Source organism: Paractinoplanes durhamensis, assembly GCF_016862175.1.
GTDB lineage: Bacteria > Actinomycetota > Actinomycetes > Mycobacteriales > Micromonosporaceae > Actinoplanes > Actinoplanes durhamensis.
Genome location: NZ_BOML01000096.1, coordinates 1 through 42,493 on the forward strand (window position 1 = coordinate 1; position 42,493 = coordinate 42,493).

The window sequence follows — 42,493 nt, forward strand, 5'->3', positions numbered from 1 at the left end:
GCCGGCGGGAGCAACCATCTGACCGGCACAACTTCCGCGCATGACGCCGAACAAGCCCCCAATTCCGCCGACGCGCGTGATCCCGGCGAAATTCCTCTTTTGCCGGCGAATAATTCCGTGCTTTCGCGCGATCGCGCATCGCAGCAGTTTCCGCCCGATTGAACAGCTGAATCTGCTGGTATCGCATGGATATATTCTCCCGTGCCCCGCATGGCCTCCGCTAAGCATTGATCATGCCAATTTCGGAAGCCATGCCGTGTGGGAAAATGGTTGCGTGATCAAGCACAGAAACAACAAATCTCCGCCGCGGAAAAGCGATGAATGCGGAGAAGGAAACTTCTCATCTTGACATCGGGCCTGCGGTTCGGGCGAGATGACCGGTGCTCGGCGGTGCTCGGCGGTGCTCGGCGGTGCTCGGCGGTGCTCGGCGGTGCTCGGCGGTGCTCGGCGGTGCCCGGCGGTGCCCGGCGGTGGAAAGTTAGTTGTGACGCGATTGATGACTGTGCGGCGCTGCTGTGCTGAACACCGGGCGGCACTTCGAAGGCGCCGGTGAGCTTGCCGGTCGGCGCTGTGATCTAGGTGCTTGGCTGTTGGAACAGGGCGTCGGAGATGGGCTTTGCTCCGCCGTGGGAGCTTGTGCCGCCGTCTACCGGGATTTCGGCTCCGGTTACGTAGGCGGCTGCGTCGCTCAACAAGAAGGTGATTACGGCTGCCACCTCTGCCGGGGTTCCGGGGCGGCCCAGTGGAGTTGCCGCGATGCTTGCCTCCCGGAACGCCGGGGACGCCGACGCCGTCATCGGGGTGTCGATGAAACCGGGGTGGACGATGTTCACCCGGATGCCGGCGGGGCCCAGGGCCAGGCATGCGGTGTGGGTCAAGCCGCGCAGCGACCACTTGCTGGCCGTGTAAGCCACCGGGTAGTGGCCCTGCACGGCGGCCAGGGAACCCACGTTCACGATCGACGCGCCTCGGGGCATCAGTGGGGACAGCGCCTGGATGGCCAGTAGTGGGCCCAGGACGTTCACCGCCTGGATCCGCTCGAAGTCGGCGGCTCTTACCTCGCCCAGGCGGGCCCGCCACGTGGCGCCGGCGCAGTTGACCAAGCCGTGAAGCGGGGCGCCGGACAACGACAACGCCAGGTCGGACCAGGACTGCTCATCGCGTACGTCAAAAGGGGCCTCCGCCGATGAATCCAGCGGGACCACCTCGTCGCCCTGCGCCCGCAGGGCGGACGTCACGGCGGCGCCGATGCCGGACGCCGCGCCGGTCACCACGATGCGTCGCATGGCTTCCACTCTGCGGTCGGCGTGCGCCGCGGGGAAGGTGTTGTTGCTGATGGCGGTCATGCACCCGGCTTATGACCGGGCTAATCCGCAGGGTGCGCTACGGACGGCCGATCGGAAAGCCGGGTGGATCGACCGCCCGGGGGAGGGCCCGATGAGGCAGCCACGGACGGCTCAGCTCTGGCGATGGAGCGCCGTGCTCATGTACGCCGCTCTTGCCGTCGTCATCGGCACCCTGCTCACCGGGCGGGCCGTGCGCGGGGCCACCCCGCCCTGGCAGTTGATGGGTGCCATGCCGGTCTTCGAACTGGTCGGCATCGGGATGGCGGTCTGGGCGTGGCGGCATCCGGAGCTTGATCGGCGCAGCCGGCGGGCGTGGGGGATCATCGCGATCTCGTACGTGCTGCTGACCGTCTCCGGGATTCTCCGGGGGATCTTCCCGTCGGGGGTGCACTTCCCGACGCCCAGTGACACCCTCCGGCTGGTGTTCGCGCCGGTGTTGCTCGCGGGGCTGCTGACACTGCCGTTGCGGACCCGCGGGCGGCGGACCCGGCACAAAGTGTGGCTGGACACGGTGCTCGTGATGATCAGCGGCGGAATGCTGCTGTGGTTCGTCGAGGTGGACGCGAAGGCGGGGTCGATCGCGCGGGACACGCTCGCCGCGTCGCTGGCCTACCCGGTGCTCGACCTCGTGATGATCTTCGGGGCGACCGTGCTGCTGTTGCGCGGGGCGGCCGGGTCGGTCCGCCGGCCCGCCATCCTGATCACCGTCGCGATGGTGATGCTGGTGGTGGGGGACGCCTACCTGGGCTACCGGCAGAGCCACTTCGGGGACGTGCCGCCGGACCGGTGGCAGTACGCCTGCTGGATCACCGGGCACTTCCTGCTCAGCATGGCCGCGTTCACCCAGGTGCGCGAGGCCGGCGGGCACCGCCTGCGGATCGAGGCCCCGGCCGCCCGGGCCGCGGCCAAGCTGCCGTACATCGCGATGGGCCTCGGATACGCCCTGCTGCTGGTCGCCGTGCACGACTACCCGCTGCGCACGGTCGGGCTGGTGCTCGGTGCGGTCGCGATGACCGCGGTGGTGGTGGCCCGGCAGGTCATCGCGCTGCGGGAGAACCACGAGCTGGCCACCACCGACACGCTCACCGGGCTGGTCAACCGGCGGCTGCTGTACGACCGGCTGCGGATGGCGGTGGCCCGGTCCCGCGGGCGCGGCACGGTCGCCGCCGTGCTGATCGACATGAACGGGTTCAAGCAGGTCAACGACACGATGGGGCACGAGGCCGGGGATCAGTTGCTGGTCGCGTTCGGGCGGGTGCTGCGGGCCAGCGTGTTCGGCACCGACGTGGTCGGCCGGCTCGGCGGCGACGAGTTCGCGATCGTGCTGCACGACATCGCGACGGCCGACAACGCGATCGCCGTGGTCAACCGGATCATGGCGGCCATGCAGGAGCCGGTGAGGATCGGCGACACGGCCGTGCAACCGCAGGCCAGCTTCGGCATCGCGCTCGCGCTGCCCGGCGAGGACGACGCGGACGCCCTGCTGCACCGGGCCGACCTGGCGATGTACCAGGCCAAGCAGAACCGCACGACGGGGTACGCGGTACACGTACCCGAAAGTGTCTGACCTGCCTTGTTCTCAGCCGACAGGACACGTGACCGATCTGACAGGCCGGGCGGACCGGCCGCCCCGAGGGAGGAACCGATGGCTCAGCTGTGGCGGTGGGGAGCCTACCTGCTCTATGCGAGCTTCGCCTTCTGCATCGGCAGCCAGTTCGCCTGGCCCGCCCCGGAAGGTCAGGCACCGTGGCAGATCGTGGTCTTCAACGCGATCTACGGGGTGCTCGGCGTCGTCCTGGCGGTCCGGGCGTGGTGGCACCCCGGACTCGACCGGCGCAGCCGGCGGGCGTGGGGCATCATCGCGCTCTCCTACCTGCTGCTGGTCGTCTCGGGCGCGGTGCGCAGCATCGTCCCCGGTGACGGCAGCTTCCCGACCCCGGGTGACACGCTGCGGCTCGTGTTCGCGCCGGTGCTGCTGGCCGGCCTGCTGACCCTGCCGCTGCGGACCCGCGGCAACCGGACCCGGCACAAGATGTGGCTGGACACCGCGCTCGTGATGATCGGCAGCGGCATGCTGCTCTGGTATTTCGAGGCCGGCGCCAACGTCGACAACGCCGAGAAGATCTCCGGCAACGCCCTCGCGGCGGCGATCGCCTACCCGTCCTTCGACCTCGTGATGATCTTCGGGGCGACCGTCCTGCTGCTGCGCGGCGCCTCGGCGTCGGTCCGGCGGCCGGCCATCATGATCACCCTGGCGATGCTGGCCCTGGTCGTCGGGGACGCCTACTTCGGCTACCGGCAGCTCCAGCTCGACCACGTCATCGCGTCCGACACCTGGCAGTACACCTGCTGGATGACCGGGCCGTTCCTGCTGGCGATGGCCGCCTACGAGCAGGTCCGGGAGGCCGGCAACCACCGGCTGCGGATGGAGGACCCGGTCGCGCGCACCGCCGCCCGCCTGCCGTACATCGCGATGGGCCTCGGCTACGCGCTGCTGGTGTTCGCCGTGCACGAATACCCGATGCGCACGGTCGGGCTGGTGCTCGGCGCGGTCGCGATGACCTCGGTGGTGGTGGCCCGGCAGATCGTGGCGCTGCGCGAGAACCATGAGCTGGCCACCACCGACACCCTCACCGGGCTGGTCAACCGGCGGCAGCTGTACGCGCGGCTGCGGATCGCGGTGGCCCGGGCCGGCCGCGGCGGCAACACGGTCGCCGCCGTGCTCATCGACATGAACGGGTTCAAGCAGGTCAACGACACGATGGGGCACGAGGCCGGGGATCAGTTGCTGGTCGCGTTCGGCCGGGTGCTGCGCAACAACGTGTTCGGCACCGACGTGGTCGGCCGGCTCGGCGGCGACGAGTTCGCCATCGTCCTGCACAACATCGCGTCGCCCGACAACGCGATCGCCGTCGTCAAGCGGATCATCGACGCCATGCAGGAACCGGTGGCGATCGGGGACATCGCGGTGCAGCCGCAGGCCAGCTTCGGCATCGCGCTCGCGCTGCCCGGCGAGGACGACGCGGACGCCCTCCTGCACCGGGCCGACCTGGCGATGTATCAGGCCAAGCAGAACCGCACCTCGGGGTACGCCGTGCACGCACCCGCTCTTCTATAGGTGCACGGCAGCCGCCAGGGGCATGGTCGGGACGGCCGAGCCGCCGGGCGGTTCGATCGAGACCCCGACGTCGGAGGCGCCGTCGATGCCCTCGACGATCTGCATGGTCGTGGTCTGGCCGGGGACCAGGGTGCCGGCCGGGACCGGGACCTTCTCGCGGATCGTCCAGAGCTGGTAGACCCGGCCGTCGCTGGGGGCGGCGTCGGCGGCGAGCGTGATCAGGCCGGCGTTGCGGAGCTTCGAGACGGCCACGGTGACGGTGCCGCCGCCGTTCACCGGCTCGTCGCGGACCAGGAGGTCGGGTGCCGACAGCAACGCCGTGACCTCATCGGCGCGGGCCTGCTCCACCCGTACCCGATGCTCCTGAACGGCATAGACCGCGCCGCCCGCCGCGAGAACCGCGGCGGCCGCGGCGATCAGCAGGCGCGGCTTCTTTCGGGGCTTCTTAAAATCCGGAACAAACCCTTGCTGGGGTACGGCCGTGATCGCGGCCATGACATTGCCGCGCAACGCCGGTGGTGGCACCGACCACGCGTCTCCGGACAGTTCGGAGGCCGCCTCCCGCAACTCATCCATCTCGCCCTGACAGATCGGGCATTCGCGCAGGTGCCGGTCGAAGGCCGCCCGCTCGATGTCGTCGAGGGCGTCCAGCACGTAGGCGCCGATCAGCCCGTGCACATCCGGCGTGGTCATGACACCGCCAAACAATCGCGCAGGCGGATCAAGCCGTCCCGCATCCGGGTCTTCACGGTTGGCAGGGGAGCGCCCAGTAACGCCGCCACCTGCGGATACGTGTGGCCCTGGTAGTAGGCGAGGGTCACCGCCTGGCGCTGCAGCTCGGTCAGGCCGGACAGGCAGCGGCGTACCTGCTGGCGTTCGAGCCGGCCGGACACCTCGTCGGCGACCGCGTCGTACGGGATGTCGACCGCGGCCCGGCCGACGAACTCGAGGCGGTCGGCGGCGGCCTGCTCGGCCCGGACCCGGTCGACCGCCCGGCGGTGCGCGATCGTGCAGATCCACGCGGTGGCCGAGCCGCGCGCCGGGTCGAAGCGGGCGGCCGTCCGCCAGACCTCGACGAGCACTTCCTGGGCCACCTCCTCGGCCTGCGCCGGATCACGCAGGACCCGCCGGATCAGGCCGTACACCCGCGGCGCGACCAGGTCGTAGAGCTTGCCGAAGGCCTGCTCGTCGCCGCGTGCCACGGCCGATAACAGGTCGTCCGGCGTGGTTCCGGGCGCGTCCGGAACACGGCTGATGGCGCGTTCGCCCATGGGGCCCCTCCGTCGTCGTTAACCCCCATTCGGAGCTCGGGCCGTGCCGGATGGGTCGACGGATGGGTTACCGCGCCCGGGCCAGCGAGACCCCGAACAGGCCGTCCCGGTCGGTCCACCAGTGGTCGAGGTCGAAACCGGCCTCGGCCAGCTCGTGTTCGATGCCGTCGCGGCGGAATTTCGCGGAGACCTCGGTGCGGATCTCCTCGCCCGCCTCGAAGTCGACCACCAGGTCGACGCCGGGGATGGTGACCCGCATCGGCCAGCGGGCCCGCAACCGCATCTCGACCCACTCGTGGTCGGGGTCCCACAGCGCGACGTGGGCGAAACCGTCCGGGTCGAAGTCGGCGCCGAGGCTGGTGTTCAGCACGTGCAGCACGTTGCGGTTGAAGTCGGCGGTAACCCCCGCGGCGTCGTCGTAGGCCGGGACCACCATGCTCGGGCTCTTCACCAGGTCGGTGCCGAGCAGGAGGTGTTCGCCCGGTTCGAGCACGGCGCGGAGGTCGTCCAGGAAGGTCGCGCGTTCGGCCGGGAGCAGGTTGCCGATGGTGCCGCCGAGGAAGGCGACCAGCCGGTCGCCGCCGCCGGGCAGGTGTTTCAGGTGGCGGGTCAGGTCGCCGACGATGTTGTGCACCCGCAGGCCGGGGTAGTCGGCGCCGATCCGGGCCGTGGCCGCGGTCAGCGCGGTGGGGGAGACGTCCATCGGGACGTAGGTGGTCAGGGTGCCGGCCAGGGTCAGGGCGTCGAGCAGCAGGCGGGTCTTCGTCGAGTAGCCGGAGCCCAGCTCGAGGAGGGTGCGGGCGCGGGTGTGCCGGGCGATCTCGATGGCCCGGTCGGTGAGGATCTGGCGTTCGCTGCGGGTCGGGTAATACTCCGGCAGCTCGGTGATCTGCTCGAAGAGCTCGCTGCCGCGGGCGTCGTAGAACCACTTCGGCGGCAGCGTCTTCGGGGTGGCGGTCAGACCGGTACGGACGTCGGCCCGGAGGGTGCGGGCCAGGTCGTCGGCGTCCAGGTGGACTTCGAGGGTCATCGTTCTCCCAACGGAGTGGTGCGGAGGGCGGTGGCCGTGGCGACGAGCAGGGTGCGGTCGGGGACCGGGCGCCAGGCCGGGTGGACGTCGAGCGGCTCGGAGGCGACGAGCACGGCACCGGCGTCGGAGCGGACCGACAGCGCGTGCCCGGCGGTGGTGGCCACCAGGGTCGCGCCGTCGGTGAGGAGCAGGTTGAGGCGGGAGCCGGGGGCGGCCGCCTCGACCTCGGCGACGACCCCGGCGACCGCGGCGGCCGGCGGGGTGCCGGCCCGGAGACGGTCGCGGACCAGCGCCCACAGCAGCGCCGCGTCGGTCGGCGCCGCCAGGGTGAGCAGGTCTTCCGGTGGCAGCGCGCCGGCCAGTTCGGCCACCGTGCCGGGCCAGCCGGCGACGACCCCGTTGTGGCTGAACAGCCAGGTGTCGTCGCCGAACGGGGCGGCGGCCGTCTCGGTCACCGGCATGCCGGTGGTGGCGCTGCGGACCGCGGCCAGCACCGCCCCGGAGGTGACCGAGGCGGCGAGGGCGGGCAGCGTGGTGTCACTCCAGATCGGGGTGGGCCGGCGGTAGCGCACGACGCCGCCGCCGGCGGGAAACCAGCCCACCCCGAAGCCGTCGGCGTTGATGGTGCCGCCGCCGCGCATGTCGCGCGGCGCCCACGACTGGTGGACCAGCGAGTGCGGCGGGTCGATCAGCCAGCGGGCGAGCGGTGCGGGTGGTCCGAGATAGGCGAGGTGCCGGCACATCAGGCGTCCCGCGCGAGGCGGAACCCGCTGAAGATCTGCCGGCGGATCGGGTAGTCCCAGTTGCGGAACGTGCCCCGGACCGCCGACCGGTCGGTGCCGAACGAACCGCCGCGCAGCACCTTGTAGTCGGGGCCGAAGAAGACCTCCGAATACTCCCGGTAGGGGAACGGTGCGAACCCGGGGTAGGGGTGGAAGTCGGAGGACGTCCACTCCCAGACGTCGCCGATCAGCTGGTGGACGCCGAGCGGCGAGGCACCGAGCGGGTAGGCGCCCGTCTCGGCCGGTCGCAGGTGACTCTGGCCCAGGTTCGCGTGCTCCGGGCCGGGTGACTCGTCGCCCCACGGATAGCGGCGGGATCGGCCGGTCGCCGGGTCCCACCGGGCGGCCTTCTCCCACTCGGCCTCGGTGGGCAGTCGTTTCCCGGCCCAGGCCGCGTAGGCGGCGGCTTCGAACCAGCAGACGTGCACGACCGGCTCGTCCGGATTGATCGGGCCGACCCGGCCGAAGCGCCGGACCAGCCAACCGGCGTCGTCGCGCACCCAGTGCTGCGGCGCGACCAGCCCGGCCGCCTGGCGATGATCCCAGCCGGCGGTGGTCCACCAGCGGGGATCGTCGTAGCCGCCGGCGTCGATGAACGCCAGGTATTCGCCGTTGGTCACCGGCGCCCGGTCGATGTGGAAGGCCGGGAGAACGACCTGGTGGGCCGGCCGCTCGTTGTCGAGCGCCCACGGCTCGGTGCTGGTGCCCATGGTGAACGCCCCGGCCGGAACCAGGACCTCACCGGTGACCCGGCCGGCCGGGGCCGGCGGCGGTGGCGCGGACAGCACCGGCGTGCCGGTCCGCAGCTGGTGGGTGGCCAGCATGGTCTCGTCGTGCTGCTGCTCGTGCTGCACGATCATGCCGAACGCGAAGGCCCGCTCGACCAGCCGCGTCCCTTCGAGCGGGGCGTGGTCGAGCACGTCGAGCACCTTGTCGCGAACGGTCGCCACGTAGCGCCGGGCCTCGCGCGGGTCGAGCAGCGGCAGCTGCACGCGGTCGCGGCGGGCGTGCTTGAACGCGTCGTACAGCTCGTCGATGTCGCGGCGCACCGGCTCCCGTCCACCGACGTCGCGGACCAGCCAGAGCTCCTCCTGGTTGCCGACGTGGGCGAGGTCCCACACCAGCGGGGACATCAGCGGTGAGTGCTGCCGGCTCAGGTCGCCGTCGTCGACCGTCTCGGTCAGCAGGGTGGTGCGGTCGCGGGCCCGGCCCAGCTCGGTGGCGACGAGCTCACGCAGGCGTTCGGTCTCGTGGGTCATCACTGCTCCTCGGCTCGGCCGGCGGCGAGTCGCCGGTCGGCGGTCTCGATGACGTGGTTGCGGACGGCGGCGGGCAGGTCGCTGTGCTCGAGGCGGCGGCCGGCCAGCTCGGCGAGGGCCGCGGCGGCCCGCCGGAGCGGGCGATCGGCCAGGCCGGACCGGTACGCCGGGTGCCAGCGCTGGGCCACCGGCGCCGCGATCTCCAGGGCGAGCTCGGTGGTGTGCCGGTCGGCGAACAGCTCGGTGACCATCGCGACCGGCACGATCCAGTCCGCGCCGGGCTGGCAGTCGAGGTAGCGCACCTCGAGGTAGCCGCGCGGCCGCACCGGCGGGAACAGCGTGCTCAGGTGGTACTCGACGTCGTCGGCGGTCGGCGGGACGCCCAGCGTGCCGTTCACCCAGTCGCCGAGGGTGGCGCCCGGTGGCGGGTCCCAGAAGTCGCCGTCGCGCCGCACGCAGAGCAGGGGAGCGGCCAGGGCATACCGCACCCAGCCGGCGGCCGGGTCGTCCGGCCGGCCCACCACCGGATGGGTGACCCGGGGATCCATGCCCCACCAGGCCGCCATCCGGGCCGACGCGAGCCCGGTGTCGCGCCCGGCATACCGGGCGGAGTTGGCGAAGAGGGCGACCAGCGGCGGCCCGAGGGCCTGCACCGCGCGCCAGCGCAGGGGCAACTCGTCGGCCGGGCCGGCGTCGAGGCAGACCTGCAGGCCGGCGGTGCTGCACATCATGGCGCGGCCGTGCCGGCCGCGGGCGTCGAAGAAGCGTTCCATCGCCGCGTAGCGCGGGGTGTTCAGCAGTCGGCGCGGCGAACGGTACGGGTCGATGCCGTGCTCGCCGAGCGCCAGTCCGCCGCCGTCCAGCAGGGCGGTGAGGTGGTCGAGGTCGGCGCTGACCGCCGCATGCAGCGCGGCGAGGGAGGTGGCCGGCGCCGAGGAGATCTCGATCTGCCCGCCCGGTTCGATGGTGATCGAGCCGCCGCCCGGCAGGGAGGCCGTCGGCTGACCGGTATCAGCAAGAACGGCCGGCGTGTGCCGGCCGAGGGCCTGCCGCACGGTGGCGGCGTCGAGCGGCGCATGGGGTGCGGCCGCGTGGTGAAGGGTCCATTCCAGCTCGGCTCCGACAAGCGTGGGTGGGCCGGTCTTGAAGCAGATGGCGCGGATGTGCGCCTCCACTTCCTCCTGGGTACGCAGCAGGCGGCTGGTGGCCGCGGCGGCGTCGTGGTCGAGCGTCGTCATCTGACGGACTCCCGTCGTTACGAAACGTAGGGTCTCGATTACCTGGGTAGCCGACGCTACGACGGGGGTACGACAAACTCGGGAACGCGGATGGTCCGGACCGCAGCCATACGGGGTCCTTCCTGCGGATTTGTCACCCCAGTGACGTGCGTCACCGGCTGAGGCGCGGCAATCGTCACGGTGTGTCACCGATTTACTCGTAAGACCGACTCCGGTGGTGCCCGACCGGGCGAATTTCCGCCAAGCCCGCACCCGGTAGGATCTGTGCCCATGCTGTGTCGTTGTCTTCGTGCCCTGCCGACCCGACTCGTCCGGGGAGAGCGGTGACCCCCCGGCTCAGCATCGTCGTTCCGTTCTACAACGTCGAGCGATACATCGCGGACTGCCTCGATTCGCTCGCCCGCCAGACATTCGGTGATTTCGAGGTCGTTCTCGTCGATGACGGCTCGAAGGACGACAGCGTCGACGCCGCCCTCGACTTCTGTGCCCGCGACAAACGGTTTCGCCTGATCACCCAGGAGAATCAGGGTCTCGGCCCGGCCCGCAACACCGGGGTGACCCACGCGCAGGGCGATTACCTGACCTTCGTGGACAGCGACGATCTGGTCCCGCGGCACGCGTACGAGATCATGGTGCGCTCCCTCGACGAGACCGCGTCGCAGATCGCGGCGGGCAACGCCCGCCGATTCAACAACACCTCCGGCGTACGTCAGTCGTATGTTCACCGAAAGCCGTTCGCGACCGACAAACCGGTCACCGACGTCTATGAGCACCCGGCCCTCGCACTGGACCGGATGGTGTGGAACAAGGTCTACCGCCGCACCTTCTGGGATCAGTTCACCTACGAATTCCCGGCCATTCGGTACGAGGACTATCCGATCACTCTGCGTGCCTACCTCGACGCGATCACCGTCGACGCGCTGGCCGCCCCGGTCTACTACTGGCGCGAGCGCGAGTCCGGCGAGTCGATCACCCAGCTGAAGTTCCAGTACGGCAACCTCGCCGACCGGGTCACCTCGGCCGAGATGGTGCTCGACCTGCTGAAACGCGCGCCCGAGGTGCGCGACCGGGTGCAGAAGCACCTCGCCGAGATCGACCTCGCGACCATCGTGCAGGCGTTCGCCACCGCCGACGACGACGAGCTCGACCCGCTGGTCGCGCTCGGCCGCCGGCTCAGCTCGCGCTTCGACCCGCACATCGTCGCCGAGGTGCCGACGTTCCAGCGCCTGGAATACGAAGCGCTCGAGGCCGGCGACGCCAAGCTGCTGCGGCGCCTGGCCCGCACCCGGGCCGAGGGCGCCATGGAGGTCCCGGCCCGGCGGCACCCGTCGCTGCCCTGGATCTACGAAAGCCAGTACCCGGGCCTGCGCGACTCCAAGTTGCCGGCCGCCATCTACCGGCTGCCGCGCGAGGAGATCGACGCCCGCGCCACGGTCCGCGAACTGAGCTGGGACGGCGACGACCTGGTGCTGCGCGGCACCGCCGAGATCATGCACCTGCCCGCCGACCCGGCCATGGCGGTGCGGATCTCGCTGGTCTGCGGCCGCCGTTCGCAGCGCCTGGCGGTCACCATCGTCGAGACCGACGACCCGCGGACCACCTTCGAGACCCGCATCCCGCGCGCGATGCTGACCGGCCTGCCCGGCTGGGCGAAATCGGTCTGGCTCTCGGTCGAGTTGCGCAGCGGCTGGGTGCGCCGCCGCGGCCATGTCGCACCGGCCCTGGAGTACCCGAGCGGCGGGTGGGTGGGCGACCGCTGGTTCCAGCCGGTCCGCACCCCGAACGGCCGGCTCACCCTGCAGGTCCGCGAGGGCACGGCCGAGCTGACCGGCGCCGAGGTCGAGGGCGACCATCTGGTGCTGAAGGGCCGGGTCCCGTCCCGGATGGCCGCGCCCGAGCTGAAGCTGGCCCGCTCGGCCGGCGACATCCGGGTGCCGCTGCAGCGCACCCGGGCCGGTGGCGGCAGCCCGGCCGCCCGGATCCCCCGGCAGCGCACGGTGGCGATGGACGAGTTCGAGGCGAAGGTGGCGTTCGCCGACCTGATCGACACGGTCAACCCGGACGACCCGTTCCTCGACCGCACGATCATGGTGCCGCGCGTGCAGGACGGCGAGGACAAGATGCTGCTGCTGGTCACCGGCCTGCAGCACGGGGTGCTGGCGCCGCGCGGCGACCGGGTGATCAGCCTGACCCGGTCCCCGGGGCAATATCTCAACCTGGTCGAGGGCCCGCTGCGGGTCACCGCCGACCGGATCGAGACCGACGGCGACCGGCTGACCATCTCCGGCCCGGTCTGGCCCGGCGTCTCCTACGACGCGGTCACCTGGCGGCGGTTCCTGCCCAACTCCGACGACGGCATCGACGGTCCGGGCCGGCTGACCGTCGAGGGCGGGCGTTGGTCGGCCGAGGCGGACGTCACCGAGATGATCGGCGGCGACGAGGAGTACAACTGGACCCTCTTCGCGGTGCCCGGCAACCACACGCCGTACGCCGTGCAGACCGACTCGTTCATGCTGACCGGGCTTCCGCTGCCGGTCGGCGCGTTCCTGCTGCGCTCCCGCTCCGGCATCCTGCACCTCGAAACGGACTGACGTGCATCACCACAACTGGTATTACGGCCAGCAGCACATCCTGGCCCGCTACTGCGGCCTGCCCGACGACTTCCCGCCGCGCATCCCCGGCTACCTTCAGCACGGCTGGAACGTGGGCTGCGGCTGGAACCCGGCGCACGAGTTCTTCGACGGCGCCTGGCGCTACGTGTGGAGCGACGCGCCCCGCCGCCGCGGCCACTCGCTGGGCCGGCGCGCCTACGCGGTGACCGGCGCCCCGATGCTCTACCTGATGGACCTCGAGCCCGAGCTGGGCAAGGTCAAGGAGTCCGAGCGCAAGGGCACCCTGTGGTTCCTGTTCCACGGGTGGGACGCGCCCGGCATCGGTGCCAAGATCCACGGCGATCACCAGCGGCTGATCGACGAGATCAAGGAGACCGAGACCGAGCCGGTCACGATCAGCCTCTACTACACCGAGTACGAACGGCCCGAGGTGCGCCGCTCGTACGAGGAGGCCGGCTTCGAGGTGATCTGCTTCGGCAAGCGCGGCTGGAACTACGAGGGCACCGACCGGAAGTTCCTCTACAAGCAGCTCAAGGCGTTCCGCCGGTTCAAGCGGGTGGCCAGCAACCGCCTCGCGACCGCGATCTTCTACGGCGTCGCGGCCGGTTGCACCCCCGCCGTCTACGGCGACGCGATGGAGCTCGAGGGCGACAACCCGCTCTTCGGCGGGCAGACCCGCATCGCCCGGCTCTGGGGCGACATGCTGGGCAAGGACATCGACCTGGCCACCGCCCGGGCCATCACCGACGACGAACTCGGCAAGCAGTTCGTGATGCCGCCCGCCGAGATGCGGATGCTCTTCGATTGGAACCAGCGTGACTGACGTGCAGATCGTCCGTGGCGAGCTTCAGCCGTGGACCGACAGCAACCCGACCGGCGGGGCGACGCTCCTGGCCCTGCTCGACGACCTGCTGCCGGAGCGGGTGAACCGGACGCTGGTGGCCGGCCCGCACTCCGCCGAGGTGATCGAGCTGGCCGCGGCCCGCAGCGCCGCCGTCTCGGTGCTGGTCCGTTCGGTCAGCGACGCCCAGGAGCTGCGCGCGCAGGTGCCGGCCGAGCACGTGACGATCATCACCGGTGCGCTGGACGGCCTCGTCCTGGCCAAGCCCGAGAAGTTCGACATGGTGATCGCCGCCGACGGCCTCGACCGGGTGCTGGGCGCCGACTCGCCGGCGCTGAACTGGCCGCAGCGGGCCGCCGCGCTCTGGGAAGTAGCAACCGATGACGCCCTGGCGGTAGTCGCGGTGGAGAACGAATTCGCGCTCACCGGCCTCTACGATCGGCGCCCGGCCGACGAACGGCACGGCGACGACGAGTGGCGGCCGCTGCACGACGACCCCGACCGGCCCACCTCGCCGGCCCAGGTCCTGGCCGCGATTGAAGGCACCACCCGGCTCTACGCGGCGTACACCGCGGCCGGTGCCATCCACACCCTGCTCGACGCGGACGCGGCGGCCGGCACCCGGCCCGGCCGGCCCGGCGCCCGCCTGGCCACCACCGGGCTGGCCGCCACCGCCGCGCACACCCCGCTGCTCGCCCCGGTCGACGGCGGCGCCGACGCGGCCGCCCGGGCCGGTCTGCTGGCCGCGGTCGCACCCGGCTGGCTCGCCATCCGCGGTACGAGCGGCGGCGCCACCCACACCGCATACGCCCCGGCCGGGGACGGCGTGCTGCTCGCCGACCTCGACGGCGCCGAATGGACGGTGAGCACCGGGGGCGGCGGCAAGCGGCTGCCCGACACCGAGTCGGCCGAGGCGCTGCTGTTCCGGCTGGCCGCGGCCGAGGACGTACCCGGCTTCCGGGCTTTCGCCGCCCGGCTCGGCGCCTGGGCGAACGCCGAAGGCGTGATCCTGCTCGACGACCTCTACCCCGAGGGCGACGGTTTCGTCCGCGGCGTCACCGAGCTCAAGACCACCGCAGATGAGAAGGAACTGCTCGCCGCGGCCTGGTTCCGGCTCAAGGACCGCCTGCTCGGCGCGCACCGCCGGCACCCGTGGCCGCCGTGGATCACCGGCACCGACGACCTGGTCGCCACCTGGCTGAGCATGTCCGGGGTGGACGCCGGCCCGGAGATCCTCAAGCGCGGCCGGGAGATCGCCGACCTGGTGGCCGAGCCGGCCACCGACCAGCCCGACCTGCGCACCGTCATCGCCGACGCGGAGACCGCCCGGGTCCAGGCGGTCGAGCTGGCCGGCAAGGTCTTCGGCCTGGAGCGCACGCTGCGCTTCCGCGACCAGAGCCTGCGCACCCGGGAGAAGCAGATCCGGACGGTCCGCGACGACCTGCGCTCGCTGCGCCGCTCGCCGGCCATGCGGCTGCACGAGGTCACCGCCAAGGTTGCCAAGATCCGCAACCCGCGGAAGTTCGCCGGCGCCCTTAAGCGCCGCCTAAGGAAGGGCTGACCGCTCTGACCTGGGGTTTCCGGCACGCGCGAAAGTACGTGCCGGAAACCTGAACGAAACTCGCCCGTGGCCCGTATCGACGGTTGGCAACGCAGCCGGCGGAGGGAGAAGGGCCGCAATGGCAGGGACCGGAATCGACACGTCGATCCTGAACAAGGGAGCGCACAGTGCGTCTTATTTCGATCTCGCTCGAAGTGCGGGTGAAGGCGCGGACATTGTCGACTTCTGCATTCCGTGCAATCCCTACTTCCCGACCCCGGAGATGTTCGACGAGCTCTCCCGGGATCTGAAGAACATCCTGAAGTACTACCCGTCGGACTCGATGGGGATCACCAAGAAGCTCTCCAGCGTGCTGGGCCTGCATCCGCAGACGGTCGCGATGGCGAACGGCTCCACCGAGCTGATCACCTGGATCGACCACCTGCTGATCAAGGAGAGCATCGCGATCCCGATCCCGACCTTCGGGCGCTGGACCGACCAGCCGCTGGAGACCGGCAAGCGGGTCGACATGTTCCCGCTGCAGGAGCGCGAGGGCTTCCGGCTCAACCTGGACGACTACGTGCGGTTCATCCGCGAACGTAAGTCCCGGGTCGCGGTGATCTGCAACGTCAACAACCCGGACGGCAACTACATCCCCCGGCGTGACGTCATCCGGTTCATGGACATGCTCGGCGATCTCGACCTGGTGGTGGTCGACGAGTCGTTCATCGACTTCTCGGACGCCGAGCAGTACCCGTCGGTCGGCCCGGACGCGGTGATCCGCCCGAACACGGTCGTCCTGAAGAGCCTCGGCAAGAACTTCGGCCTGCACGGCATCCGGTTCGGTTACATGCTCGCCAACCCGGCCATCGCCGGGAAGATCGGCAAGGCGCTGCCGAAGTGGAACCTCAACTCGCTGGCCGAGAAGGTCGTCTTCATGATTCAGGAACATGAGGACGAGTACGAGGACAGCCTGCGCCTGCTCAGCCGGGACCGCCGCCAGATGGCGGGGGAGCTGGCCCGGGTGCCCGGCCTGACGGTCTTCCCGTCCCAGGGCAACTTCTTCCTGGTCAAGCTGCCGACCGAGTGGTCCGGCGTGGCGCTGCGCGACTTCCTGGTCGCCAATCACGGCGTCTACACCCGCGAGTGCGGCAACAAGCTCGGCATGACCAGCCAGTTCATGCGGATGGTCGTCCGGCCGCCGCGGGACGTCGACCGGCTGATCGACGGGATGATGGATTACGGCCGCCAGTTCATGGGCCGTTCCCGCTACGACGAGGAGCCGATGGACAACCGGCGCGGCGGCGGTGGCAACTGGAACAACAACATGGACGACGTGCCGGACAACCTCATCCAGTACCCGAGCCGGCGTACCGAGTACACGGCGCGACGCGCGGCCAACGGATAGACGAGACGGGGGCGCCCTGGCGGGGGCGCCCCCGTCACTCCAACGGCTACGCCGCGCGTAGCCGTTCGTTCTTGGCCAGGGTGTGCTGTCCGAACGCACACCCTGGGGAGAAGATACATTCCGCGCGCAATCAGATCGAGTGTTCGATCGCCGTACACGTGGGTGTTCGGTTGATCCCGCATCGTGACCGCATGCCGCACCAACTCGACGCCGTCGCCGCCAGTCCGTGGATCCTGGCCGTCGTTTTCGTCGTGGCCGGCCTGGACGCGCTGCTGCCGTTCATGCCGAGCGAGTCCACCGTGGTCGCCTGCGGGGTGGTCGCCGCCGGCACCGGCCGCCCGCATCTGGCGCTGCTGATCGCGGTGGCCGCGGCCGGCGCGTGGGTCGGCGACGCCGTGTCGTTCCGGATCGGCCGCCGCAGCACCGAATCGGTGGCCGCCCGGCTCACCCACCGCCGGGCCAAGGCCGTGCACGACTGGGTGCAGCGGTTGCTGACCAGCCGCGGCGGCCTCGTCGTGGTCTTCGCCCGTTACGTGCCCGGGGGCCGGTCCACCACCGCTCTCGCGGCCGGCCTGGTCGGCTATCCGAGCGTGCGTTTCCACTGGTACACGGCGGCCGGGGTGGTGCTCTGGTCGATCCAGGCGGCGCTGATCGGCTACCTCGGCGGCGCGCTCTTCGCCGGGCATCCGGTCCTCGGCTTCCTGCTGGCCTGCGGGATGGCCCTGGCCGTCACCGGCATCGCGGTCCTGGTGCAGAGCACTGCAAACCGGGTGCCCGCACCTTGACGGTCATGTATGCGTCATGTGTGCTTTGCCGGTAGGTCGAGACCATGCCACGACCGGCCGGGAGGGTCCACCCATGCCCACCAGACGTCAACTCCTCGCCGGTGCCGCCGTCGCCGCCGGTGCCGCCGCGCTTCCGGCCACCGCCGCGTACGCCGCCCCCGCCGACCTGTTCCCGCTCGGCGTCGCCAGTGGCGACCCGCTGCCGACCGGCGTGATCCTCTGGACCCGCCTGGTCAAGGACGGCGCGGCGCTGCCGAACCGGCGCGTCGACGTCGAGTGGCAGGTCGCCCACGACGAGCGGTTCCGCCGCGTGGTGCGCGCCGGCCGGGTCACCGCCCGCCCCGAGCTGGCCCATGCGGTGCATGTGGACGTTCGCGGCCTCGAACCGGGCCGGCACTACTTCTACCGCTTCCGCGCGCTGGGCCGGATCAGCCCGACCGGCCGCACCAAGACCGCGGTCCACGACAACCTGCGCTTCGGCATCGTCAACTGCCAGGACTTCCAGAACGGCTACTGGCCGGCCTACTGGGGTCTCGCCGCCGAGGACCTCGACGTGGTGCTGCACCTCGGCGACTACATCTACGAGTACGACCCGAGCAGCCGGTTCGCCGACCGCAACCACACCACCCCGCAGACGCCCGGCCTCGACCAGCTCGTCACCCTCGACGACTACCGGGCCCGGCACGCGCAGTACAAGACCGACCCGGCCCTGCAGGCCGCGCACGCCGCGTTCCCGTGGATCGTCACCTGGGACGACCACGAGACCGAGAACAACTACGCGTCGCTGACCGACGAGATCGACGACACCGGCGCGAAGCTGTTCACCAAGGCGCAGTTCGCCAAGCAGCGCGCGGCCGCCTACCAGGCCTACTACGAGCACATGCCGATCCGCGCCGACCTGCGCCCGGGAAGCGCCGACCTGCGCATCTTCCGCCGCTTCGACTTCGGCCGGCTGCTGCGGCTCAACGTGCTCGACACCCGGCAGTACCGCACCGACCAGCCCGGCGGCTTCCCCGGCGACTTCGGCCCGGCCGAGGCGGGCCTGGCCAACACGGCCGGCACGCTGACCGGCAACGACCAGGAGCGCTGGCTGCTGGCCGGCCTGGACCACTCGCCGGCCCGGTGGAACGTGATCGCCCAGCAGGTGATGATGAGCCCGATCAAGTTCCCCAACCCGACCGGCGGCGTCCCGCCGATCATCGCCAACCTCGACCAGTGGGACGGCTACGCCCCGCAGCGCACCCGCCTGCTCACTCACCTCGACGCGGCGCGGGTCGCCAACCCGGTGGTGCTGGCCGGCGACATCCACTCCACCTGGTTCAGTGAGCTGCTGCTCGGGGACCGGCCGGTCGCGGTGGAGTTCACTGCCACCTCGGTCAGCTCGGACTTCCCGATCGCCTACGACGCCCCGCTCAAGGCGCTCAACCCGACCCTGAACCCGCACGTCCGCTACTTCGACGGCTCCCGCCGCGGCTATCTGCGCTGCGTGGTCAACACATCGGCGTGGCACACCGACGTCCGCACGGTCGCGACCATCGACGTCCGCGAGACGCCGGTGACCACCTCCGCCTCGTACGCGGTCGAAGCAGGCACCTCGAAGCTGGTGACCGGATAGCGCCGAATCGATAGGTTGGGGCCGTGCCCGAGATGACGGATGTCGCGATCATCGGGGCCGGCCCCGCCGGCCTCACCCTCGCCAACCTGTTGCAGCGCAACGGAATCAGCTGCGTGGTGCTGGAGGCCCGCGACCGCTCCTATGTGGAGGAGCGGCAGCGGGCCGGCATCCTCGACCATTACGGCAGCGAGATCTTCGCGGCGGCCGGCCTGGCCGAGGCGGTCATCGCCGGCGCGCCGCGCGAGCAGTTCCTGGAGCTGCGCTACGAGGGCGAGCCACACCTCTTCGACGGCCCCGCGCACGCCGGCGGCCGCTCCGGCGTGCTCGTCCCGCAGCAGTTGCTGGTCCGCCGCCTGCTGACCACATTCCTGGCCGGCGGCGGCGACCTGCGCTTCGCCACCCCCGTCGACAGGATCAACATCAAGGAAAACCGGATGGTGTACGCCGGGGGAGAGCTCACGGCGTCGTACATAGCGGGTTGTGACGGTTTCCATGGGGTGAGCCGCCGCAGCATCCCGGCGGCGGCGCTCACCACCTACTCCTTCGACCACGGCATCGGGTGGTACACGGTGCTGGCCGACGCCCCACCGCCGCGGCACGCCCTGATGGGCATCAGCGAGCACGGCTTCGCCGCCCAGTTCGGCCGAGGCCCGAAGGCAAGCCGCTTCTACCTGCAGTACGATCTCGGCGCCGGCGACCCCCGCGAGTGGCCCGACGACCACACCTGGGACCAGTTGCGCCTGCGCCTCGGCGACCCGGCCCTGCCGACCGGCCCGATCACCGACCGCGAGATCGTCGAGATGCGCAGCTTCGTGACGGAACCGATGGCGTACGCCAACCTGTTCCTGGCCGGCGACGCCGCCCACATCATCACCCCGATGGGCGCCAAGGGCATGAACCTGGCCCTGGCCGACGCAGGCGTCCTGGCCACGGCGCTGACCGCCGCCCTGCACGACGGCGACGACGCCGCCCTGCGCTCCTATTCGGACACCTGCCTGCGCCGCACCTGGGACTACCAGGAATTCTCGCGCTGGTTCACCGAGATGGTCCACGACGCCGCGGCGGCGGAGGACCCGTTCCGCCGCCGCCTGGCCAAGGCCCGCTTCGACCGCCTGTGGACCAACCCGAAGGCGGCCGACTGGTTCGCCGACATGATGGCCGGCACCGCCCTGATCTAGGACCTAGCCGCCGGCCATCGCGCCGACCACCAGGAACGGCTCCTCGCCGGACGCGACCCGGTCGGGGAGCGGGGTGTCCGGCGGGTCGTTGGAGAGGTCCTCCTCGCAGGCGAAGAAGCGGACCAGCGGGCGGCGCTTCGCGGTGCCGCGGTCGCGCATCGTGCCCGTCAGCATCGGGTATCGCTGCTCGACCGCGTCCAGGACCGCGCGCTGGGTGACCGGGGTGGCGACGTCCACCTCGACCTCGCCGGTCACCCTGGCCAGGTTGCGCAGGTGCGGCGGCAGGATCACCCGGATCACGGCAGCACCTGCACTTCCACCGACAGGACGGCGGGTAGGTCGCGGACGATCGGCTGCCACGAGTCGCCGCCGTCGGGGGAGCCGTAGACCTGGCCTCCGGTCGTACCGAAATAAATCCCGCAGTCGTCGAGGGTGTCCACCGCCATCGCGTCGCGCAGCACGTTGACGTAGCAGTTCTCCTGCGGGAGGCCGTTGGTCAGCGGCTCCCACTCGCCGCCGCCGGTGATGCTGCGGTAGACACGCAGCTTCGCGTCCGGCACGTAGTGCTCGGAGTCGCTGGTGATCGGAACGACGTAGACGGTCTCCGGCTCGTGGGCGTGCACCGCGATCGGGAAGCCGAAGTCGGTCGGCAGATCGCCGCTGATCTCCCGCCAGTTGCCGCCGGCGTCGTCGGTGCGCAGCACGTCCCAGTGCTTCTGCATGAACAGCACGTCCGGCCGGGACGGGTGCATGGCCAGGCGGTGCACGCAGTGCCCGACCTCGGCGTCCTCGTCGGGGATGCCCTGCGAGCGCAGGCCCCGGTTGATCGGCTGCCAGGTCTTGCCGCCGTCGTCGGTGCGGAAGGCGCCGGCCGCCGAGATGGCCACGAAGATCCGGTCCGGGTCTACCGGGTCGAGCAGGATGGTGTGCAGGCACATGCCGCCCGCGCCGGGCTGCCAGGCGGGGCCGGTCGGGTGGTTGCGCAGCGCGGTCAGCTCGGCCCAGCTGTCGCCGCCGTCGGTGGAGCGGTAGAGCGCCGCGTCCTCGCCCCCGGCATACACCGTGTCGGGGTCGGTGCGGGACGGCTCGAGGTGCCAGATCCGCTTGAACTCCCACGGGCGCGGGGTCCCGTCGTACCAGAGGTGGTCGCCCACCTCGCCGGTGTACGCGAAGTCGTTGCCCACCGGGTTCCACGACTCGCCGCCGTCGTCGGAGCGCTGGATCACCTGCCCGAACCAGGCGGACGACTGGGATGCCCACAGCCGGTCGGGGTCGGCCGGCGAACCGGCGACGTGGTAGATCTCCCACCCGCCGAAGTGCGGGCCGCTCACTTTCCAATCCTTGCGCGTTGCGTCGGCGGTCAGCGTGAACGCGCCCTTGCGTGTGCCTACCAGGAGCCGGACGTCAGTCATGGCCTCCATAGTGCCCCGGACCGGACCGGACGGGTCAGTCGGACGTCGCGGCCGGGAGAAGAATCTTCGCGCGGGTGCCGCGGCCCGCGCCGGCCGAGTCGAGGGCCAGCCGGCCGCCGTGCGCGTTGACGATCCGCCAGGCGATCGACAGGCCCAGGCCCATGCCGGGGACGGCCTGCTCCTGGGCGTGCCGGCCGCGGTAGAAGCGTTCGAAGACGTACGGGAGCTCCTCGGCCGGGATGCCGGCGCCCTGGTCGAACACCTCGATCTTGGCTCCGGCGATCTTGACGCTGACCTCGTTGCCGCCGGCCGAGAAGGTCACGGCGTTGCGGACCACGTGTTCGAGCGCCTGGCTGAGGGCGGCGGCTTCGCCGACGACGTACGCCGGAAATTCCTCGCCGGTGAGGGTGACCCGGACGCCGCGCTCGGCCGCCAGGGGTTCGCAGGTGTCGACGGCGGAGCGGGCCGCGGCGGCGAGATCGACCAGGCCGTCGGCCCGGGCCGGCGAGTTGTCCGGGCGGGCGCCGGCCAGCAGGTGGTCGACCATCCGGACCAGTCGGTCGCCGTTGCGCCGGATCGGCTCCAGCATCCGCCGGTAGGGGGCCAGGTCCTCCTCCTCGGCGAGCATCTCCAGGTAGCCCTGCATGGTGGTGACCGGGGTGCGCAGCTCGTGCGACACGGTCGAGACCAGGTCCTGCTCGCGGCGGATCAGCCGGGCCAGCTCGGCGTCGAGCACGGCGAGGCGGTTCTGCTCGCGGATCGCCTCGAGGTGGCCGGTGGCCTGCGCGGACAGGTCACCGAGCAGGGACAGCTGGTGCTCCCCGAGGTGGCGCGGCTCCCGGTCCAGGACGCAGACGCTGCCGAGGACGTACCCGTCCGAGTTGACCAGCGGCACCCCGGCGTAGAACCGGATGTACGGCGCACCGGTGACGTTGGAGTAGTCCTGGAACCGCGGGTCGAGCCGGGCGTCCGGGACGATCAGCGGGCGCGGGTCGTCGATCATCCACGCGCACAGCGAGATGGCCCGGGGAGCCTGGTTGGCGTCCATGCCGGTGTGCCCGGCGAACCACTGCCGGTTGCGGTCCACCAGGGTCACGGTCGACATCGGCGTGTCGAAGATCCGGGTGGCGAGCCGGGTGAGGTCGTCCAGCACGATGGGGCGGACCGCGTCCAGCAGGCCGTACTGGTACAGCGCCGCCAGTCGGTCGTGCTCTGCCGCTGAGCTCAACGTCGCCATCCTGTCCGTCGGGTGATGTGTCGTACGTCGGCAAAACGGGGCGTCACCTGAGGGATTCGCCATCGGCAGGCCGTAAGGTCCCGTCCTATGGCGCGCATCATGCTCATCTCCGGTAACACCCGGGCCGACTCCCTGCACTCGGCGGCGCTGCGCACCGCGGCCCGGTTCGCGCCGCGGGAGATCAGCGCCGCCCTCTACGACGGGTTGCGTGATCTGCCGGCGTTCGTCCCGGGCGAATACTCCCCGCCCGACCCGGTGGCCTTCCTCCGCCTCCAGGTCGCGGCCGCCGACGCGGTGGTCTTCAGTACCCCGGAATTCGCCGGTGCCATCCCCGGCAGCCTCAAAAATTTGCTGGATTGGCTGGTGGACGGGGGTGACCTGGCCGGCAAGCCGGTCGCCTGGCTGTCGGTGGCCACCCCCGGTCAGGACGAGGGGGCCCGCGAGCAGCTGGAGACGGTGCTCGCGCACGCGCACGCGAACATGCTGCACCCGGCCTGCCTGCGGATCCCGCTGAATCCGTCCGCGGTGAACGAGCAGGAGGGTACGATCGTCGACCCCCAGCTGCACCAGGCCCTGCAGGACATGTTGCAGGTGCTGGCCCGGGCCCTGGCCGCGCCGCGACCGAAGCCGCAGCCCTCCTGGCAGGCCGTCTCCAGCATGTTCCCGGTGGTGCAGCGCAACGACGCGACCCCGTTCAAGTCGTGGCGCGCCGAAATCTGGCGGCCCAACGACTAAAAGCCTTTCGAATCCGGGGCTACCTGCCGATATGTCCTACGGCAGGTCCCGGATCACTCGAGAGGAGAAGTGTCGTGCCCGTCCGAAAGACCGGGGACGACGGCTTCACCCTGATCGAGGTCCTGGTCTCCATCGCCATCGTGTGCATGGTGATGCTGTCGCTGACGTCGTTCTTCGTGGTGACGTTGCGGGTCAACCAGCAGCAGGGCAACCGGCAGATCGCGGTCCAGACCGCCGAGGACGCGATGGAACGCGCCCGGGCCCTGCAGGTGAGCTCGATGCTGACCGGCCGGGACCTGCAGAGCTCGCAGGACCAGCGGACCAACGCGATCACCAAGCCGGCGGCCGCGATCGACCGGGCCACCTTCACCAGTTCCCGCTACGTGCCGGGGATCAGCAACGTGCTCTACGGCAACGGCGCCTGGAGCGCCCTGGTGGTGCCCTACGACACCGCCGCCAAGGCCGCGGCCGGTGCCGGCGCGGTGCTGCCGACCAGCCCGCTCACCAACACCATCAACGGCGTCGTCTACCAGCAGTACTGGTTCTTCGAGGTCTGCTACCGGGTGTCGGACACCGCCGACACCTCCGGCAAGGACGCGGCCTGCACCAGCCTCACCGGCACCCCCGGCAGCACGGACATCCCGATGTACCGGGTGATCGTCGCGGTGACCTGGCCGGACAAGCTCTGTGAACTGGCCATCTGCTCCTACATCAGCTATTCGCTGATCGGCCAGAAGACCGAGGAGCCGGTCTTCAACACGTCGATCCCGCAGATCGCCCCGCCCGGCGACCTGCAGAACGACGTCGGCCTGGTGATGAGCTACACGTTCAAGGCCACCGGCGGGACCGACCCGCTCAAGTGGTCGATCACCGGGCTGCCGAACGGCCTGACCATGGTGGCCACCACCGGCGTGGTGACCGGCACGCCGAACCCGGCCGGCACCTACTCGACGACGGTGACCGTGGTCGACGCGATCGGCAACAAGGACATCGCGTCGTTCACCTGGACCATCAACAAGGCGCCCTCGCTCACCAAACCCGGCACCATCACCAGCCCCGGCGGGGTCGCGGTGAACCAGGCATTCACGGTCACCGGCGGCAGCACGCCGTTCACCTGGACGGCCACCGGCACGTGGGGCACCACCGGCCTGCCGACCGGTTTGACCATGGACCCGGAGACCGGCGTGGTGACCGGCACGCCGACCAGGACCGGCAGCAACCCGGTGGTGCTGACCATCACCGACAAGTACGGCCTGGCCTCGTCGCAGACCTTCACCTGGACGGTGCCGCCGCTGACCGTCAGCACGTCGACGGCCAAGAATTTCAAGATGGGTACGGCGATCACGCCGGTCCAGATCATCGCGAGCGGCGGCATCACGCCCTACGTGTCGTACGCCGCGGCCAATCTGCCGGCCGGCCTGACCGTGGACACCGCGACCGGCATCATCTCCGGCACGCCGACGGCGGTTGCGGGGGCCAGCACCGTGACGTTCACGGTGACCGACACGGCCGGCACCACCGCCACCACGACCGCTGCCTGGCTGGTGACGCCGTGAGGCCGCCCCGGAACGACGACGGCGTCTCGCTCGTCGAGCTGCTCGTGGCGATCGCCCTGATGGCGATGGTGGGAGCCATGTTCACCGGCGGCATCCTGCAGATCTACAAGTCGGTCAACAAGGCGGACAGCGCCTACACCGCGCAGACCCAGGTCAACAGCGCGTTCAGCCGGCTGGACTCGGAGATCCGCTACTCCCGGAGCGTCAGCACCCCGGCCAAGGTCAGCGGCGACTTCTACGTCGAATACCTGGTCGAGCTCAACGACGTGGACACCTGCGTCGAGCTGCGGCTGCGCACCTCCACCAGCGAACTGCAGCGGCGCAGCTGGTCGCAGGGCGTCACGCCGGTCACCCCGACCGGGTGGACCACCCTCGCCAGTGGCGTCACCAGCACCACGCCGTTCACCACGTACGCGGTCGACAAGAACTCGCTGACCGGCTTCCGGTTCCAGCGGCTCACGGTGAACTTCTACACGGCGGCGGGCGGCGCCGGCACCGGTTCCACCCGGCAGACCAACGTCACGTTCTCCGCGCTGAACGCCACCGCCGGTGACAACGTGTCGACCTGCACCGAGGGCAGGAGTGTGTCGTCATGATCAAGATCGCGCCGGCCGGCGACCGCGGCTCGCTGCCGATGGCGCTGCTGCTCACCCTGGTCGGGATGACGCTGAGCGCCACCCTCGCCAACCTGGTGCTGACGACGGTGCAGACGTCGTCGTTCAGCGTCCGGCGCGGCCTCGAACTGCACGCGGCGCAGGCCGGCCTCGAGGTGGCCCGCGGTCAGGTCCGCGGCGCGGTCAAGCCGGGCACGGTGATCGACGCGGACGGTGACTACGCCGGTTTCTCCGGCATGCTGCCGTGCGGCCCGCTGGTCGGCTTCGTCGACGCGGCCAAGACGCTGCGGTACTCGGTCACGATCGCCTACTACCAGACCGACCCGCAGGACATGACCGCCGCCGACCTGGTCTCGAAGAAGGTGACCTGCACCGGCGGCCCGTACGGCCCGGCCAAGGTGCCCGCGTTCGCCCTGTTCACCTCGACCGGCACGGTGGTCGGCAAGACCGCGTCGCGGACCCTGTCCGGCACCTACATCGTGCACACCTCGAACGCCAACATCTCCGGCGGCCTGATCCACATCTATCGGGCCAGCGGCAGCTCCGTGACCGACCTGTGCATCGACGCCGGCTCCGGCGACCCGGCGGTCGGCTACAAGGTGACGATGCAGCCGTGCAGCGCCGGCAAGGTGTCGCAGTCCTGGGCGTACTCGGACACCCTGCAGATCCAGCTGGTGTCCTCGCAGACGCCGGACCACGCGCAGGGCACCTGCCTGGACTCGCTGGCCACGCACGCGGCCGGCAACCCGGTCTACATGGGGTTGTGCGAGACCTCCTACAACGCCATCTACCGGCAGTCGTGGAGCTTCAACGACAGCGCCAACCTGATGGGCAGCAAGGTCGACGGCTCGGACATCGACTCGTACTGCTTCAACGTGACCGCGGCGGCCACCGTGGGCGCCGGGATCACCCTGCAGACCAACTGCAACAAGAGTTACGACAACGTGCAGACGTTCTCGGCCGACGCGAACGTGGGCGCCGGCGCGGCCTCGTCGGCCACCGGCAAGGCGATCGGCCAGCTGATCAACTACAACCAGTTCGGCCGCTGCCTGGACGACACCAGCAAGAACATCAACGCGACCAACATGATCGCCTGGCCGTGCAAGCAGAACCCGAACCCGAACAAGGTGTCCTGGAACCAGCGGTACACGCCGAAGGACGCGCTCCCGACCGGCACCAGCGGCACGGCGGCCAACAAGATCACCACCGTGATCCGGACCAGCACCACGCTCGCCTCGCCCTGGTACTGCATCCAGAGCCCGCTCGCGACCAGCGTCGGAAGCTACGTCACCACCAAGTCCTGCGTCGACGGCCAGGCCAACCAGAAGTGGACGATCTACGGCCGCACCGAGCAGTACGCGACCAGTTACACCATCGTCGACAACGCCGGCTACTGCCTGCAGCCGCGCGACCCGGCCGACGGCGACCTGTTCCAGACGGTCAACAGCATCTCGAAGATCTACGTGGCCGCCTGCGACGGTTCCACGCTGCAGAAGTGGAACGCGAACAAGAACGTGGTCGACGCCCTCGCGCTCAAGGACCTCAGCGAGAAGTAGGCCGCCGAGCCGCCGACTTGGCCCGGTACATCGCCGCGTCCGCCTCCCGCAGCAGGTGGTCCGGGTCGGCCTCGCCGTCGCCGGACAGCGCGACGCCGAGGCTGCAGCCCACGTCGACCCGCTCACCGTCGATGAAGTACGGAGTGCTGACCGCGACCGTGACGTTGTCGCACACCGCCTTGTGCCCGTCCGGGCCGGCGATCCCGTCGAGCAGGATGACGAACTCGTCCCCGCCGAGCCGGGCCACCGTGTCGGACTGCCGCAGCATCCCGGTGAGCCGGCGGGCCACCTCGATCAGCAGCTGGTCGCCGGCCGCGTGCCCGAGCGTGTCGTTGACCGCCTTGAACCCGTCCAGGTCGAGCAGCAGGATCGCGAACCGGTAGTCCGGCTGCCGGACGGCCCGCCTCGCGGCCTGATCCATCCGGTCCTCCAGCAGCAACCGGTTGGGCAGCCCGGTGAGGTGGTCGTGCAGGGCCGCGTTGCGCAGGCTCTCCTCCTTGTCGCGGAGGGCGGCCATGGTCACCTCGTAGTCGAGGGCGGCGGCCAGCAGCGCCCCCGAGTGGTTCATCATCTCGCGGCCGGGCGGGGTGGTCGACTGGATCCGGCCGACCGCGGCGAGCACGCCCCAGTCGGCGTTGCGGCTGCGGATCGGCACCAGGAACACCACGTCGCCGGCCGCGCCGTCGGTCATCTCGAACAGCTCCGGCGGCGGGAAGTCGGCGGCCGCGACGACATGCCCGGTCGGGCACCCGCCGTGAAATTCGCCGACCACCTCGAGCCGGCCCTCCTCGCCCGGGACCCACAGGCCGAGGCAGCCGGCCACCGCCGGGGTCAGGCCCAGCCAGGCGAGCGAGCGCGGGTCGGCGCCGTGCGTGCCGAGCAGCTCGATGCCCAGTTCGTACTGGATGTTGAGGGTGCTCTGCAGGTATTGCACCTGGGCGAAGAGCCCGCGCGCCTGCGGTTCGGAGATCGGCAGCCCGTGCCCGGTGCAGCCGCACGAGTCACGCCGCACGAACGAGGTGGCGACATGCCGCAGTTCCACCCGAGAGGGCTCGTCGGACAATTCGCCCAACAGCGAATAGACCACCGACCCGACCTGGTCGAGCGGCTGCAGCACGGTGGACAGGCTCGGCACCAGGTACGACGCGTCGGCGATGTCGTCGAACCCGACCACCGCCAGCTCACCCGGCAGGTCGAAACCGGCCGCCTTCATCCGGTCGATGAGGCCGATCGCGTTGCGGTCGGTGCCGACCACGATCGCGGTGGCCGGCATCCCGGCCCGGATCAGCTCGCCGGCGACCAGCTCGCCGCCGCTCTCGTGGTTGTCGCCGGTGTCGTACCGCAGCGCGGGCGTGAGCCCGTTAGCGAGCATGCCCGCCCGGTACCCCTCGTAGCGTTCCTGCACGTCGAAGTTCGCGAGGTAACCGGCGAACGCGATCCGCTCGTGGCCGTGCCCGATCAGGTGCTCGACCGCCTCCCGGACCCCGCTGCGGTTGTCGGCGAGCACGGCCGAGCAGCCGAACTCGGTGGCGTCCTGGGCGACGAAGACGACCGGCAGCCCGGCCCGGCGCGCCTCGGCGGCGTAGTCGGTGTCGACCGCCCCGGGCAGCACGACCAGGCCGGCCAGCTGATGCCAGGCGATCGGGCGGCGGAAGTCGGGCACGCCGCTGCGGTCGGCGCTGTGCGCACCGGGGTCGAGGGTCTGGAACGCCATGATGCGGTCGCCACCGCGGACCGCGGCGGCGTTGACACCCTCGATGATCGCCCCGTAGTAGTCGCCCCCGACGAAGGGCGACAGAATCCCGTACGTGCGACCACTCACCACGCCATGATCCCTCGAAACACCGGTGTCGTGTGTCACATCCCGGCCCTCGGGCAGAATCACGGGAGTGACAAGAGCACTGGGTGACGCGCAGCCGCCGGATTCGTCGGTCTCGCTCGACTATTTCACGGGGTTGTACCTCGCCAAAGAAGATCCGTGGGATCTGGCCACGAAGTGGCATGACCAGCGGAAGTACGCGATCACGGTGGCGAGCCTGCCGAAGCGGCACTACCGGCGCTGCTACGAGCCGGGCGCCTCGGTCGGCCTGCTGACCCGGCTGCTGGCGGAGCGCTGCGATGAGATCCTCGCCGTCGACTGCGTGCCCGAGGCGGTCCGCACCGCCGAGGAGAATCTCCGCGACCTCCCGCATGTCCGGGTCGAGGAGGCGATGCTCCCGGCCGAGCTGCCGGACGGCACATTCGACCTGATCCTCGTCGGCGACCTGTTCTACTACCTGTCCGCCGAGGACTTCGACGAGCTGGTCGACGGCCTGCTGGCCCGCCTCGAGTCCGGCGGCGACCTGGTCTCGGTGCACTTCCGCGACCGGGAGAACCCGGGCAACTACGACGGCTTCAACGTGCACGAGAAGCTGGCGGGAAAGCCGGGAATCACCAGAATCGTCCATCACGAGGACGAATGGTTCGTCCTCGACGTGTTCCGGGCGAACGACGAACGGTAGCGGTGCGGGCTCGTCCCGACGATCCGCTTGAAGCGGTCCCGGAAGGCGGTCGGCGATCCGAAGCCGACCGCCCCGCCGATCCGGTCGACCGACTGCCCGGTCGTCTCCAGCAGATGCTGGGCACGGCGGATCCGGGCCCGGTGCAGCCACTGCAAGGGGGTGGTGCCGGTGTGCTCCCGGAACCGCCGGTTCAGCGTCCGGGTGCTCATCCGGGCGTGCGCCGCGATCTCGTCGAGGGTGAGGTCGCGGCCGGCGTTCTCGGTCAGCCACCTCAGCAGCGGTTCCATCGTCGAGCCGCGCGGCACCGGCGGCTGCTCGGGCACGATGAACTGCGCCTGCCCGCCGTCGCGTTCGAGCGGCATCACCGACAGCCGGGCGGCGTCGGCGGCGACCGCCGAGCCGCAGTCCCGCCGGATCAGGTGCAGGCACAGGTCGAGCCCCGCGGCCGCGCCGGCCGAGGTGAGAAACTGCCCGTTGTCCACATACAGCACCGCCGGATCCAGCTCGACCTGCGGAAACATTCGCGCGAACAGGTCGGCGGCAACCCAGTGGGTGGTGGCGCGTTTGCCGTCGAGCAGCCCGGTGGTGGCGAGGACAAAGGCGCCGGCACAGATGGAGGCGATCCGGGTGCCGCGCCCCGCGGCCGTCCGCAGAGCATCAACAACTTCTTGCGGTACGCCGTTGGCCGGTTCCGCACACCCCGGCAGCATGATCGTGTCCGCGTCGGCGAGGGCGTCGAGCCCGTGCGCCACCGTGATCGTGAACGCCCCCGCCGCCACCTGCGGCGTGGCCGCACACACCCGTACGCAATAAGGGGTTGATCCGTCCGAAAGCCGCACCCGGGCGAAGACCTCGAGGGGCGTGGCCAGGTCGAACGGGATGACCCCGTCCAGGGCGAGCACGACGACACGATGCATGCCCGCGATGCTAGTGGCGGGAATCCGTTGACCTATGTCATTCCAGCCACTTCCGCGCCGGAAACGCACCCCATACGGTCGGTGATCGTGACAAAAGTCCTGCTCTCGATCCATGTGATCGCCGCCATCGTGGCGATCGGCCCGGTCACCGTGGCCGCCGGCATGTTCCCGGCCGCGCTTCGCCGCGCCGACCGCGACCAGATGCGCACCCTCAACCGGATCTGCCGGGTCTACGCCGTGCTCGGCCTGGCCGTCCCGGTGTTCGGCCTGGCCACCGCCAAGCAGATGGGCGTCCTCGGCGACACCTGGCTGATCGTCTCGATGGTGCTGACCGTCGTCGCCGCGGCCGTGCTCGGCCTGGTCGTGCTGCCGGCCCAGCGGGCGGCGCTGTGGGGCGAGGAGCCCGCCGCGGCCCGGCTCGGCATGCTCTCCGGCCTCTTCAGCCTGCTCTGGGCGGTGGTCGTGGTCCTGATGATCGTGCGCCCGGGCTCGACGACCGGCGCCTGAGCTCACGGATCCTGCACGCTAAGGCTGCACGTGACGACGTTCAGCCATTGCTACCGGGTTGTTACGGTCTTGCCCGCTTGTGATCTGGTTCACGAAAGGGCTGGCCGTGACGAAGCGTGCCGTCGGCGTCGCGCTGGCGATGACTCTCTGCCTGGGCGCGTGCGGTGATCAGCAGGCCGCCTCCGCGAGCGGCACCTACACGATCGGGTTCGTCAACGGCGCCAGCACCGAGTTCCACCACTGCCTTCAGCAGGCGGTCGAGGGCGAGGCCGGCCGGCGTGGCGTCAAGGTCGTCACCGCGAACTCCCAGCAGAACGCCAAGACCGAGCTGGCCAACATCGAGAGCATGGTCGCCCAGCACGTGGACGCGGTGATCGTGCAGACCGTCGACACCAGGGCCCTCGCGGCCGACATCGCCAAGGCCCGGGCCGCCAAGATCCCGATCTTCCTGACCTCGGTGGCGCCGGAGGACACCACGACGATCCTCGGCGCCGTCGCGGTCGACCTCAACCAGGCCGGCCTGCTCGACGCGAGCTGGATCAGCAACGACGCGGTCGGCCGGCCCGGCACCACCGCGGTCATCGCGGGCGCCCCCGGCGCCGCCTCCGACCTGCTGGTCCGCGGCTTCACCGACAACCTGCCCAAGAACATCAAGGTGGTGGCCAGCGAACCGGGCATGTTCAACCGGGCCCGGGCCAAGGGCGTCGCCACCGGCATGATCAGGAAACACCCCGGCCTCGGGTACGCCTTCGTCGCCAACGAGGACATGGCCGTCGGCGCCGCCGAGGCGTTCCGCGCGGCCGGCAAGAACGTCCGGATCGTGACCGTGAACGGCACCGACACCGGCCTGGCCGGCATCGAGGACGGCCGGTTCGCCGCCACCGTCTCCAACCCGGCGTCGAAGCTGGGCCAGCGAGCCGTGGAGAACACCATCGCCCTGCTCAACAAGGAGCCGATCAGCAAGGTCGACTACATCCCGATCAGCCTGATCACCAAGACCGACCTGAGCCGGGCGCCGAAGTACTGCCTGATCGACTGAACCTCGCTAAAGTCAGACATCGGCCCGCCGAATAACTTTCCGTGCGGGAACGGGTGTGGCTCTGGTGGATCGCGGCGGGCGTCGCGTCCACCGTCGGCATCAGCGTCGCGGCGGCCCACTCCGTCGCCAAGGACCTGGCCTACGGCGTGCTCGGGGCGCTCACCGTGCTGGCGGTGCTCGCCGCGGTCCGGCTGTACCGCCCGGCCCGCCCGGCCATGTGGTATTGCTTCGCCGCCGCCGGCACCCTGGCCGTCGTCGGCAACATCCTCGGCCGCGACGTCGAGTCGTTGCCGTCCCCGGCCGACATCTTCTACCTGGCGGCCTACCCGCTCTACGTGACCAGCCTGCTCCTTCTCCTGCGCCGGCGCCGCAGCAAAGGGTTCACCGGCCTGCTGGACGCCGCGATCGTCACCACCGGCCTCGGCCTGATCTTCTGGGTGTTCGTGCTGCACCCGGTGACCACCCTCGGCACCACCTCCGGCCTGGAACGCTGGATCAGCACCGCCTACCCGGCCTCCGACGTGCTGCTGCTCGCGCTGCTGGCCCGGATGCTCACCGACACGGCGGGCCGCACCCCCTCGACCCGCCTGCTGACCATGGCCGCGCTGCTCCTGTTCGCCGGCGACGTCGTGTTCGCGGTGGCCGCGCTGCGGAACGCCGACTTCCAGCGCGCGACCGACGTACTCTTCCTGCTCTGTTATGTCGCCTGGGGTGCCGCCGCGCTGCATCCGTCGTCGGCCGCCGCCACCCCGGTCCCGACCCGGGAGGCCCGCAGCGAGCGGATCCGGCTGGGTCTGTTCGCCGCCTGCTCGATGGGCGCGCCCGCCCTGCTGTTGCTGCCCGGCGTCGGCGGCCGCCCGGCCGACCGGCAGGCCGTGGCGGTCGGCTCGACCGTGCTGTTCCTGCTCGTCTTCCTGCGCCTGGCCGGGATCATGAAGCAGGCCCGCGGCCAGGCCGCCGAGCTGTCCCGGATGGCGATGACCGACGACCTGACCGGCATCGCCAACCGGCGCCGCCTGGAGCAGGCCGCCCGCGACGCCCGGCACCCGCAGGTGGCGCTGTTCGGCCTGGACGCCTTCAAGAACGTCAACGACGAGCTCGGCCGGCCGGCCGCCGACCAGGTCCTGATCGAGCTGGCCGCCCGCCTGGTCGCCGCCGCACCGGCCGGGGCGCTGGTCGCCCGCACCGGCGGCGACGAGTTCGGCGTGCTGCTCACCGACGCCACCGCCGCCGACCTGCGCACGGTGGCCGAGGACGTGCTGCGCACCCTGCGCCGCCCGGTCGACAACCTGCTGATCGGGGTGAGCGCCGGCCTGGCCGGCGGGGCCGGCACGCACCCGGTGGAGTTGCTGCGCCAGGCGGAGACCGCGATGCACGCCGCCAAGGGCACCGGCGACCAGCTGCGCCGCTGGACGCCCGCGCTCGACGAGCGCTCCCTCGAGCACGCCCGCCTCGGCGCCGAGCTGCGCACCGCCCTCGACGAGGGTCAGTTCCACCTCGTCTACCAGCCGATCGTCGAGCTGCCGTCGGAGCGCATCGTTGCCGTCGAGGCCCTGGTCCGCTGGGAGCACCCGACCCGCGGCACGGTCAGCCCGGTCGAGTTCATCCCGGTCGCCGAGCAGAACGGCCTCATCGTCGAACTGGGCGCCTGGATCCTGCGGACCGCCTGCGCCCGCCTCGCCGACTGGCAGGTCTGCCACGGCCCGAACGCGCCCGACCGGGTCAGCGTCAACGTCTCCGCCAAACAGCTGGCCCGTCCCGGTTTCGTGGCGAGCGTGCTGGCGGTGCTGGCCGAGACCGGCCTGTCCACCGAGTGCCTCACCGTCGAGGTGACCGAGACCGCGGTCTTCGAGGGCGGTCCGGCGGTCACCGCGCTGCACGAACTGCGCGCGCTCGGTGTCGCCATCGCTCTCGACGACTTCGGCACCGGCCATTCGTCGCTCGGCCTGCTGCAGACCGTCCCGGTCACCACGATCAAGGTCGACAAGTCCTTCGTGGACAACGTCACCCAGGCCGGACGGCACGCGGTGATCGCCGAGACGCTGATCCGTCTCAGTCACGGGCTCGGCCTGACCGCGGTGGCCGAGGGGGTCGAGACGGCTGAGCAGGCGGCCGCGCTGCAGCGGCTCGGCTACCGCTATCTGCAGGGCTACCACTACGGCCGGCCGGTCGCCGAACCCGACTTCGAAGGCATCGCGGCGGCCGCCTGAATTCGACATCATGGTGCGATGCCGAAGGGACTGTCCTATGCCGACGCCGTCAAGATCCTGGGCGGTGCCGGCCCTCTGGCGAAAACCGCCGACAACCTGCTGGGCGGCCTGCTCAGCGTAGCGACGGCCGGCGGCAGCGAAGCTGCCTTGAGCTTCTTCGACGCCAAGGCGGAGATGGTCCGGCTGGGCGGTCTGGTGACTTCAAAAATCACCGATATCGTACGCGGGTTAGGGCGCTACAACCGCAGCGAGAGGTTGCTGGCCGCCTCCGGCGTTCTGGTGGTCGCGTCCCTGTTCGAAGCCTTGGACGAATGCCTGTCGGCCGCCGGTCTGGAGCCGGCCGAGTTCGGCAAGGACGATCAGCTCCTGGCGCTGGGCTCGCGCCCCGGCCTCGACTCGCTGTTCAACGGCCCGATCCCGCGGCCCACACCCGATTCGTCCTACCGCGACCTCCTCGACCGGGTCCGGGCGTGGGCGGTAAACCTGAGCGGATCCCTGGCCTTGCATGTCAGCGGACTCGCCGTGTGGGACGCCGCGGACGGCACCACTCGCATCCGCTTCGTCGAGCAGATGGGCAACACGCTTGGGACGCGCACCGCCGAACGTTACGACGAATACCACCGTCGCCTGGCTGTGGACGTGCCCGAATTCGCGATCTGGGCCGGCAGCCTGGAAGCCCGCGCCACCGCGCAGAGCCTGCAACGCCTGGAAAACCTGCTGACCCGCACCTCGGCCGGCCGCGACCCGAGCCGCCACCGCGCCGCCCTGTCCCGGGCCTACCGCGCCAAGCTGACCCGCCCGGTCCTCGACGGCGGCGACCTGGTTCTCCCCGATCTCGGCGACATCTACGTGGATCCGCGATTCCAGGTCAAGGTGGCTGCCCCCGGTGCCGCCCCGTCGCTGGAGGCCTGGTGGGACAGCCCGGTCCGGGACGACATCCACGCCTTCCTCGCCACCTACCTGACCACGACCGACGCCACGGTCACCCCGATGCTGCTGCTCGGCCAGCCCGGCGCCGGCAAGTCGTCGCTCACCCACATCGTGGCCGCCCGCCTGCCCGCCTACGACTACCTGGTCGCCCGGGTGCCGCTGCGCGAGGTCCCGGCCGAGGCGGACATCCAGGACCAGATCGAGCTGGCCATCCGGTCAGCGATCGGCGAGACGGTGGCCTGGGCGCAGATGGCCGAGGACGCCGAACGTCCACTGTCGGTGGTGCTGCTCGACGGCTTCGACGAGCTGCTCCAGGCGACCGGCCTGCACCAGTCCGACTACCTCCAGCGGGTGGCCGCCTTCCAGGAGCGCGAGCTGGCCCAGAACCGCCCGGTAGCGGTGATCGTGACCAGCCGGGTGGCGGTCGCCGACCGGGCCCGGGTCCCGCAGGGCAGCCTGGTGGTGCGACTCGAACCGTTCAGCGGCCGCCAGATAAAACAGTGGCTGGACGTCTGGAACACCACCAACCCGTCCGCCGAGCCCTTGCTGCTCAAGTCGCTGATCCGCTTCCCCGACCTGGCCGGCCAGCCGCTCCTGCTGCTGATGCTCGCCCTCTACCACGCGGGCGGAAACCCGCTCTCCGACCGCTTCGACAGCGCCCAGCTCTACGAACGACTGCTCACCGAGTTCGCCGGCCGCGAGGTGCGCCGGGTGCACGCCGGCCGCCCCGACCACACGATGCCCGCCCTGATCCAGGCCGAGCTGCTGCGCCTGTCGGTGGTGGCGTTCGCGATGTTCCACCGCAACCGCCTGTGGGTCACCGAACGCGAGCTGGACGACGATCTGGCCGGCCTGGGCCTGACCCCGTCGCGAGCCGCCGACACCGAGGGCTTCCGCACCCCGCTGACGGCCGCCCAGGAGATGGTCGGCCGCTTCTTCTTCATCCAGCACGCCCAGGCGCTGCGCGACGGAAGAACCCTCCAGACGTACGAGTTCCTGCACGCCACCTTCGGCGAGTACCTGGTGGCGCGCCTGGTCGTGCAGGCGTTGCGGGACACGACCGCCCGGGAGAACGCCGGCACGATGGAGCTCCCGCGCGGCCGCCAGCCGGAGGCCGACCTGCTCCAGGACCTCCTCGGCTACACCCCGCTGACCACCCGCAACACGGTCCTGCAGTTCGTCCGCTCACTCCTGAACACCCCGGACCGCCCGTCGATCCGCGAGTTTCTGGTGCGCCGGACCCGCCAGGCGGTGGCCCGCCCGCAGTACACGCCGAGCAGCTACCGCCCGATCGACAAGCGCATCGACCACTGGATGGCCGTCTACTCGTTCAACCTGGTGATGCTGACCCTGGCCTGCGGCGGCGAGTTGCGCGCCACCGACCTGTTCACCCAGGCCAAAGACCCGGCCGACTGGTTGCAGGGCAGCGCGCTGCAGTGGCGGGCCGCGGTGCCGGGCGGAATCTGGCTGGAGTCCCTGGAGGACCTGACCGTCCGGCGCGAGGTGCACGACGGCCGCCGCGACATCGTGCTGAGCGCCGACGGCGACGCGGACGTGGACCCGCTGGATCCGGCCTGGTCCAACCGGATGCGGCCGCGGGAGCGGGGCGGGGCCGGCGGATATCCCGGAAACTTCTCGTGGGGCCCGGCCCTGACGTCGATGCAGCTGAGCAACAACCTGAGCGACGACACACTCCTGCACGCCATGGAGCCGATCGTCTTCCGGCTGCCCAACGCGGCCCGCTACTACGTCGTCCACGAACAGGGCGAGACCGAGTCGATCGCCCGCAGCCTGATCGAGGTCTGGCTCGCCTCGGCCGGCCCGGCCGACCCGGAGACGCTGGCGGGCACCTACCACCGCGCCACCCACGCCCTGTCGGGCTTCGAACAGGTCGACCGGCCCGACATCGCCGGGATGCTGATCCGTTCCCTGCACAACGACGCCGACCGCATGGCGCCCGGCTTCGTGGTGGACCTGCTCGGCCGTTTGATCCACTTCCTGGACCCGGGCGCGGCGGCGTTCAGCGTCGCGGTGCAGACCCTGGTGACCCCGCACGTCCGGAATGCCGGCGACGAACGACTGAACGTCCTCACCACGATCTTCTTCGCGCTGGCCGAGGCCGTGATCATCGACGCTGAGCAGACCGAATCCGAGAGCGCTCTCAGAACGGTCCGCGAGGCAATGGCGCGACTGTCCGAGGCAGGCGACCTCTGGGCGGTGCTCCGCCCCAGCCGCGACGAGCTGGCCGCGTCCAATTTCCGCTTCCTTGCCCCGGAGGTGCAGGCCAACTACCCGCACCTCGCCCACCTGTTCGACTGACCGGGCCCACCAACCCGTCTTCCGGCGAGCGCGGCCGGCACCGGCGCGCTTACCCGGGGCTGACCGCAACCGCGCCGGTCTGGTCCTTCTTCCGGCGGGTGCGGGCACCCCACAGCACCGCCACGATCGCCGACGCCGCCAGCACCGCGAGCATCGGCGTGGTGTGTGAGCCGGCGCTGTCCGCGGCCCGGGCCACCGGATTCGGTGCGCCGAGCCGGTCGGCCAGCCAGCCGGTCGCCGCGATCGCGGTCACCGTCGCGCCGGTGACCCGCAGGGCCGCCCCGGCCCGCAGCCGGGCCACCGCCAGCAGCCCCGGCAGGGCGAGCGCGACCAGCAGCAACTGCACCAGCTCGATGCCCAGGTTGAAGCCGAGCAGGCTCAGCGCCAGTTGGCCGGTCGACAGCTGCATCTCGGCGAGCGTGAACGAGAACGCCATCCCGTGCCCGAGCCCGAACACCCCCGCGATGAGCGCCTCCCGCCCGGGGAAGATCGGCCGCACCGCGTGCACCGCACCGACCAGGATGCTGGCCGCGATGAACGCCTCCACCGGCCACGCCGGGAACTCGACGTGGCCGAGCGCGCTGACCGCGAGGGCGATCGAGTGACCGACCGTGAACGCGAGGGTGGTTCTGCCGATCCGGGTGACGGCCGTGCGCGGGGTAACCGGTGTTCGCCAGCGGCCGCGGACCGCGAGGAGTGGGGCGGGAAGGAGCAGGATCATCAGGAACAGGAGATGGTCCGTACCCGTAAGGATGTGCTCGCCGCCGAGATGGACCATCGCGACGAAGCCCCGCCACGCACTGCCTTTGCCGAGATCGACGGTGAGTGGCGGCACCGTCATCGAGCGGATGTCGATCTGGACGGTGCCGACCGAGGAGGCGCCGGCGGTCTGCCCGGCCGCCCAGTCCTGCCGCACCGAGACCAGCGCGATGTGGGTGACGACCTGGTGGACGATGACGTCGTAGTCGAGGGTGAAGTGCCGCACGTCGGCGCCGGCCGGCGGAGTGAGCACGGCGGTGGCGGTCACCTCGGAGTAGGGGCCGGTCGACGTCTGCTCGGCGCGGCTCATCGCGATGTCGCCGACGGTGACCGTCCACGGGCGACCGTCGGTGGTGACCGGCCGGATGTGCGCGGTCAGGTAGGTGCGCAGAGCGACCGGATCGGTGGTGCCGGCCGCCGTCTGCAGGTCGGTGACCGGCAGTTCCAGGGCGGCGGTCACCGACGTGTCGTGCACGTCGAGCAGGACGACCGAGTGCGGCATCGGATGGGCCGAGGCCGGCGACGCCCCGAGCAGGAGGAACGTCGCCGGCACGGCCACCGCGATCCCGGCCAGAAGGCGGAACAGCGATGGGGTACGCATCAGAAGGTGAACTCGCCTCCGTAGTCACGGGTGTGGTCGCGGTAGACGGTGTGGAAGTGGATCTGGTCGCGGAACACGACCCCGTCCTGGCAGATGAACTCGATCCACACGCCGGGCCCGTCGATCCGGACGTAGTCGCCGTGCGTGTCCAGCCCGAGCCCGCCCGAGTAGGACACGAACGTCTGGTTGAGCTCCGACTCGTACGTCTTCATCAGCTGCTTGGCCGTCGCATCGTCGACCACCGCGACCCAGGGGTGGATCGCCGCCAGGACCAGCTTCTTCTGCGCGGGCGTCAGTTCCCGCACCGAGATGCCTTCCTTGGTGGTGGGGAACTGGCCGTCCTTGCCCGGCCCGATCAGCACGTCGCTGAACGACGCCGCCAGCTTCGCCTTGACCTGCTGGGCGGCGGTGAGGCTGCTGGTCAGCTTGAGCATCCCGTCGTGCATGATCGACAACGGTTGCACCGTGGCGCCCGCGTCGTCGGTGAAGCTGGTCGGTTCCACCCCGACGAAGTACGGGCTGGCGCCCGCGACCTTGCCGGCCTTGTAGGTCAGGTTGACCGCCAGGTGGTGCCCGCCGAAGTGCAGCTGCCACGTCCCGGTCGCCGACGGCGTGCCGAGGAACGCCAGGAAGTAGATCCCGCTGCCGTAGCCGCCACCACCGGGACCACCGCCGCCACCCGGCCCGCCGGACGGGGGAGTGCCGCTGGGGATGTCGGTGGGCACATCAGTCGCGGTGGCCGTGGCCGTGGCCGTCGCCGTCGCTGACGGATCGGCGGTCGCCGTCGCGGACGGGTCGCTGCTTGCGGTCGCGGCCGGGTCGGTGGAACCGGTCGGGGCCGGGTCGCTGCCGCTGCCCTGACTGTCGGCGAGGATGTCGTCGGCCTGCAGGATCTGCATGGCCTGGTCGAAGCCGGTGCTGTGGCCGGTGCCCTGGGCCGCCTTCAGCACCACCTTGGCCGCGGCCAGCTGGGTGTCGGTCAGCGTGCCGAGCCCGATGCCCGGCCGGCAGGTGCCGCCGCAGGGCAGGTTGGACCATGCGGTCGCGTTGGCCGCCGAGAAGTCGAGCACCACCTCGGCCTTCTGATCGTCGGTCAGCGTGGCGAGGAAGGCGTTGGCCGCGTTCACCACGGCCGCGACACCGGTGCCGCGCGGCGGCTGAACTACCGGTGCGGCCGCCGTCTTGTCCTTGGTCTTGCCGTTGACGGTGGCGGCATTGGCGGTGGCATAACCGCCGCCGATGAGGAGAGCGGCCACGGCCCCGATGGCGAATCCTCGCCATGGCCGCCGCGTCGGCGCGGCTCGCCGGCTCGTCTCGTCGATCAACCCAAGCTCCTTTGTGGTGGACGTCCGCCGCCCGCAGACCGGGGCGGCGCAATCTGCCACAGGATTGTCAACAACTCTATTGACAAGTAGCAAGACATCAATCGCAAAAGATTTCCGAAGTGATCATCTGGCAATTCCCTGTGTCCACCCCCACCTGCAAAAACGCGCCTCCGGACCGATTCCTCACGGAATTCTCTAAGCACGCTGACAGTCGCCTCAAATGCTATTCACAAGAACGCCCACGATTCACAGATATCGTTATGCCGAACAAAGCCCAACGGCCAGCAGCCCAACCGCAGCGACGACTCCGGCCCGCGGCGCGTCCCACCACTGTGGCGCCACCGGCACCAGCCGGGCGGCGAGCGGATAGCGCTCAGCAAGATCAGGAACCAGCACCCGAGTGGCGTCAGCCCGCTCAAGCCACGCCCCCGCCTCGCCGCGCCCGCCACGCGCCGGGTCGGCTGGACCCTCGTGGGCTGGTGGTGGTGGGGTGTTGGCGGTGGTCGGCGTCGCGTGGGTCGGTGGCGGCAGGGCGGCAGCGTTGGTGGGCGCTGCGTGGGTCGGTCGTGGTGGGGCGGTGGCCGGCCTCGCGTCGACTGGTGGTGGCTGGGTGTCGGCGACGTGGTGATTCATTCGGGCGTAGGCGGCGGCCGTTTCGGCGCAGGAGCGGACCGTTGCGTACAGCATGGTTACCGCCGGGGCTCGGCGGTCGGCGGGGACCGGCCAGCGGTCCAGGATTGCCAGGAGGCGTTCCAGCCAGTCCTGTTCGCTGGGGCCGCCGCCGGCCTGCGCCCACGAGCGTTCGGCCAGCCACGGGTGGGCCACGTGCAGATCGAAGAACGCGAGTGCCCACGCGCGCAGGTCGTCGGCCAGGCTCGTCGCCGGGTCGGTCCACGGCGGCAGGGCCGAGACGTGGTCGTGCATCAGGGCGAGGAGCTGTTCCTTCGTGCCCACGTACGGGTAGAGCGCCATCGCCGTCTTGCCGAACCGGCTCGCGACCGCCCGGGTGGAGACCGCGACCAGGCCACCGGCGTCGGCGATGGCGGCCGCGACGTCGAGGATCTCGTCGAGGTCGAGCTGCTGCCGCGGGCCACGGCGCGGCGTGGGCAGGGTGGTGCCGCGGTGGCGCCACAGGCGGCGGACATGAGCTTCCCACATAGTCCTTACACCGTATAGTGTTTTGCATGCCTACCGCACGACTGCACGACGACGCACCGATCGAGGTAACCGTGCTCGGCGCCGGCCCGGCAGTGCTGCTGCCGGTCAGCACCCGAGTGCTCGACGGCCCCGAGGCCGAGCAGATGCGAGCCTGGGGCGCCGACCCCAACCTGGGCCACCACCTGGCGACCGGCCTGGAGGCGGCCGGTTTCCGAGTGATCACCGCCGACTACGAGGGCCACCTGGCGGCGCATCCCCAACCCCGTACCCTCAATGCCGCAACCCTCGCCGCCGACCTCCTGGCCATCGCCGACGCCGCAGGCGAAAGGCGTTTCGCCTACTACGGCTACTCATGGCTGGCCCTGGCGGGCCTGCAGCTGGCCATCCGCACCGACCGCGTGACGGCACTGGCGATGGGCGGTTTCCCACCGCTGGGCGGCCCCTACGCCGCGATGCTCGCGGTGACCGAGGCGACCTACCGGATGGCCGTGACAAACGCCGAAAACCCACCGGCCCAGGTCGCAACACCCGAACCCGGCGATTGGGACAGCGCCGACATGACGCTGAGCCCCGACCAGACAAGGCAGTATTTGTCGCTGTACGAGTCCTTGACCGACTTCTCCGACAAAGCAGCAGTGGCCACCTTGCCGCCGATCCCACGCTTGGCGTTCGCGGGGGAGAAGGACACCATCGTCTACGGCCCGAAGTGGGGCGACACGGTGGTAGACATCGTCGGCCCCCTGATCGCCAACCAGACCGCACTGACCACCGCCGGCTGGCGAGTAGAGATCATCCCGGCCGCCGACCACATGGCCGCCATGCAGGCAGCCGTCGTCCTCCCACTACTGACCGATTGGCTGCAGCACCCGCAGCCCGAATAGCTTCCGGGGCTCGGCACCCGGACCCGCGTCGCCGCACGCTCGGCGGCACCCACCCGATGCCCGAGGCGCGCGCCGCGCAGCCGAGCAGGACCTCGCTGCCATAGTCGGCCGCGCAGCACCGGGCCAGCCTGCCGGGCCAGCCTGCCGGGCCAGCCTGCCGGGCCAGCCTGCCGGGCCAGCCTGCCGGGCCAGCCTGCCGGGCCAGCCTGCCGG

34 protein-coding genes are annotated in these 42,493 nt (G+C 70.7%); 19 read left to right on the forward strand and 15 right to left on the reverse strand.

Translation table 11 applies throughout. From position 1 onward, the window contains the following. Positions 1-575: 575 nt before the first annotated feature. Positions 576-1,346 (reverse strand): SDR family NAD(P)-dependent oxidoreductase, encoded by a 771-nt coding sequence (locus Adu01nite_RS46310; RefSeq protein ID WP_203735800.1) that lies wholly within the window; start codon positions 1,344-1,346, stop codon positions 576-578. Between the two features lie 91 nt (positions 1,347-1,437). Here Adu01nite_RS46310 and Adu01nite_RS46315 point away from each other — a divergent pair, with 91 nt between their 5' ends. Both Adu01nite_RS46315 and Adu01nite_RS46320 read left to right on the forward strand, forming a co-directional pair. Beyond that, positions 1,438-2,913: a GGDEF domain-containing protein gene (locus Adu01nite_RS46315; protein ID WP_203735801.1), complete on the forward strand. Its 1,476-nt coding sequence runs from the start codon at positions 1,438-1,440 to the stop codon at positions 2,911-2,913. Between the two features lie 78 nt (positions 2,914-2,991). Continuing rightward, positions 2,992-4,464 carry a GGDEF domain-containing protein gene (locus tag Adu01nite_RS46320; RefSeq protein WP_203735802.1) on the forward strand — a complete coding sequence of 491 codons (1,473 nt, stop codon included), beginning with the start codon at positions 2,992-2,994 and terminating at the stop codon, positions 4,462-4,464. Here Adu01nite_RS46320 and Adu01nite_RS46325 read toward each other — a convergent pair. The 6 genes from Adu01nite_RS46325 to egtA form a co-directional block, all read right to left on the reverse strand. Beyond that, entirely contained in the window at positions 4,459-5,157 is a 699-nt protein-coding gene (locus Adu01nite_RS46325; RefSeq protein ID WP_239133221.1) for an anti-sigma factor, read from the reverse strand. The genes Adu01nite_RS46320 and Adu01nite_RS46325 overlap by 6 nt on opposite strands. Next, the gene (gene sigK, locus Adu01nite_RS46330; protein WP_203735803.1) at positions 5,154-5,735 is read right to left on the reverse strand and encodes an ECF RNA polymerase sigma factor SigK; all 582 of its coding nucleotides are present in this window, start codon (positions 5,733-5,735) and stop codon (positions 5,154-5,156) included. The genes Adu01nite_RS46325 and sigK overlap by 4 nt, the downstream gene beginning before the upstream one ends. Before the next feature lie 67 nt (positions 5,736-5,802). Further along, on the reverse strand, positions 5,803-6,765 hold the full coding sequence (egtD, locus tag Adu01nite_RS46335; protein WP_203735804.1) for an L-histidine N(alpha)-methyltransferase: 963 nt from the start codon (positions 6,763-6,765) through the stop codon (positions 5,803-5,805). Then, positions 6,762-7,508, reverse strand: coding sequence for an ergothioneine biosynthesis protein EgtC (gene egtC, locus Adu01nite_RS46340; RefSeq protein ID WP_203735805.1), 747 nt, complete (start codon positions 7,506-7,508; stop codon positions 6,762-6,764). Before egtC ends, egtD begins: the two co-directional genes overlap by 4 nt. Further along, positions 7,508-8,806 carry an ergothioneine biosynthesis protein EgtB gene (gene egtB, locus Adu01nite_RS46345; RefSeq protein WP_203735806.1) on the reverse strand — a complete coding sequence of 433 codons (1,299 nt, stop codon included), beginning with the start codon at positions 8,804-8,806 and terminating at the stop codon, positions 7,508-7,510. Before egtB ends, egtC begins: the two co-directional genes overlap by 1 nt. Continuing rightward, entirely contained in the window at positions 8,806-10,044 is a 1,239-nt protein-coding gene (gene egtA / locus Adu01nite_RS46350; protein ID WP_203735807.1) for an ergothioneine biosynthesis glutamate--cysteine ligase EgtA, read from the reverse strand. Before egtA ends, egtB begins: the two co-directional genes overlap by 1 nt. Positions 10,045-10,367: 323 nt before the next feature. Between egtA and Adu01nite_RS46355 the strand changes: the two genes are divergently transcribed. The 7 genes from Adu01nite_RS46355 (at position 10,368) to Adu01nite_RS46385 (ending at position 20,023) form a co-directional block, all read left to right on the forward strand. Beyond that, entirely contained in the window at positions 10,368-12,635 is a 2,268-nt protein-coding gene (locus tag Adu01nite_RS46355; RefSeq protein ID WP_203735808.1) for a glycosyltransferase family 2 protein, read from the forward strand. A gap of 1 nt (position 12,636) precedes the next feature. After that, positions 12,637-13,479, forward strand: coding sequence for a hypothetical protein (locus Adu01nite_RS46360; protein ID WP_203735809.1), 843 nt, complete (start codon positions 12,637-12,639; stop codon positions 13,477-13,479). Beyond that, entirely contained in the window at positions 13,472-15,058 is a 1,587-nt protein-coding gene (locus tag Adu01nite_RS46365) for a hypothetical protein (RefSeq protein WP_203735810.1), read from the forward strand. Before Adu01nite_RS46360 ends, Adu01nite_RS46365 begins: the two co-directional genes overlap by 8 nt. A gap of 118 nt (positions 15,059-15,176) precedes the next feature. Continuing rightward, the gene (locus tag Adu01nite_RS46370; RefSeq protein WP_203735811.1) at positions 15,177-16,445 is read left to right on the forward strand and encodes a pyridoxal phosphate-dependent aminotransferase; all 1,269 of its coding nucleotides are present in this window, start codon (positions 15,177-15,179) and stop codon (positions 16,443-16,445) included. A 191-nt stretch (positions 16,446-16,636) separates the two neighbouring features. Further along, entirely contained in the window at positions 16,637-17,230 is a 594-nt protein-coding gene (locus Adu01nite_RS46375; protein WP_203735812.1) for a DedA family protein, read from the forward strand. 73 nt (positions 17,231-17,303) lie between these two features. Next, the gene (locus Adu01nite_RS46380; RefSeq protein WP_203735813.1) at positions 17,304-18,845 is read left to right on the forward strand and encodes an alkaline phosphatase D family protein; all 1,542 of its coding nucleotides are present in this window, start codon (positions 17,304-17,306) and stop codon (positions 18,843-18,845) included. A 32-nt stretch (positions 18,846-18,877) separates the two neighbouring features. Beyond that, positions 18,878-20,023 carry a 4-hydroxybenzoate 3-monooxygenase gene (locus tag Adu01nite_RS46385; RefSeq protein WP_203735829.1) on the forward strand — a complete coding sequence of 382 codons (1,146 nt, stop codon included), beginning with the start codon at positions 18,878-18,880 and terminating at the stop codon, positions 20,021-20,023. A 3-nt stretch (positions 20,024-20,026) separates the two neighbouring features. On the opposite strand, the gene Adu01nite_RS46390 is transcribed toward Adu01nite_RS46385, so the two are convergent. From Adu01nite_RS46390 to Adu01nite_RS46400, 3 genes are read right to left on the reverse strand one after another with little or no spacing between them, the layout of a single operon-like run. Continuing rightward, on the reverse strand, positions 20,027-20,323 hold the full coding sequence (locus tag Adu01nite_RS46390) for a MoaD/ThiS family protein (RefSeq protein ID WP_203735814.1): 297 nt from the start codon (positions 20,321-20,323) through the stop codon (positions 20,027-20,029). Next, positions 20,320-21,435, reverse strand: a complete 1,116-nt coding sequence (locus tag Adu01nite_RS46395) for a WD40/YVTN/BNR-like repeat-containing protein (protein WP_203735815.1) — start codon at positions 21,433-21,435, stop codon at positions 20,320-20,322. The genes Adu01nite_RS46390 and Adu01nite_RS46395 overlap by 4 nt, the downstream gene beginning before the upstream one ends. A gap of 34 nt (positions 21,436-21,469) precedes the next feature. Then, positions 21,470-22,663 (reverse strand): GAF domain-containing sensor histidine kinase, encoded by a 1,194-nt coding sequence (locus Adu01nite_RS46400; RefSeq protein WP_239133222.1) that lies wholly within the window; start codon positions 22,661-22,663, stop codon positions 21,470-21,472. 96 nt (positions 22,664-22,759) lie between these two features. Here Adu01nite_RS46400 and Adu01nite_RS46405 point away from each other — a divergent pair, with 96 nt between their 5' ends. The 4 genes from Adu01nite_RS46405 (at position 22,760) to Adu01nite_RS46420 (ending at position 27,133) form a co-directional block, all read left to right on the forward strand. After that, entirely contained in the window at positions 22,760-23,407 is a 648-nt protein-coding gene (locus tag Adu01nite_RS46405) for an NADPH-dependent FMN reductase (protein ID WP_203735816.1), read from the forward strand. A 74-nt stretch (positions 23,408-23,481) separates the two neighbouring features. Continuing rightward, the gene (locus Adu01nite_RS46410; protein WP_203735817.1) at positions 23,482-24,963 is read left to right on the forward strand and encodes a putative Ig domain-containing protein; all 1,482 of its coding nucleotides are present in this window, start codon (positions 23,482-23,484) and stop codon (positions 24,961-24,963) included. Next, positions 24,960-25,559, forward strand: a complete 600-nt coding sequence (locus Adu01nite_RS46415; protein ID WP_203735818.1) for a prepilin-type N-terminal cleavage/methylation domain-containing protein — start codon at positions 24,960-24,962, stop codon at positions 25,557-25,559. The genes Adu01nite_RS46410 and Adu01nite_RS46415 overlap by 4 nt, the downstream gene beginning before the upstream one ends. Further along, positions 25,556-27,133, forward strand: coding sequence for an RICIN domain-containing protein (locus tag Adu01nite_RS46420; protein WP_203735819.1), 1,578 nt, complete (start codon positions 25,556-25,558; stop codon positions 27,131-27,133). The genes Adu01nite_RS46415 and Adu01nite_RS46420 overlap by 4 nt, the downstream gene beginning before the upstream one ends. On the opposite strand, the gene Adu01nite_RS46425 is transcribed toward Adu01nite_RS46420, so the two are convergent. Continuing rightward, positions 27,120-28,955, reverse strand: a complete 1,836-nt coding sequence (locus Adu01nite_RS46425; protein ID WP_203735820.1) for a substrate-binding and GGDEF domain-containing protein — start codon at positions 28,953-28,955, stop codon at positions 27,120-27,122. The genes Adu01nite_RS46420 and Adu01nite_RS46425 overlap by 14 nt on opposite strands. A 67-nt stretch (positions 28,956-29,022) precedes the next feature. Between Adu01nite_RS46425 and Adu01nite_RS46430 the strand changes: the two genes are divergently transcribed. Then, positions 29,023-29,634, forward strand: a complete 612-nt coding sequence (locus Adu01nite_RS46430; RefSeq protein ID WP_203735821.1) for a class I SAM-dependent methyltransferase — start codon at positions 29,023-29,025, stop codon at positions 29,632-29,634. Here the strand turns inward: Adu01nite_RS46430 and Adu01nite_RS46435 are convergent. Further along, positions 29,580-30,551, reverse strand: a complete 972-nt coding sequence (locus tag Adu01nite_RS46435) for a GlxA family transcriptional regulator (protein ID WP_203735822.1) — start codon at positions 30,549-30,551, stop codon at positions 29,580-29,582. The genes Adu01nite_RS46430 and Adu01nite_RS46435 overlap by 55 nt on opposite strands. 87 nt (positions 30,552-30,638) lie before the next feature. On the opposite strand from Adu01nite_RS46435, the gene Adu01nite_RS46440 reads away from it, so the two are divergent. From Adu01nite_RS46440 to Adu01nite_RS46455, 4 genes are all read left to right on the forward strand, one after another. After that, positions 30,639-31,058 carry a hypothetical protein gene (locus tag Adu01nite_RS46440; protein ID WP_203735823.1) on the forward strand — a complete coding sequence of 140 codons (420 nt, stop codon included), beginning with the start codon at positions 30,639-30,641 and terminating at the stop codon, positions 31,056-31,058. Positions 31,059-31,164: 106 nt separating this feature from the next. After that, positions 31,165-32,097, forward strand: coding sequence for a sugar ABC transporter substrate-binding protein (locus Adu01nite_RS46445; RefSeq protein ID WP_239133223.1), 933 nt, complete (start codon positions 31,165-31,167; stop codon positions 32,095-32,097). A 41-nt stretch (positions 32,098-32,138) separates the two neighbouring features. Continuing rightward, positions 32,139-34,307, forward strand: coding sequence for a putative bifunctional diguanylate cyclase/phosphodiesterase (locus tag Adu01nite_RS46450; RefSeq protein ID WP_203735824.1), 2,169 nt, complete (start codon positions 32,139-32,141; stop codon positions 34,305-34,307). A gap of 18 nt (positions 34,308-34,325) precedes the next feature. After that, complete coding sequence (locus Adu01nite_RS46455) at positions 34,326-37,556, forward strand: NACHT domain-containing protein (RefSeq protein ID WP_203735825.1); 3,231 nt, start codon at positions 34,326-34,328, stop codon at positions 37,554-37,556. Positions 37,557-37,605: 49 nt separating this feature from the next. Here Adu01nite_RS46455 and Adu01nite_RS46460 read toward each other — a convergent pair whose 3' ends face one another. The 3 genes from Adu01nite_RS46460 to Adu01nite_RS48295 form a co-directional block, all read right to left on the reverse strand. Continuing rightward, a complete protein-coding gene (locus Adu01nite_RS46460) occupies positions 37,606-38,916 on the reverse strand; it encodes a HupE/UreJ family protein (RefSeq protein ID WP_203735826.1) in 1,311 nt (436 codons plus the stop codon). Then, entirely contained in the window at positions 38,916-40,172 is a 1,257-nt protein-coding gene (locus Adu01nite_RS46465) for a DUF3500 domain-containing protein (RefSeq protein ID WP_239133224.1), read from the reverse strand. Before Adu01nite_RS46465 ends, Adu01nite_RS46460 begins: the two co-directional genes overlap by 1 nt. A 327-nt stretch (positions 40,173-40,499) precedes the next feature. Next, positions 40,500-41,399 carry a TetR/AcrR family transcriptional regulator gene (locus tag Adu01nite_RS48295; RefSeq protein ID WP_239133225.1) on the reverse strand — a complete coding sequence of 300 codons (900 nt, stop codon included), beginning with the start codon at positions 41,397-41,399 and terminating at the stop codon, positions 40,500-40,502. Between the two features lie 26 nt (positions 41,400-41,425). Between Adu01nite_RS48295 and Adu01nite_RS46475 the strand changes: the two genes are divergently transcribed. Beyond that, entirely contained in the window at positions 41,426-42,280 is an 855-nt protein-coding gene (locus Adu01nite_RS46475; RefSeq protein WP_203735827.1) for an alpha/beta fold hydrolase, read from the forward strand. Positions 42,281-42,493: the final 213 nt, after the last annotated feature.

What these genes read in the sequence shown, in the direction of transcription:
- Adu01nite_RS46370 (WP_203735811.1), top strand. Translation starts at nt 15,177, where the DNA reads ATGGCAGGGACCGGAATCGACACGTCGATCCTGAACAAGGGAGCGCAC.
- Adu01nite_RS46375 (WP_203735812.1), top strand. Translation starts at nt 16,637, where the DNA reads ATGCCGCACCAACTCGACGCCGTCGCCGCCAGTCCGTGGATCCTGGCC.
- Adu01nite_RS46435 (WP_203735822.1), bottom strand. Translation starts at nt 30,551, where the DNA reads ATGCATCGTGTCGTCGTGCTCGCCCTGGACGGGGTCATCCCGTTCGAC.
- Adu01nite_RS46385 (WP_203735829.1), top strand. Translation starts at nt 18,878, where the DNA reads ATGACGGATGTCGCGATCATCGGGGCCGGCCCCGCCGGCCTCACCCTC.
- Adu01nite_RS46380 (WP_203735813.1), top strand. Translation starts at nt 17,304, where the DNA reads ATGCCCACCAGACGTCAACTCCTCGCCGGTGCCGCCGTCGCCGCCGGT.
- Adu01nite_RS46310 (WP_203735800.1), bottom strand. Translation starts at nt 1,346, where the DNA reads ATGACCGCCATCAGCAACAACACCTTCCCCGCGGCGCACGCCGACCGC.
- egtA (WP_203735807.1), bottom strand. Translation starts at nt 10,044, where the DNA reads ATGACGACGCTCGACCACGACGCCGCCGCGGCCACCAGCCGCCTGCTG.
- Adu01nite_RS46420 (WP_203735819.1), top strand. Translation starts at nt 25,556, where the DNA reads ATGATCAAGATCGCGCCGGCCGGCGACCGCGGCTCGCTGCCGATGGCG.
- Adu01nite_RS46325 (WP_239133221.1), bottom strand. Translation starts at nt 5,157, where the DNA reads ATGACCACGCCGGATGTGCACGGGCTGATCGGCGCCTACGTGCTGGAC.
- egtD (WP_203735804.1), bottom strand. Translation starts at nt 6,765, where the DNA reads ATGACCCTCGAAGTCCACCTGGACGCCGACGACCTGGCCCGCACCCTC.
- Adu01nite_RS46320 (WP_203735802.1), top strand. Translation starts at nt 2,992, where the DNA reads ATGGCTCAGCTGTGGCGGTGGGGAGCCTACCTGCTCTATGCGAGCTTC.
- Adu01nite_RS46460 (WP_203735826.1), bottom strand. Translation starts at nt 38,916, where the DNA reads ATGCGTACCCCATCGCTGTTCCGCCTTCTGGCCGGGATCGCGGTGGCC.
- Adu01nite_RS46455 (WP_203735825.1), top strand. Translation starts at nt 34,326, where the DNA reads ATGCCGAAGGGACTGTCCTATGCCGACGCCGTCAAGATCCTGGGCGGT.
- egtC (WP_203735805.1), bottom strand. Translation starts at nt 7,508, where the DNA reads ATGTGCCGGCACCTCGCCTATCTCGGACCACCCGCACCGCTCGCCCGC.
- Adu01nite_RS46475 (WP_203735827.1), top strand. Translation starts at nt 41,426, where the DNA reads ATGCCTACCGCACGACTGCACGACGACGCACCGATCGAGGTAACCGTG.
- Adu01nite_RS46405 (WP_203735816.1), top strand. Translation starts at nt 22,760, where the DNA reads ATGGCGCGCATCATGCTCATCTCCGGTAACACCCGGGCCGACTCCCTG.
- Adu01nite_RS46395 (WP_203735815.1), bottom strand. Translation starts at nt 21,435, where the DNA reads ATGACTGACGTCCGGCTCCTGGTAGGCACACGCAAGGGCGCGTTCACG.
- Adu01nite_RS48295 (WP_239133225.1), bottom strand. Translation starts at nt 41,399, where the DNA reads ATGTGGGAAGCTCATGTCCGCCGCCTGTGGCGCCACCGCGGCACCACC.
- Adu01nite_RS46315 (WP_203735801.1), top strand. Translation starts at nt 1,438, where the DNA reads ATGAGGCAGCCACGGACGGCTCAGCTCTGGCGATGGAGCGCCGTGCTC.
- sigK (WP_203735803.1), bottom strand. Translation starts at nt 5,735, where the DNA reads ATGGGCGAACGCGCCATCAGCCGTGTTCCGGACGCGCCCGGAACCACG.
- egtB (WP_203735806.1), bottom strand. Translation starts at nt 8,806, where the DNA reads ATGACCCACGAGACCGAACGCCTGCGTGAGCTCGTCGCCACCGAGCTG.